Here is a 57,671-nt window from a genome sequence, read left to right on the forward strand (position 1 = left end):
ACGACATCTATAGGAAATATGGATAATTAACAACTCTCTTGTAGATACGAGCATTGCTTGCTATGTTATTCAGAAATCTTCAGTTGACTGTAGTGCAGGCGCCGAAGTGCAAAGATGTGCTCATTTTCGCTACGCTTCACTCGCAAAAGCCGTTCTTCGTGACGGCTCTTCCTGCGGGAACAGCGCGAGCTGAAGACCCCGCAGGAGCGTGTTCTTCGCGACGAGGAGTCTGAAGCCGTGCCCGCGGAAAGCGTGCGCCGGAACGGAAGTCAACGGGTTCAAAGTAGCGCTACTGTATAATAATGGTTAATCAACACGCCTAATATTTTACACTACTTTAAGGGGGCGTCGTTAAATGCAAACAGAGAAAAGCGGTGTCCTATGGGTTGTTGGGTCCTTTTTAATTTGGGGGATCATGCCGATTTATTGGAAGCACCTGGCGCACGTGCAAAGCGATGAAATATTGACGGGTCGCATTATGTGGGCATTTTTTTCAACACTGCTCGTTATTTTAATTGTGAAAAATGGTAAACAACTCCTTCTGGATATTCAAGAGCTCTGGAAAAAGCAGTCGCAATTTTGGAGTTTGTTCATCGCGTCTGTATTGGTAACATCCAATTGGTTTATCTACATTTGGGCCGTAAACAATGATTATATTGTACAAACAAGCCTAGGGTATTACATTAACCCCTTAGTATCGGTTTTGCTCGGCATCTTCTTTTTGAAAGAGAAGTTATCATCAGCGCAGAAGATTGCATTCCTTCTAGCAACTTTGGGTGTAATTGTCATGACGGTTTCATACGGCCGGTTCCCTTGGATTGCGTTAAGCCTTGCAATCACTTTTGCTGTGTACGGTTTCATTAAAAAAAGGATTCAATTGGATTCGCTCCGTGGGTTGGCAATTGAGACGCTTTTCATGACGCCTTTTGCAATTGGTTATTATGTTTGGCTTTTCGCCAGAGGACAAGCCGTCTTTCTGCATTCTGATTTAAAAACGGACGTACTACTCATCCTAACGGGAATTGCAACAGCATTACCGTTGGTCATGTATGCAAAAGGTGTACAGCAGATTCCATTGTATGTGTCAGGGTTCATACAGTATATCGCACCGACGATGATGTTATTTTTAGGTGTTGTCGTTTACAAAGAATCGTTCGGTTCAATTGAAATGCTTTCATTTTCAATGATTTGGGGAGCCCTTATCATTTTTACAGTCTCCAAAATTTATGAGTCGGTATTAACCAAAAGAAACGCCCAATGAGAAACAGATTGAAAGAAAATGAAACATTATGATGGTAAAGTACGTATACAATGGTGGAAAGAAAGAAAGGGGCAAAAAATAATGGCAATAAAACGATGGGTCGCAATCATCGTAGCGGCGGTGCTTGTCTTCATATCAGTAGGAATCAACTCTCTATCGTACATATTCACGAGAGACTTCAACAGCTTCTTTGAAGAAATGGCTGCAGGAACATCAGGCTACAGTGAGACAGTTGTCCAACAGGGCACAAGTAGGGACAGAATAGCGATTCTGACATTGGATGGCGTAATCCAGGACGTCGGCAGCTCCCTATTTGCATCAGGTGGATACAATCACCAATTATTCATGTCACAGCTTAATGACGTTCTTAACGATCAAACTATAAAAGGTGTTGTCCTTTCCGTCAATTCACCTGGTGGCGGTGTTCTTGAGTCATCCGATATTTATGATTCAATCCGGGCAATTCAAAGTGAGAGAGAAATTCCAATTTATGTGGCGATGGGTGGAATGGCTGCATCTGGCGGATATTATGTATCTGCTCCTGCGGAAAAGATTTTCGTTCATCCTGAAACAATTACCGGTTCCATCGGAGTTATTATGGAAAGCGTTAATTACGCGAAGCTTGCTGAAAAATATGGAATTGATTTTAATACGATTAAAACAGGTCCTTACAAAGACATCATGAGCGGTTCCCGCGAGATGACAGAGGAAGAACACGATATGCTTCAAGAAATGATCAACGATTCTTATGAGCGTTTTGTAGGGATTGTTGCTGAAGGCCGGCATATGTCGGTTGACGATGTGAAAAAAGTGGCGGATGGCCGCATTATGAACGGAAGACAGGCGATCGAGGCCGGACTGGCGGATGATTTTGGCAAGATGGGTGATGTCATCGCTGCGTTGAAGACGGATCATGACTTGGAAAACGCGACAGTTTTTGAATTTGCACCGATGGATAATTTCGGTTCGCTATTCGGAGTGAAGGTCGGTAATCTTTTCGGACGCAATGTGGAATCAGAGCTAATCGGCAAGTTGCTATCTGATTACGATGCTCCAAGAATGATGTATTTATATGGTGAAAAATAAGGAGGGGATTTGGCATGACAGATCATTTTGAACAAAATCGACATATGACGCCTGTTCCTGAGATGCAAGACCATATCCCTGAATATGAAATTATTAAGACGGAACAATTCAGGCCGAAATTTGCTGGGTTCTGGACTCGGTTTTGGGCTTACTTGATTGACCTGCTCATGGTATCTGCCGTAAGCGGTATTATCATCAAACCGATATTCAGAATTCTAGATATCAAAATCTCCAATCCTTCCTTCTTGCTCTTTAGTCCGTATAAGGTGACAATCCTGATTGTGTTTCTTGCTTATTTTGCCTTGATGACGAAGATTTTCAGTCAGACAGTCGGTAAAATGATTTTGGGTATTAAAGTCGTTCAAAAGAATGAAGGGAAATTGACGTGGGGAACCGTGCTTTTCAGAGAAGTGATTGGCCGTTTCATCTCAAAACTGCTTACAATCCCTTATTTACTAGTTATTTTCATGCCGAAAAAGGAAGCGGTTCATGATCTGTTTGCAGATACCTATGTCATACACGAGCAATCATTTGAAAAAGAAGTGATCGAGACAAGACGGGAACGCAAGGGTGAAGAGTTGCATGAGGGAACAATTGTTTAGTAGAATGAATTGAAATGATAAAGGAGGCGTCTTCATGGCTAATGTTACTTTCCAACAAAATCCGGTTACATTGCTCGGTAAAGAAGTTGCAATAGGCGACAAAGCTCCAGATTTCACAGTTCTTTCAAATGACTTGAAACCCGTCACTTTGAACGATTCAAAGGGTAAGATCCGATTGATCAGCGTCGTTCCATCACTCGACACTGGCGTATGTTCACTTCAAACGAAGAAATTCAATGAAGAAGCTAGTGCCCTTGGGGAAGATGTGGAAGTGCTCACAATCTCAGTTGACCTTCCGTTTGCTCAGGCGAGATGGGTTAAAGCGGAAGATGCTAATAACGTCAAGACATTATCAGACCATCGTGATCTTTCATTCGGCGAAGCCTACGGTGTCGCCATTAAGGAATTACGGTTACTATCACGTTCCATCTTTGTCGTTGATAAAGACGATAACGTTACTTACGTGGAGTATGTTAATGAAGTGACGGATCATCCGGATTATGAAAAAGCGATTGAAGCAGTAAAAAAATTAACTGAATGATAGTCGGCCCACTCGGAAACGGGTGGGCTTTTAAAGACTTTTTATTTTTGTGGATTGATTAGAGGGATGAAAATGATAACAAATACTGAACAAATATTTAGGTTTTTAGACGAATTTGCTGAATCCAATAAGGAAGAGCTCTATTTGGAATCCGTAATTCAGGCATGCAATGAATGGCTATCCGAAGAAAGCATGCCTCGCGTGACTGAAACGGTAACAAAGGAAGAAATCCGAAGAGGGATTCAACTTGCCGTTTTAAAAGGAATGAAAGAACAGGCTCAGCCGCATCATCAGATGACGCCGGACGCCATCGCTATGCTCATCGGGCATTTTGCAAACAGGCTAATGTCGAAAGAAGATCATATTACGTTGCTGGACCCGGCTACAGGAACAGGAAATCTCCTGTTTACGGTTATGAACGCATTAGGGGATAAAGCGGCAGCTGCATCCGTTGAAATTGATGAGCTATTAGTAAGACTCGCTGCTGTTACTGCGGATTTACTAGAACAGCCCGTCCGCTTTTTTGTCCAAGACGGATTACGTCCTTTGTTGGTGGACCCGGTAGATATGGTCGTCTGTGACCTGCCTGTCGGATATTATCCGGATGATGACAATGCGATCGATTTTGAAATGATGCCGGCTGAGGGGCATGCTTTCTCGCATCATCTATTTATTGAACAGTCGATGAATCATTTGAAGGAAAGGGGATATGGGTTATTCCTGGTCCCAGCTTCTATTTTTGAATCTGATCAGTCTCCTGAGCTTCACCGCTATGTGAAAAAGAATGCACTTATACGAGCGGTTATACAATTGCCGGAGTCATTGTTCAAGAGTTCAGTCCATGAGAAAAGCATCCTAGTGCTGCAGAAGCCTTACCCTGAAATGAAAGGCACGCCTGATGTTCTTTTATCGAAAGTTCCTAATATGTCGGATAAGATTGCGATGTCTTCGTTCCTGCGTAAGATTGATGATTGGATAGAAGAGTAAGGCAAAGTATTGGTAATCACAGATCTAATGTTTCTTTCAGGATTTAAATACAGAAGGGCTGTCCGGAAAGTCAGTAAAAACTGACTGCCTGTGACAGCCCTCTCTATTTTCTTTTAGGTATCTTAAAGCTGACTGTGGTTCCTTGATTGGGTGAACTATCAATGGATAATCCCAAGCCATTTATCCTCTTTAATCTTTCATTTGTATTTAGCAGACCGATTCCTTTACTGGTCCTTCTCTTTACATCCAGCACGGTTCTAACTGTTTCCAAGTCCATTCCGACTCCATCGTCTTGAATCACCACTTCCGTGAAATCTGGATGATCCGAAGTTCGAATACATACGGTTCCAGACTCACTTCTCTTTAGTACTCCATGCTGGACTGCGTTTTCTACTAATGTCTGGATAGACAACGGCGGGACTTCTACAGATAGCCGCTCATCGATTTCCCATTTTACTTGGAAGCGATCGCCGAATCTCTCGGATTGTATATACAGATAAGATTCGACAAGACTCAATTCGTTTTGAATAGGGATTTCTCTAAGTAAATTCTCCTCTTTGAAGCTACCGGATAAATACTCGCCAAATTTCTCAAGTAATTTAATCATCCTTTCGGAATCGATTGAACTTAAGCTGGCAATCGTATTTAGCGTATTGAATAAAAAATGTGGGCGGATCTGCGCTTGTAGCCAAGCAGACTCCATTTTATGCTTTTCCTTTATGGATTGCTTCAATTCGATTAACGCAATACTACGTGACTTTAATTCAATTGAATTGATTGGCTTTGTCACATAATCGTTTGCTCCTACAGTTAAACCAATATTAACGTCTATGTCGTCATTTCGAGAAGGTAATAGCAAAATAGGGAGATCAATGAGAGAGAACTGTTGCCGAATTAATTTCGTTAATTCATAACCAGAAATGACGGGCATCATTACATCAATGATCATCAAATCCCAGTCCGTACCAACTAGCAATTCCAGTGCTTCCGTTCCGCTCGTCACGGTAGTCACTTTGTAATCAGGAGGAAATATGCTACGAATCATTTTTAGATTGGTAGGGTCATCATCCACTACTAAAACCTGGTACCCCCCTATAGGATCGGAAGTTACTGCATCTGAGCTGACTGTAGCTGCAATGGTTTCTCCGTGGGGCGCCTTCTCTATTTGATCCGATTTGCCTGCCAGTGGAAGGGAAAAGGTGAAAATGCTGCCTTCGCCTATTACCGACTTCATCTCTAAATGGTCCCCATGCAGTTCTATTAGTTTTTCCGAGACACTTAGTCCGAGACCCAGCCCTTCGTCGTCTTTTATTCCTTGTATAAAGGCAGAAAGAATGTTTTTCTGCGTTGATTCATCCACTCCAATGCCCGTATCCTGAATTGAGATAACGGCTCTTCCGGCATCCTCTTTTGCTCGCACAGTAATTTTTCCAGAATTGGTATACTTCACTGCATTTCCTAAAAGATTGAATAGAATTTGAATGAGCTTTTTTTCATCAGCATAAATAGTGGGGAAATTTGTCGGGATTTTGGAGATCAGTTCCAAACGTTTCCCTTCCACCATGTACTTCAACATATCAAAAACACCTAAAGTGATTGTTTGTACATTTATGCTCTCAGGTTGAATTTGCATCGTTCCTTCATTAAGACGTGTAAAATCTCTTAAATCATTCAGTACAAATGAAGTGCTTTTTCCTATATCGATTAAATATCGCAAGTCATAATTTGGATTTTTAGAGTATAAAGATTGAGCAATTGTTATTATTTTATTCAAAGGACTCCAAAGTTTATCTGCACTATTCAATAAGAATTTGTCTTTTGATTGATTGGCTTGCTTTAAGTCTTCCACCAAAGACAACACATGATTGTTTTGTCGGTTGAAACGTTTAAACCAAAAAAGTGCAAATCCTAGAAAAGCGCATAGGTAATCGAATGGATAAAAAGGTAGATCAACCCCTATAGTAGTTTTGATCAAACCCCAAAGAATACCGGATGTCGTGCTCACTACTGTAATTGCGATAAAGATAGATTCCTTTTGATTTTGAAAGAATTCTTTCATCGCCAAAAAAATTACAGATAGAAATGAAACAATATAAAGGATGAAAAAGGTATCGTTAATCATAAGCAAATAAGGCAATGGCAATATAATGATGAGCAATGCGCTAATTCCGTAAAAAAAAGTGTACCAATGAAAAAATACGTATTGATGAAAATTCGTCAACAGTACTCTCATAATTTGAACGAGAAAGAAGGAGGCACCAAGATAAACGAGTTCTTTTAACTTGAATTGCCATAAATAGTCCAGTTTGAGCCACTCCATTGCCGATGCATCATAGGTAAGCAACTCATCGATACCCGGAAGAACGAAGCCAACTGAAAAAAGTAGAAGGATTTTATTCCGGTGAATGAAAAAATAGATAAGCAAACTGTATAGACTATGCAACAATAGGACAATTACCAAGCCGTTGAGTAAAAAAGATTCCAACCTATTTGCTTTGGCAAGTGCGTCAGCTGAGCTGAACTTTATCGGTTTTTTGATGGCAATACCTTTTTCAGTATCGAAATTGGACACTTGTAATACGATATTAATCTCTTTGCTTTCTGGTGAAAACGAAACTGTATAGGGGTTGCCATTGCCTTTATGATGTTCTTTATCAGTTGAGACTTTACCGGATTCGCCTAGTAATATGCCGTTAATGAACAAAGCGGATGCCGTATTAGTAGGCGGTATACGGATGGAAAGTGGTTCAGGTGGTACTTCATCCATTACAATTTTTAATTGATATGTACCGTAGTGATGTGAAGAGTCTACGTTTGCGGGGTCACTTATAATGAAGTGAGTGTTGGATTGAAGACTTTTCTGATCGGCAAGTATGTCAGGGTAAAACTTCCACTCGTCACTGAGTGAAATAGTCTGATCTGCGTTTATGTTCGAGTCACGGAAATCTAACAAGCCACTATTCGAAAAAAACTGTTGTGAAGGGACATAGTGAAAAAACCATGCTAAACGGAAAGTAGTTAAAATAGCCATGATGAGCAACAGTATTCCTATGTATGTTATTTTAGTATTCTTCACTGGTGACATTAGTAAACTCCTAGTATTTTAAAATTGAATTCTCGATTCTTTTTCAATTGATGTAGTAACTTTTTGTACAATTTCATTTAATTCTTCTGTCAGTGTCTGTAATAGCAAAGAGATGTCATTCAGTTCATGGGATGCTGCAGTTTGTTCCTCAGTGGTTGCTAGAACCGTTTCAATATCATGCGCAAATGTATGTGTAATGCTTGATACTTGCTCAAGTATGTCGCGAGTATCCGCTGAATGACTTAATAAGTCCGCCGATGCGTCAGAGATACTATGAATTTCTTTACTGACATGGTGGGTGGATTGAATGATTTCGCCAAACACACTCTTTGTCCGTGATAGTAACTCAGTGCCTTTTTCAATTTCTATTAAGTTGACATGAACTTTATCGGAAATATAGCCGATTCCTTCTTGTATCGTTTGAATGACTGTTTTAATATCAGCTGCAGATTCATTCGATTGCAAAGCAAGTTTTCGAACTTCATTTGCAACGACTGCAAACCCTTTCCCGTGTTCACCCGCTCTTGCTGCTTCTATCGAGGCATTAAGCGCCAAGAGATTAGTTTGATCGGCGATATTAGAGATTAATACCACGTTACGATCTATATCAAAAGAATAGCTGGATAATTCATTGACTAAGCGGACGACGATTTTTGATGAATGATCAATTTTATCCATTTGGTCGGCCATCCTATCAACTGTTTCAGTGCCTTTTTCCACTTCGCGTAAGGTGTCTTTTGCATTGGTATTTACGCGGTCGGCTTTCCCATTGATTTGTATGATTTGGGAAAGCATGGAGTCCACACTTTCCATACCAATATTCAGTTGACCAAGTTGTCCATTTGTAGCCGCCACTACAGATTGAATGGATGAGGTGATTTCCTGTCCAGCTGACAATAGTTCCTCTGAACTTGAAGACAGGTAAGTAGTGGAATCTAGTACGGAACCACTTGTTTTATTTAAACCGTTAAGAATTTCTTTTAACGCTTCTTGCTGCAAAGCTACTGTTTCTTCAAACTGCTTGGTATTTCTTTGTTTTGTATAGATGAATAAAATGGTTGCACTGCTCATTAGCAGTAAAAATACAGCATGAATTAGCAGTAGTGAAAACTGATAGTCGGATGTACCGCATACTAATTCAGGAATGTAAAAATAACCGACTACATGCTGCACTGCGAAGATGAGCGTGCTACTAACAACCAATCTGATCTGATCGAAAAAGGCGATTAACGCAATGACCATGAAGATGGAAAAGTGGTATTCAACTAACCCGTCTCCGTTTGCAATAATGGAAATACTGCTGAATGTTAACGTCAGCATTATGAGTGGTGGCAGTGCTTTATGATCCTTATTCATTCTAACGATTACGAATGAGAAGATGAGGAGAACGATTGGAAAAATAAACAGGATATGTTGTATGAGCAACAGTTTTCCGGTGAATGGAAAGATACCTCTTAAAGATAGGTAGTCACGTAGAAAATGAAATTGCCTATGTAATACGGTGATGATAATAGACAAGAGAATTGTTACAGATGAAAAAAGTATCATTAGACTATTTTTGTTCAAAGCATACATGTTAAATATCTCCCGTTCTGTTTCTGTTTTGATAATGGAAATTAGCATTATTTTCCAATCTTAAATAGTACATAACTCCTCTTACAAAACTCTTAAACAAATACGGGCACTTGCATATCGGTGAGTCCAAAGGTGCAAAGAAAAAGGCGATATATCGTCGTCAAACGATATACCGCCTTTTCTGTATGTGTAAATATCCAGCCTTACTCTTTATCTTCAGGTGTCCGTACAACAAGCACATCGCAATTCGCAGAACGGACGATGTTTTCGGAAACGCTGCCGATGAGGAAACGTTCGACTTTATTCAACCCTGTTGCTCCACAAATGATAAGATCAGCCGAAATCTTCTTAGATAGATCACGGGAAATCATTGTTTTTGGAGAACCGTATTCAACGATGATGTTCACATTCTGCAAACCAGCCTCTTCCGCTTCCTGCTTATATTCTGTCAGAAGCTCCTCTGCAAATTTCTGTGCACGTTCAGCGATGGAACGGTCATACGCTTCAACTGCTGCGTAGGAACGAGTGTCGATAATGTTCACTAAGTTTAGAGATGCATTATTTCGTTCTGCAATACCAACTGCTTTTTGAAATGCCCATCTAGATTCCTTAGATCCATCGACCGCTACGATAATTTGGCTATATTTCAAGACCATTTTCATCACTCCATCTTTTTATTTTTTTCTCTACACTTATTACTTTCGATAAAAATTGCGGATATCCTTTTCTTTTATTGAAAAGATCGGAAAAACGGCTTTGAAATTCGACAAAAATGTTACAAGGGCATCAATTAAAAACAAATAGTAAACTGAAAATTGGAGGATATTATTAAACAGCGCAAAATCTTTTTATTTCTGATAGAATCAATAGTATATTGGTCATTTGAATAAATCAAATTGACCAACAAATTTTCTTATACTTAGGAGGATTCAAAATGCGCATTGGAGTTCCAAAAGAAATTAAGAATAATGAAAACCGGGTGGCAATGACTCCTGCAGGGGCTTACAACTTGAATACTGCAGGTCACGAAGTACTTATCGAAACGGGAGCAGGACTTGGTTCTAGCTTTACGGATGAGGATTATGTTGCAGCAGGCGCAAAAATTGTCGCAACAGCAGAAGAGGCATGGGCAGCTGAAATGGTCATGAAAGTTAAAGAACCGCTAGCTTCTGAGTATGGCCATTTCCGTGAAGGGCTTATCCTATTCACATATCTTCACCTCGCTCCTGAATTGGAATTGACAAAAGCAATGCTTGATAAAAAAGTCGTCGGCATCGCTTATGAAACAGTTCAAGTAAATAATTCATTACCATTGCTAGCTCCGATGAGTGAAGTTGCGGGACGTATGGCTACACAAATTGGTGCTCAATATCTTGAAAAAATCAACGGTGGAAAAGGTATCCTTCTTTCTGGAGTTCCAGGTGTTTCCCGCGGACAAGTGACTGTAATCGGTGGTGGACAAGCTGGTACGAACGCTGCGAAAATTGCAGTTGGTATGGGCGCGAAAGTAACTGTGCTTGATTTGTCAGTAGATCGCCTTCGCCAATTGGATGAAATGTTCGGTGATAGCGTTCAGACGCTTGTTTCCAACCCATTCAATATCGCTGAATCGGTGAAAGATTCCGACCTAGTTATCGGATGCGTATTAATCCCAGGTGCGAAGGCTCCGAAATTGGTTTCTGAAGAAATGGTTCAATCGATGAAGCCGGGCTCAGTTCTTGTCGACATCGCTATCGACCAAGGCGGGATCTTTGCGACATCTGACCGTGTAACGACGCATGATAACCCAACATATGAAAAACATGGCGTTGTACACTATGCAGTTGCAAACATGCCGGGCGCAGTTCCACGCACGTCAACAATGGCGTTGACAAACGTTACAGTTCCTTACGCGTTGCAAATTGCTAACAAAGGATACAAGCAAGCATGCTTGGATAACCTTGCATTGCAAAAAGGTCTTAATACATTAGAAGGTCATGTTACATACAAGGCTGTTGCTGAAGCACAAGGCCTTGAATATGTAGCAGCTGATACATTATTAGGTTAATAAAAAAAGCGGAGGGTGGAGGTTAGAGGCTTATGACCCGAGCCTCTGCCACCTGGAGCTGGATTTAAAAAACGCTGTCTGAAGCAAAACTTCAGACAGCGTTTTTTATAATATTACCCTTTTATAATGAGCAATTCTTTCGGGAATTTCGTTAATACTTCAACCCCATCAGCGGTCACCACAACGTCATCCTCGATTCGCACACCTGTAATGTCCGGATGGTAGATACCTGGCTCAATCGTAAAGACCATGCCTTCCTGAAGCTCCATTTCATTTGTACCAGTGATGGACGGGAATTCGTGAACAGAAATGCCAAGTCCATGCCCTAATCGGTGCGTGAAGTACTCGCCATATCCAGCATCAGTAATTACGTCCCGTGCAGCCTTATCCAAATCCCGAGCTTTCACTCCTGGACGGACAAGGTCCACTGCAGTCTGTTCCGCATTCCGGACAGTTTCATAAATTACCCGTTGTTTTTCAGTTGGCTCTCCGAAAGCTACAGTTCTCGTAATATCGGAGCAATATCCGTCATAGACAACGCCTAAGTCAAACAAGATGAAATCACCTTTTTGGATTTTACGGTCTCCTGGTGTACCGTGGGGAGAAGCGGTTTTAGGGCCTGATAAAACCATCGTTTCAAACGACATCTTTTCAGCGCCTTTTCTCTTCATTTCAAACTCGATGGCCATTAAGATCTCAAGTTCTGTTTTACCTTCCGCAATTTCTTTGCAGCCAACTTCAATTGCGTAATCCGCAAGCTCTGCCGCTTTACGTAGCTTGACAAGTTCGTCCTCACTCTTAATATTTCTCATCGAATTTAATTTTTCATCAATTCGGGAGAACTCCGCACCTTCGAATAGCTGTTCCATGCGCTCCATGCGCTCAACTGTCAAATGCGATTTTTCAATAGCAATTTTTTGTAGTGGGACACCGCGTTTTTTTGCAGCCTCAGCGAGTACTTCCCAAGCGTCTTCCGTGTCCTCGTGTCCAATGGGCTCATATGTCCAACCGGATGCCTTTAAATCCGGCACTTCCATCAATGGGCAAATGACAAACGGCTCGGCGTCTTTAAATACCATTACGCCTAGCAGTCGTTCATGTGGGTTGCTGCTGAATCCGGATACATAGAACACATTGTCCGGTGTTGTAATGAGTGCAGCGTCCATGCTTTCTTCTTGCAAATAGCGTTGAATATCATCAATTTTCATCATAAGTATCCCTCCTATTCGGGTATTCTTATCATATCAAAAAAGAGGGTTTTATGGTTGTATAACGAAATAATATATATGAATGAAAATGGAGGGACATACAAATGAAGATTTCTTATCATGGACATTCCGTTGTAAAGATTGAAACAGGCGGGAAGACAATATTGATTGACCCATTCATCACGGGAAATGAATTGACGGACTTGGTGGCTTCCGAGCAATCTCCTGATATCATATTGCTGACGCACGGACATAATGATCACGTTGGAGATACGATGGAAATTGCCAAAAGATGCAATCCTTTAATCATCGCTCCTAATGAGCTGGCTGTCTATTTAAGTTGGCAAGGCTTTCAAACGCACGGCATGAATATCGGGGGATCCAATACATTTGATTTTGGTACTGTGAAATATACACAAGCATTTCATAGCTCGTCCTATACGACGAATCAAAATGAAATTATCTACACAGGGATGCCTGCCGGGATTCTATTCACAGCGGAGGGAAAGACGATTTACCATGCCGGGGATACATCTCTTTTCGGTGATATGGCGCTAATTGGTAAACGTCACTCAATCGACGTCGCCTTCTTGCCGATAGGCGATAACTTCACGATGGGGCCAGAAGACGCGGCTATGGCGGTTGAAATGCTGAACCCGAAATTGGTCGTGCCAGTTCACTATGATACATTCCCGCCAATCAAGCAAAATCCTCAAACCTTTAAGGAACTTGTTACCTCCCACGAAGTAAACATTATGAAAGCGGGAGACTCCATCGATATTTAAATTCCAGACCGATCCGGACATCATTTATTGTCCGGGATCGGTTTTTCAATTGGTTCATCAACCACGAACGCTATTCTTTTTCATTTATGATAAAATGAACTCAGGTAACTAGAGAAAAAGGTGAAGAGATGTCGACTAAACATGAATTGATCTTACGCTATATCGAAGGGTTAGCGGTCGGCGAAAAAATATCAGTCCGCCAAGTGGCCCGGGCTTTGTCGGTAAGTGAAGGCACAGCATACCGGGCTATCAAAGAAGCTGAAAATCAAAAACTCGTCAATACGATTGAACGTGTCGGAACGATCCGCATTGAAAAGAAAAAGAAAGAAAATATCGAAAGACTCACGTATGCCGAAGTCGTCAATATTGTAGACGGTGTCGTACTCGGAGGACGCGACGGACTTCATAAAACATTGACGAAATTCGTCATCGGGGCTATGCAGCTCGATGACATGAGACGTTACATAGATGCGGGCAGCTTATTGATCGTCGGGAATAGGCATAAGGCGCATGAACTTGCACTAAGCGCGGGTGCCGCCGTTCTCGTAACCGGTGGATTTGATGTCGAAGACGACGCGAAAAAACTTGCGAATGAACTTAACTTGCCGATCATATCATCAAGCTATGATACGTTCACCGTTGCTACGATGTTGAATCGCGCGATTTTTGACCAATTGATTGAAAAGGAAATTTTACTTGTAGAAGATATATTGACACCGCTTGCCGAAACGATCACTTTCTTCCCGAAAGATCATGTCGGTCACTTCAATGAAGTGAATCGGACAACTGCGCATTCGGGCTACCCGGTCATCGAAAAAAACGGCAAACTGATCGGTATTGTCACTTCAAGAGATGCGGTCGGAAAGCAGGAAAGTGAACTGATCGAGAAAGTGATGACGCACCATCCAATTACAGTTAATGGCAAAACAAGCGTCGCATCTGCGGGACATAGCATGATCTGGGAAGGCATCGACCTGATGCCTGTTGTGAACGATGGTGGGATTTTGGAAGGAATCATTAGCAGGCAAGATGTTCTGAAAGCACTGCAAATGACACAAAGACAACCGCAGCAAGGTGAAAAAATAGACGATATCGTTAAAAATCAAATGAAAGCCGTGTCGGAGCAACCGCAGAACATCGAATTCACGGTAGTGCCGCAAATGACGAATCAATTCGGCTCCTTATCCTATGGCGCTTTGACAACATTGCTAATGGATGTAGGAAATCGTGCAATCAAAATGCGGAAACGCGGCGAAAGTGTTCCTGAAAATATGACGATCTACTTCATCAAGCACGTACAGCTCGGCAGCGTAGTAAAGGTGGAGCCACGGATCCTTCATATGAGCAGGCGTTTTGTAAAAGTCGACTTCGACCTTTTTTCAGAAACAGAACTAATCGCAAAAGCAATGGTCATGTATCAGCTGTTTGAGAGATAAAAGCGGAGGACGCTTGCTCAGATGCCACAGAGCAGATTTGGCTTATGAGCTTATGACCCAAGCATCTAGCGTCCGTAGCTGGATAACAAAAAAACTGATGCGGCATGCGCATCAGTTTTCGTTCAATTGTGTCTCTTCATCTACAAATTGTTGATAATGCTTGGATGCTCTGAAGTTGAAAATCATAATATAAGCACCAAAAATTATAAATAAACCTGAAACTAAATAAGTAGCAATCCCATCAAAAAGGAGAAGTTGGTTGATCCCGAAGAAGAAAAGAAGTCCACCCAAGAAAGTTCCTGCCTTGCTTGCAAACATTTTCTTCCGGATCGGAAATACGTGTCTCGTCCTAAATTGCCGAGTTTTAAAATAAAAATAAAAGACGCCAGATGCTACAATGAAAAAGACAAGAAAGAAATTTATAGTTTTCATGAAAAATGGCCTCCATCACAGAACTTCTTCCATTGTAACGGCTTTTTAAAAGGATTGCGAACAGAAATCATTATAATTCGGAGGAAACAGAAATTGAAAAGACAAATCATCGACACAATTGAAAAATATGACAAAATTATTATTCATCGACACGTTAGACCAGATCCGGATGCTTACGGTTCGCAAGTCGGTCTAAAAGAATTGATCAAAACGAATTATCCAGAGAAAAAAGTATATGCCGCAGGGGCTCATGACGAGATGCTTTCATATCTGGCCGAGCAAGATGCAGTTGACAAGGCTGATTACGAAGGGGCCCTTGTCATCATTACGGATACGGGCAATACAGAGCGCATTGATGCGGAGTTTTATAAGGAAGGCGCTTATATTTTAAAAATTGACCACCATCCAAATGTGGACCCATACGGTGATGTGAGATGGGTGGATACGGAATCGAGCTCCACTTCCGAAATGATTTATCTCCTATTCGAAGAAGGCAGAGAAAATTATAGATGGAAGATGTCTGATGCGTGTGCACGGCTTTTATTCGCTGGAATTGTCGGAGATACTGGGCGTTTCCTCTTTCCAAGTGCGACGGTCAGAACTTTTGAAATCGCAAGCGGATTAATCAAACACGATTTCGATCGGACAAAATTATTTGCCGAAATGTACGAAGAGGATCGCAGGCTCCTTCACTTGAAAGGCTATATGTACCAAAACTTCACGATTGATGAACATGGTGCGGCCTTCATTAAAATTGACAAGTCAATTTTAAAGCAATTCGATGTAACTGCAAGCGAAACTTCACAACTAGTAGGGTCTCTTGGTGATGTAAAAGGAATATGTGCCTGGGTGATTTTTGTCGAAGAAGAAGATCAAATCCGTGTGCGTCTTCGCTCAAAGGGGCCAATCATCAATCAATTGGCTGCAGAGTATGATGGCGGGGGGCATCCGCTCGCTTCTGGCGCTTCCATCTATTCGTGGGAAAAAGCGGATGAGGTCATTGGAAAACTGAAAAAATTATGTGCAGTTTATTAACTGCCCGGAGGGATTGTCATTGGTACTTGTCTATCCACAAATTGTGACCGGTGCGGATTTGCTGCGAGGAATAATAAAGCTCGATCATCTAGCCCCGCTTCTGAAAAGGAGAGGGGCTAAATCCGTCGGAATCGTCAACTCAAAGATGTACGGCGTTCGTTCATTTTGCAAAATTATGGAGAAATACGGCATCCATCCAGTGATTGGATTATCGATCCGGCTTCAGCTTGCGGATGGCGCTCCCGATGTCCTTCTATACGCTTATGCGAAAGATGATAGAGGATACGGCAATCTGCTTAAAATCAGTAGTGCCATGGCGACGAAAGATAAGGAGATCATTCCGTTGAAATGGTTGCAAGCATACAGTGAAGGGTGTGTCTTCATTTGCCCATTGACCGACCGTTCTTGGGATGAAAGGCGAGTTGAAAACTATGTAGAAATGATCCGGAGTGCTAGCCAAAATGTTTATATAGGTATATCCAGACCTGGTGGTGTGCGCCATCATGAAGAAGAAGAAATTCTTCGGATAAGCGAAATGACCGGGACTGCTGTTACGGCTTTCCATGAGTCGAGATATATTACGAAGGAAGATGATTTCGCATTCGAAGTGGCCACTGCAATTCGTTCCGGATATAAGTTGAATGATCCGTCACGACCTAAAAAAGAAATTTATGACGCCTATTTACCCGAGGACGACGAATGGCAAGATTGGTTTTCAGATCATCCTGAGTGGCTTACCACGATGGCTGACATTATGCTTTCCTGCAATGCTGAATTGCCTCCAAGCCGCTCTCTTATGCCTGCATTTCCGGTTCCTGAAGGGGAGTCCTCCGCTTCACTATTAGGAAAGCATTGCAAGGCGGGGTTGATTAACAGAATCGGAACTGCAAGTGCTATCTATTTGGAACGGCTTCATGCCGAGCTGAAGATCATAGATTCGATGGGGTTTTCTGATTATTTTCTAATCGTCGAGGACTTCATGCGCTTTGCTAAGGAGCAAGGCATTCTGACAGGTCCCGGCCGGGGCTCTTCAGCAGGGTCTCTCGTTGCCTTTTCCTTGGGGATAACGGATGTAGATCCGATAAGGTACGGACTAATATTTGAACGTTTCCTTAATCCCGGAAGAATTACGATGCCTGACATCGACATCGATTTTGCGGATAACAGACGGTCAGAAGTAATTGAGTATGTTGCGAAGAAATATGGCAAGTCACATGTTGCACAAATCATTACTTTCGGTACACTATCTTCAAAATCCGTCGCCCGAAATGTCGCCCGTGTCTTTGACTTTTCGAATGAGGAAATGGCATTCCTATCGAAGCAGATTCAGGAAGGGCATAGTAAAAGACTCGAAGAATCCGTCAATCGATCAAAAGCATTGCAAGATTGGATCGCGATGGACTCAATACGAGATAAGTGGTATCAATCTGCTAAAGCATTAGAAGGATTGCCTCGAAATGCTTCCACTCACGCAGCAGGTGTCATCCTGTCTCCTGTCCCACTCGTCGAAACAGTCCCTTTGCAAAATGGCGGGGATGATATTTTCTTGACGCAATGGGCGATGGGAGACGTTGAAGAAATCGGGTTGTTGAAAATGGACTTTCTCGGTTTGCGTAATTTGACGTTGATGGATCGGATCAAATCATTGATCGAACATGATAAGGGAGTGACGCTGAATTACGGTAGCATTCCATTGGATGATGAAAAGACGTTTGAATTATTCAGGGAAGGCGATATGACGGGGGTTTTTCAATTTGAATCCGATGGAATGAGAAATGCCCTCAGGATGATCAAACCGGATGAATTCAGCGATATATACGCCATCAATGCATTGTACCGCCCGGGTCCGATGGAAAACATTCCTCTTTACAGCAGAAGGAAAAACAATAATGAAAGAATCGATTATATACATCCGCAGCTAGAGCCGATTTTAAAGGAAACAGCTGGGATTATTGTCTATCAAGAGCAAATCATGCAAATTGCTGTACAGATCGCCGGGTTCACAATGGCGGAAGCCGATCTTTTAAGAAGGGCAGTCAGTAAAAAAAAGCGGGAAGTCTTGAAACAGGAAAGAGATCATTTCGTCATGAGTGCTGTTAAAAACAATTTCCCGGAAAGATCAGCCACCGAAATATACGATTTAATCGTTAAATTCGCGGACTATGGTTTTCCGAAGAGCCATGCTGTTGCTTATTCATTGATTTCATACCAATTGGCCTTCATCAAAGCGAATGAACCGGAATACTTCTACGCAGCCTTACTGTCTTCAGCGACAGGCAACCAAGACAAAACGATGGAGTATATTCATGAAATAAGAGGGAGAGGCATTAACATCCTTCCTCCTTCAATCCAAAGAAGTAAATACTCGCATATCGTTGAAAATGGTTCAATTCGGATTGGGTTAGGCACCATCAAAGGTGTGACTCCATCTTTTTATAACATTGTAAAAGCGGCGCGCACGGCTAGTGGGTGGAAATCTCTATTTGAATTTGCGGCAGCCGTTGGAGGCACGCATTTCACCGAAAAAACGATCATCCCATTAATTAAAGCAGGCGCTCTTGACGAATTCGGAGAAAGCAGGCCAGTGCTGTTAGCGTCTATTGAAGCGGCACGTAATCATGCAATGTTCGTCAGTCCTGAAGAAGATGATCTGCTACAGGATATCATCTTCTCCATTGCAAAACCGAAATACTCGCCGGGCGGAACGATGCCTAGATTCGCCATGTTGGAGTATGAACGGGAAGTGTTAGGCTTTTACTTATCCGAACACCCGGCATTGGAAATGAAAAAAAAGCTGGAAGAAAAAATAGTGGACCTCGTCGACGTTCCGGCTGTTAAGGAGCGTAGTATGATAAAAGTCGCAGGGCTAATTCGCGAAGTTAAACGCATTCGCACGAAAAAGGGCGAAGCAATGGCCTTCCTCACTCTACAAGACGAAACAGGCGAACTATCCTGCACACTCTTCCCAAGGCAATACACAGCAAGCAATGCATATCTTCAGGAATTGGCGATGGTCCAGCTTGAAGGAACAATGGAAAAACGCAACGGACAAACACAAATAATCGTTCAACAGGTTAAGGGATTTTAAGGGCTATCCATCAAGTCCGTAAAATGACTCAGGTGGAGAAAAACAATCCGTTTTTCTCCACCTGATTATATTTCCGTTAAGTTTGATATCTCAAACTTAATTGCGAATGTATCATCTTTTTTATAATAGTCAGTTTGGTTGAGGATGGATAACGTAAAATAGTTTCGAGTCATCGAAACCTCTAATTCACATTCGGCACCAATCTTTATATTAGCTTTCACATTAAATAGATAAGAGTAGAAATCACAAAATAAGTTAAAAAACCTGCTACAAAGTAGAAAATGTTCTTCTTCATAAGACAGTTTCTCCTTCCCCAACTAAATGGCCTATTTTGTATATACATATTAAATCCGTAATCGTGCCTGAGAATCTAAGAGTGATTCACTTACTTATATATTCATCCTATTATAAATATGAAATCCCTATATTAATCATGCTATTAATAAATTAAAATTAATTTTTCTCTACTCCTTTAACTTCTGATTTATTGTTCTTGCTATTACAACAAGTATAACGTTTTAAATACAAACCACGAATGTGATTACAGTCACCTATTAATTATAGGATAGCATTAGTTGATTGTAGCGGAAGGCGGCGACTCCTGGGGGATTAGCGGGACAGGTGAGACCCCGCAGTGGAGCGGAGCGACCGAGGAGGCTCACCGCCCGCCCCCGGAACGCGTCCGCCTGAAGCGGAAATCAACAGTTTCACGTGTTGTATTTTGTGGCTGATTTATTTAACAGCTCCTTCAATCTTTACATACATTTCCGAGATTACACTTTACGCAAGCATCACTTTTCTGTATGCTTATTAACAGGAGTGGTCAGACCACTTTTTGAACATGATATTCCAAAAGGGGCACCCGAATGCAAAATTTAAAACCATCATCTAAAATGTTTCTTGACATCGTTGGAGAATTGAGGCTGATGATCAAAGCAGAAGGCATCAATATAGGTGATAAACTACCATCTGAACGCGTTTTGGCGGAACGTCTCCAAGTAGGAAGGTCGACGGTCCGTGAAGCATTGCGGAGTCTTGAACTGCTAGGGCTTATTGAAACAAGACGCGGGGAAGGCACGTTTCTGGGAGACTTTAAAAAGCATCAGCTCGTTGAAGTATTGTCCACATTCATTATGCAACAGCCAAAATCAGCAATGGATGTAAACGAAACGCGCATTATTCATGAAAAAGCGGCTATCGAATCGATCTGCAAAGACATCCATAAACAGAATTTACCTGTTTGGGAGGGCTTGATCATGAAACTGCAGGAGGACGGTACAGTTCTGAGAGAAGATATCGTGCGCGAAATGATCATCGCCTCAGATAACCGGCTATCATTAAAAATTTGGTTTTTATTGAAGCAATATAGTAAAGTTCCTTACGAGAAAATGACTGAAGAAAAGGAAGCCGGCATTGTGAAAGATTTGCTTGGGCATATTATCGAGGGACGTGTTTTTGAGGCGCTTGCAGCATATGACCGGTGGATTGAAGATATCGAGGGGGAAGAATAATAATGATTCGCGACTTATTCACAAAAAATAAAAAGAAGCAAGCTATTACAATACCTTCAGCAGATGCAAAAAACGATGTGCCTGAAGGGCTTATGACCAAATGTCCGGAATGCAAAGAAATCATTCTGACAAAAGATCTGATGAAAACCGCGAAAGTTTGTCCTAAATGCGACCATCATTTTAAAATGACAGCATGGGAGCGTGTTGAATGTTTATTTGATAAGGATACGTTTGAGTCCATGGATGACCATTTGAAGACTGAGAATCCGCTTAATTTCCCATCCTATACAGAAAAAGTGGAATCGGATGCCGAAAAGACCGGATTGAATGAGGCTGTTTTAACGGGCATCGGCAAAATTGGCGGCAACGAGGTGGCAGTTGCGATTATGGATTCCCATTTTCGCATGGGTTCAATGGGATCGGTTGTAGGAGAGAAAATCACTCGTGCTGTTGAAAAAGCAACGGAAAAAGGGATTCCTGTCCTCATATTCTCGGCGAGTGGCGGAGCGCGTATGCAGGAGGGGGTTTTATCCCTGATGCAAATGGCGAAAACGAGCGTAGCATTAAAGCGCCATGCGGACAATGGACTATTATTCATTTCTGTCATGACTTATCCGACAACTGGAGGCGTTTCCGCAAGTTTTGCATCAGTCGGTGATATTAATATCGCTGAACCGAAAGCGTTAATCGGATTTGCAGGACGAAGGGTAATCGAGCAAACTGTACGTGAGAAATTGCCCGAGGATTTCCAAACCGCTGAATTCCTCATGGAACATGGCCAAGTGGATGCAGTCATCCATCGTTGCGAAATGACAGAAGCTCTTGCAAAATTGATTGAGCTTCATGTTAAGGGAGGTAAATGAAATGAGCAAGTCGTTAGCTTTTGAGGAACCGATCGTTAAATTACGTGAAAAGATAAATGAACTTGAAGAGTTCACTTCAGCCAATGATGTCGATTTATCAGATGAAATAGGCAAGCTGAAAACGCGTCTTAGTAATTTGGAAACGGAAATTTACAGTAATATGGAACCTTGGGATCGGGTGCAAGTAGCAAGGCATCCTGCGCGTCCGACGACGAAGGATTATATTGCCGAGTTATTTGAAGACTTCATGGAGCTGCATGGCGACCGAACATTTGGAGATGATGCTGCAATCGTCGGTGGAATTGGCTTTTTTGAGACGAAGCCAGTCACAGTAATTGGACATCAGCGTGGAAAAGATACAAAGGAAAACGTGAAGAGGAATTTTGGGATGCCACATCCGGAGGGGTATAGGAAAGCATTGCGTTTGATGAAACAGGCGGAAAAGTTCGGACGACCGATCATCTGTTTCATCGATACGAAAGGCGCATACCCAGGAAAAGCGGCTGAAGAAAGAGGCCAAAGTGAGGCGATTGCACGCAATCTGGTTGAAATGGCCGGATTGAAAGTGCCAGTCGTTTCAATTGTTATTGGAGAAGGCGGAAGCGGAGGGGCACTTGCGTTAGGAGTTGCTAATCACATTCATATGCTTGAGCACTCCACATACTCTGTCATATCGCCGGAAGGGGCTGCTTCAATTCTTTGGAAGGACTCAAGTCTATCCAAGCAAGCTGCGGAAGCGATGAAAATCACTGCACCACATTTAAAGGAAATGAAAATTATCGATGAGATCATTCCAGAAGTTTTAGGTGGGGCCCATAGAGACCCGAAAGCGCAAGCGCTACAAATCCGAGAAGTGTTGCGCGCTTCACTTGACACGTTCCGTGAAATGGACGAAGGTGGAATTATCGACGACCGTTATAAGAAATTCCGTAAAATCGGTGTTTTTTCTGAATGATTGGAGGTGCGGGATGTTTCCCGCATTTTTCAATTCAAGCATATACATACATTATCCTAGGAGTGGTCCAGATGAAAAAAATCGGTGTTTTGACGAGTGGTGGAGATGCGCCGGGCATGAATGCCGCTGTTCGGGCAGTCGTGCGTAAGGCTATTCATGATGGGCTTGAAATCGCTGGTATATTCAATGGGTATCAAGGGTTGATCGAAGGGAAAATCGAACAGTTACAGCTTGGCTCGGTAGGCGATATCATTCAACGTGGCGGCACAATGCTTCGATCTGCCCGGTCCTCCGAGTTCATGACGGAAGAAGGAAGAAAAAAAGCGGTTGAACAAATGAAACGTCATCGTATTGATGGGCTTGTCGTTATCGGAGGAGATGGGTCATTCAGGGGGGCGTTCGAATTAGTTAAAATGGGTATTCCATGTGTATGCGTACCCGCTACGATTGACAATGATATAAACGGCACGCAGTTTACGATTGGTTTCGATTCAGCGTTGAATACTGTTATAGACGCTATTGATAAAATCAGGGATACGGCAACTTCACACGAGCGGACATTCATCATTGAGGTGATGGGCCGTGACGCAGGAGATCTTGCACTTTGGGCGGGACTAGCGGGAGGCGCGGAAACAATTCTTATTCCTGAAGAAGGTTATAATATGGATGAAATCATCAGCAGGTTGAAAAGTGGAACAGGGCGTGGAAAGAAGCATAGCATCATCATCGTTGCCGAAGGTGTCATGTCTGGCTCGGCTTTATCCGATTTGTTGAAGGAGAAGGCGGAAATCGAGACGAGAGTTTCCGTATTAGGACATATTCAACGCGGCGGATCACCATCCGCAAGGGATCGAGTCATCGCGAGCCAATATGGGGCAAGAGCAGTTGAAGTATTGAATGAAGGGCGCGGCGGAGTTGCCATTGGTATGCAAAACAATGTGGTGGTAGACTATGAGTTAGAAGTGGTATTTGAACCATCGGACCACTCATTAGATATGGAATTATATAAATTATCTAAAGAACTCTCAATTTAACGAGAGCAATTTGAAAGGGCGTTTTATGGTGAGAAAAACGAAAATAGTATGTACAATCGGACCGGCTAGTGAGTCGCCGGAAACGCTGGAACAGCTCATTGAAGCAGGTATGAACGTGGCACGGCTTAACTTTTCACACGGATCACATGAAGAGCATAAAGCCCGTATCTTATCAATTAGGGAAGCGTCGAAAAAGACTGGAAAAGTTGTAGGTATTCTTCTCGACACGAAAGGACCTGAAATCCGCACGCACTCGATGAAAAATGGACAGGTTGAGTTAATTACAGGTCAACATATCGATATTTCAATGACCGAAGTCGAGGGGACCGATCAGGCCTTTTCCGTGACGTATGACAAATTGATAGAAGATGTGGATAAAGGCTCCGTAATTCTATTAGATGATGGCTTGATTCAGTTGGAAGTCGTTGGACTGGATAAGACTAATGGATTAATCCATACGCTCGTCGTGAACTCCGGTACTCTTAAAAACAAAAAAGGTGTCAACGTCCCAGGTGTATCGGTGCAGTTGCCCGGTATTACTGAGAAGGATCAGGAAGATATTTTATTCGGCATAAAAGAAGGCGTGGACTTCATTGCTGCATCATTCGTCCGACGCTCTTCTGATGTAATGGAGATTCGGGGATTACTTGAAAAGAATGGTGGAGCACATATCCATATTATCCCTAAAATAGAAAATCAGGAAGGCGTCGATAATCTAGATGAAATCCTGAATGTTTCTGATGGATTGATGGTCGCCAGGGGAGATCTTGGAGTGGAAATCCCTGCGGAAGAGGTTCCTCTCGTTCAGAAGAAGATGATTGAAAAATGCAATCAAGTCGGAAAGCCAGTCATTACGGCGACGCAAATGTTGGATTCGATGCAACGCAACCCGCGGCCGACAAGGGCGGAAGCAAGCGACGTAGCAAATGCGATTTTAGACGGATCGGATGCCATCATGCTATCCGGTGAAACTGCAGCAGGGGTTTACCCGGTTGAATCTGTCCGGACAATGGACAAAATCGCCCGTACCGCTGAGGGGGCTGTCGATTATCGTGCAGTCGTGTCAACGCGTCGACGTGAAAAACACGGTAATATGACCGAAGCAATTGGTCAAGCTGCCGCTTACACAGCCATCAACTTAAAAGTGAAAGCTGTCCTTGCGCCAACTGAAAGCGGTCATACCGCTAAAATGATTGCGAAATACCGACCAGGTTGTCCGATTATCGCAATTACTGCTTCCGATGTTTGTTCTAGGAAATTGTCGCTCGTCTGGGGTATTTACCCAGTGATCGGGAAACGGGTAGATTCGATAGATGAAATTTTACAAGAATCGGTTGAAGAGAGTGTAAAGCACCAATATGTCACTCATGGAGATGTCGTTATTATTACAGCAGGTGTTCCAGTCGGTGAGGCCGGTACAACGAACTTGATGAAAATCCATGTGATCGGCGATATGCTTACGCGAGGCCAAGGAATCGGCAAGTCTGTTGCTTATGGTGAAGTGGTCGTTGCCAAAAATGCCGAGGAAGCATTAGCGCATGATATGAGCGGGAAGATTCTTGTTACGTATGCCTCTGATCGGGATATGATGCCTGCAATTGAAAAATGTGCCGGTTTGATCACTGAAGAAGGCGGACTGACAAGCCATGCAGCTGTAGTAGGCCTAAGTTTAGGAATACCCGTCATTGTAGGTGTTGAAAAAGCAATAGAAGTGATTGAAACTGGACAAGAAATTACAATGGATGCAGAGTCCGGAGTAATTTACAATGGACATGCAAGAGTTTTATAATATAGGCAAAAGGCTGTCTTTCGATTTGTTTCGAAAGCGGCCTTTTTAGGATTGGAGTTGACGTATTTATGAAATGGCTGTTGTTAGTTTTTATTCTTATACCTGCCGCGGAAATTGCCTTATTGCTTTATTCTGGAAACGCTCTTGGTATAACGCCGACACTTCTTCTGATCATCGTCACCGGAATCGGTGGAGCTTATCTTGCAAAACGTCAAGGGCTGAAAGCATGGATCGATTTACGGAATCGGATGCAATCGATGGAAGCCCCGGGTGAAGCCATGATTGATAGTGTTTGTATATTTTTAGGCGGAATCCTATTGATCATGCCTGGTTTTTTAACAGATATTGCAGGCCTTTTGCTGCTATTTAAAGGGCCAAGAAAGATCATCCGGCCTTTCATTATCAAATGGATTTACAACAAAATGAGTAAAGGACAAATTATCATTCGGTGAATGAAGGATGTTTCTTCAATTTGAGGGCAGCGAATAGCAGAAATGGCGTTAAAAGAATGCCAGGCAGACCGAACAGATAGAATGAGCAGACTGTGATGAAAAAAGCATGAATCGGCTTCACTTTAAAAGCGGAAGCCCACATATACGATTCAGCCAATTGCCTTGTAGTTAGGACAAAGATATAAAGCAAGATAAGTGAAACACCGATGACTAATTGGTTCGAATAAAGAAAGTAAATCGCCATCGGAATCATGAATAAACCAATCCCCAAAAAAGGAAGACTGTCTACAAGGGAAACGAGGAATGCATTACCGATTGGCGATTCAAAACCAAGCAATGAAAATCCAAGGCTGAGTACGATGAATGTCAGAAGGAATAATCTAGCCTCGACAAAAAAGAATGTACCGATCAATTCACCGGATTTTGTGAAAATCCGTTTGGCTGATTGACGCATCGATACTGGAAAATAAATGAGAAACCAAAATTTATTCTTGCCGGATTCACGCAATGCGAAAAAGTATGCAACGAGGAAAATGAACAGGCTGAAAATTCGTTGGAAGAGAGATGCTGTAAAGGCAATCGCATATTCAAGCAACGCATGTCCATATTCGATAACTTTTTCTTCGAGAAATGAAAATATTTTCCCGGATAAGTCGGTTTTACCTGTATATTGGGAGAGGTGTCGTTCAACAATCGGTATTGTGTCCATCAATCCATGCAAAGCGATGAATGAAAACGTGCTGACGATGAACAAAATGGAGAGCATGACAAACAGCGTTGCAATTGTCAGAGGTAATTTTGTCATCACCCGGATGGCAGTCAAAATTGGTGCCGTAAAGTAAGCGAGAATAATTGCGATTCCGACCGGGGGGACTATAAAGATTAAAATACCAGCAATTATCGCGGGAATCCACTGCAATGCCAAAGATTGGTAAGACTGCTGTTTAATGCGGTTTTTCAACAAAATTTCATCCTTCTTTACTATTTTTTAAGATGAAAACAAGCGTTTCCATTCACAAAACTGTAATATTTGCTTATAATGGTCATTGTAAGCGTTTCAGACAGTACTAAATAAAAAGTAGATTGCCGGAATCTGTAAGAGATTTTGCAGGTAATACGGCAAAATTGACTGAAGGAGCGATTTAAATGACAGCATCAAAAGGTTTGGAAGGAATCGTAGCGACACAGTCCGCCATCAGTTCCATTATTGATGACACCCTTACATACGTCGGTTACGGTATCGATGACCTTGCAGAGAATGCAAGCTTCGAAGAAGTTGTTTATCTTTTATGGCACCAACGTTTACCGAAAGAGGACGAGCTTGCTGAATTGAAACAGCAGCTTGCAGACAATATGTCCATTCCCCAAGCAGTACTTGATCATTTCAAAACGTATCCGATCGGGGACGTTCACCCGATGGCTGCATTGCGTACGGCAATCTCCCTTCTCGGATTATACGATGAGAAAGCGGAAGATATGTCTGAAGAAGCCAATTTTGAAAAAGCGATTAAACTACAAGCGAAAATTGCAACAATCGTTACTGCATTTTCACGTATTCGCAAAGGACAAGATCCTGTCGCCCCTAAAACAGAACTTGGTTACGCAGCCAATTTCCTTTATATGTTGAATGGCGAGGAGCCAGAAGCAATCGCTGTAGAAGCGTTCGACAAAGCATTGGTTCTTCATGCGGATCATGAATTGAACGCATCAACATTCACTGCTCGTGTATGTGTAGCGACACTATCCGATATGTATTCCGGCGTAACATCTGCTATCGGAGCGTTAAAAGGTCCACTTCATGGCGGTGCAAATGAACAAGTCATGAAGATGCTAATGGAAATTGGATCTGAAGAAAACGTAGAATCATATATTAGACAAAAACTTGATAATAAAGAAAAAATCATGGGCTTTGGGCACCGTGTATACCGCAATGGCGATCCACGCGCAAAACATCTTCGTGCAATGTCGAAAAAATTGACAGAACTTCGCGGCGAAGAAAAGTGGTATAACATGTCTGAAAAGATCGAATCAATCGTGACAGGCGAGAAGAACTTGCCACCAAACGTTGATTTCTATTCAGCTTCGGTATATCATTCACTTGGGATCGATCATGATTTATTCACACCGATTTTTGCGGTTTCCCGTATTTCCGGCTGGACAGCTCATATTTTGGAACAATACTCCAATAACCGACTGATCCGTCCACGTGCGGAATATATCGGACCTGATATGCAAAAATATGTGCCAATCAACGAGCGATAACTTGTGGAAACTGGCCATGAGAAACTATTGGTCAGCTGAACAAGTAATACAACGGGGCGGTATCTCAGTATGCCGGCCCCCTCATCTTGAAATGGAGGAATAAGAAAATGGCAAAAATCACAGTAACTGACGGAGTACTAAACGTTCCGGACAAAGCGACAATCCCTTTCATCATCGGTGACGGTACAGGCCCTGATATTTGGCATGCAGCTTCACGCGTATTGGAAGCAGCTGTTAAAAAAGCATATGACGGTCAAAAAGAAATCGAATGGAAAGAAGTTCTTGCTGGGGAAAAAGCATTCAATGAAACAGGCGAATGGTTGCCACAAGAAACACTTGACACGATTGATGAGTACTTGATCGCAATCAAAGGTCCTTTGACAACTCCAATCGGCGGTGGATTCCGTTCATTGAACGTTGCGCTACGCCAAGAATTGGATTTGTATACTTGCCTACGTCCTGTTCGCTACTTTGAAGGTGTTCCTTCTCCGGTTAAACGTCCTGAAGATTGCGATATGGTCATCTTCCGTGAAAATACAGAAGATATTTATGCAGGTATTGAGTACAAGGAAGGTTCTGATGAAGTTAAGAAATTGATTTCATTCCTTCAAGACGAAATGGGCGTTAATAAAATCCGCTTCCCTGAAACTTCAGGTATCGGTATTAAACCAGTTTCTGAAGAAGGTACAAAGCGTCTTGTGCGCGGTGCACTCAACTATGCACTTAAAGAAGGCCGTAAATCGTTAACACTTGTACACAAAGGAAACATCATGAAATTCACTGAAGGTGCTTTCAAAAACTGGGGTTATGAAGTTGCTGAGCAAGAATTCGGTGATAAAGTGTTCACTTGGAACCAATATGACCAAATTAAAGAAGCTGAAGGTACAGATGCTGCGAACAAAGCACAAGCTGACGCAGAAGCTGCTGGCAAAATCATCGTTAAAGATGCGATTGCCGATATCTTCCTTCAACAAATCTTGACTCGTCCGAAAGAGTTCGATGTTGTTGCAACAATGAACTTAAACGGTGACTACATCTCCGACGCGCTTGCTGCACAAGTCGGCGGTATCGGTATCGCTCCAGGAGCGAACATCAACTACGTTACTGGACATGCGATCTTCGAAGCGACTCATGGTACAGCTCCGAAATATGCTGGCCTTGACAAAGTAAACCCATCTTCTGTTCTTCTTTCTGGCGTTATGATGCTTGAACATATGGGATGGAACGAAGCTGCAAACATGATCACTGCTTCTATCGAAAAGACAATTGCTTCTAAAGTCGTAACATATGACTTCGCTCGTCTAATGGACGGAGCAACAGAAGTAAAAGCTTCCGAATTTGCAGATGAACTGATTAAAAACCTTTAATCCTAAACAGATTTTAACCGGGCGCCGCCAAGAGCTGCCCGGTTTTTTTATATTTGGTGAATAGAAACGGACAAGCATTAACCAAGACACTTGCCCTTTCCGAGTGAAAATTGATACACTTTCAATAACAACAATTTTAACTGTATGAAGGAGGAAATGAGTTGATACTAGGGAAGAAGAGGCGTATAGGTAGAGAGTTTGATAAAATTGTAGTTGGAGAAAAGCTGAAGCTTACCGAAAAGATTGAGGACAAAGATCTTCTGCTTTACCTGGGCTTGACGAATGATGCAAACCCACTATATATTCAACATGACTACGCTTCTCAAACAAAGTACGAAAAACCGGTAGTCCCGACGATCATGCTGACCGGCTTTGTCACTTCAGCCGTTTCAAAATACTTACCAGGCCCGGGGTCTCACGTTACAGAGCAGCATTTAATTTTCCCGAATCATGTCTATCATTATGAAACAATCGAATTCCTTTTCGAAGTGATCCGAGTAGAACAAGAAAACCAATCCATCATTATGATGATCGAAGCGACGAACGAGGATGGACAAACAGTTATTTCAGGGACAGTGACAGTCATTCCTCCCTCAATCCAAAAAAACCTGACTTCACAAGCAATGGATAACTTCTAATATATAAGAAAAGAAATAAGACAGCTAAGGGAGATGGGTGAAATCGTAAGCAAGATATTAATTGTAGATGATGAACAACCGATTCGTACACTGCTCGATTATAATCTGAAACAATCAAACTTCGAAACAGTTATGGCGAGTGACGGCGAACAAGCCATCTTACAAGTTGAAGATGAGAAACCTGATTTGATATTACTTGATCTTATGTTGCCCAAAATGGATGGAATAGAAGTGTGCAAAGCCTTAAGGAGCCGCAATATCAACACGCCCATCATCATGCTCACTGCGAAAGGAGAAGAGCCTGACAAGGTTTTAGGATTGGAAATCGGTGCAGATGATTATATGACGAAGCCATTCAGTCCCCGTGAAGTAATTGCACGTGTGAAGGCTGTCCTGCGACGCAGCAACGAGCGGATAGGTATTGAGGAGATAGAGGATCAGGTCCTAAAATCCGGTTCCCTCACCGTTCACCCAGAACAGTATGAAGTCTATCTTGGAGAGGAAGCATTGGAGTTTACACCGAAAGAATTCGAGCTCCTCGTCTATTTCATGCAAAATAAAAACCGCGTACTTACCCGTGATCAATTATTAAGTGCGGTTTGGAATTATGATTTTGCGGGAGACACCCGAATCGTTGATGTGCATGTCAGTCATCTCAGGGAAAAAATCGAAGAGAATACGAGAAAACCAGTTTTCATCAAGACTGTAAGAGGGATTGGATATAAGTTCGAGGAGCAAAAATCGAAATGAAACGTCTATATTCAAAAATTCTATTGGCATTCGCCGTCATTTTTTTTGTTCTGTTGACTGGTCTTGGCATTGTCCTTGGCCAGTTTTTTCATTTGATTGACCACCAAATTACAATTGAAGTCCAGCGCAAATATTGGTTTTTCCTACTTGTTATACTGTCTATCGCTTATCTCATTTCCCTCTTCATTGCGGCCCGTGTCATTAGACAATATGTAAACCCTGTGGATCAAGTGACGCGAACAGCGGAAATGATAGCAAATGGAGACTATTTAGCGAGAACTCCAATTGAAGAGCTTGGAAATAACAATGAGCTCGGTATCGTTGTGAATCAGATTGCCAGAAACTTACAAGAAACTTCGATTTTACGAACAATGGAAAAAGAACGCTTGAAGACTCTGATTGAAAGCATGGGAAGCGGGCTGTTAATGTTCGGCAGAGAAGGGTCTGTCAACTTACTGAATGGTGCGTTTGAGAAAACATTTGGATTGCCTCGTGATTCATTAATTGGAAAAACGGTTAAGGAAATCGGATTGCCTGAAGGAATTGAGGCGTTGATCGAGGATGTATTCCTAACTGAACAGGTTACTGAGCGTCAAATTAGAAACGGGCACTCATTTTTCAATGTTTATGGTGCGCCGGTTATTGGGCGCCATGGTAATTGGCTCGGCATCATCGTTGTGCTTCATGATATTACGAAGCTAATACAATTGGAAGAGGTGCGAAAAGATTTTGTTGCGAATGTTTCCCATGAATTGCGTACGCCTATTACTTCTATAAAAGGTTTTACAGAAACTTTGTTGGACGGGGCTATGAATGAGCCAGCGATCCTAGAGGATTTTCTTGGGATTATCCAAAAGGAAAGTGATCGGCTTCATTTACTTATTGACGATTTGCTGGAACTTTCGGGAATTGAAAGGGAAGGCTTTTATTTACAATACGACGCGGTGAATATTTCGAATGTAATTGACGATGCCATGAAAATCATTTCCGGCTCACTTGAAAAAAAGGGTATGCAAGTCGTTTTACAAGGTGAGTCCCAAATTGAGGTAGAAGCGGATAAAGATCGGCTCATCCAAGTAATGGTTAATTTATTGTCGAACGCAGTTAATTATTCAAAAGAGGGGACGACAATTACGATTGTTACTTCCTTTACAGTCGATGAGGCTATTATTGAAGTGAAAGATGAAGGTATCGGCATTAAGCCGGCTGAGTTGCCTCGTCTTTTTGAGCGTTTTTATAGGGTCGACCGGGCACGCAGCAGAGAATCCGGAGGTACAGGACTTGGGCTCGCCATCGTTAAGCATCTAATTGAAGCACATGGCGGAAAAGTTGCTGTTGAAAGTATCATAGAAGTTGGGACGACTTTTACAATCACGCTGCCTAAAGAATCCGCGTAACGCGGGTTCTTTTTTTGAAACTTATTTCAATGCTATCCGTATGATTAAGAGATACATAAGAGAAGGGGGAACTTCAAATATGAGTACACGCCGAGCATCGGTAGCAGCAGGCTTAATAATCGCAGGGATACTCTTGATAGTCATTGCATTTTCTACATGGTATACAGTTGATGAATCTGAGCAAGCTGTCGTCATTACATTCGGAAAGGCAGACACGCCGATTACTGAGTCAGGTTTACATTTCAAGCTGCCATGGCCAATCCAGCATGTTGAGAAGCTGTCAAAGGAGACATTCAGCCTTCAATTCGGTTACAAGCAGGACGCCAGTGGCGAACTTGTATCCTATGACAAAGAAACAAAAATGATTACAGGGGATGAATATATCGTCCTAGCAGATCTGGTCGTCCAATGGAAGATTACGGATCCCCAAAAGTACTTATTCAACTCCCAAGATCCACAGGAAATTTTGCATGATGCGACATCGGCGTCCATTAGATCTGTCATTGGTAACTCAACTATTGACGCAGCGCTGACAGACGGAAAAGCGGAAATTGAAGGGAAGACGCGTGAATTACTAACTAGCCTTGTTGCAACATATGATATTGGCATCGCCATCCAAGGCGTCAAGCTGCAAGACGTTGAACTGCCGAACGCAGATGTCCGCGCCTCATTCACAGCCGTAACGGATGCCAGGGAAACAAAGAATACGAAAATTAATGAAGCGAAAAAATATGAGAATAAGCGGAAAAATGAAGCGATTGGTGAAAAGGATGCCATTAAATCGCGTTCAATCGGTCAAAAAACTGCGCGTATCGAGCAGGCATTGGGAGATGTGGCGCTCTTTAATGATCTGTATGCCGAGTATGCAAAGAACAAAACAATCACTCGCCAGCGACTAATCATTGAGACGTTGGAACAAGTATTGCCAAAAGCGAAAATTTATATTATGAACGACGACGGTGAAACGGTGAAATACTTACCGCTTCAGCAATTGGAAAATCAGAACCAAACGCCACCGCCGGCTGAACAGAAAACGGAAGGAGGCGGGAACTGATGTCAAATGAAAATAATCCATTCAAAAGCATAGAAGAGAAATTTATGGAGCGTCAGCGGGCGAAGCAGCAAAAAGCGGCAGATCCGAATAAAGTCATCACACCGAAACGCCCGTTCAACACTCGGAAATTCGTAAAAAATGCAATTGGCCTTACAGTTATATTTGCCATTGCCGTCATCCTCTTGGCTAACGTATTCGTCGTAAAAGAAGACGAATTCCGTGTCGTCCGTCAGTTCGGTGAAATTTCCAGAGTTATACAGGACCCGGGCTTGAACATGAAGATTCCTTTCATTCAAACCGTATCGACTTTGCCGAAAAGCCAGATGACATATAACGTATCCGAAGCTGAAATCAGCACAAAGGATAAAAAGAGGATCATTATCGACAACTACGCCGTCTGGAAAATCACAAACCCGCAGGAAATGATTTCGAATGCAAGAAATATTGTCAATGCAGAAGCGAGAATGGAAGAATTCATCTATTCTGTCATCCGGAATGAGATGGGTAAACTCGATTACGTCGATGTCGTCAATGATAAAAACACTTCTCGCGGAGACTTGAATGATGTCGTCACAGCAAAAGTGAACGAATTCCTCGATGAAGGTAATTTCGGCATCAAAGTGATTGATGTGCGGATGAAACGGATTGACCTTCCGCAGGAAAACGAGCAATCGATCTACACACGTATGATCTCCGAGCGTGAGTCGAAAGCACAGGAATACCTATCGGAAGGAGATGCAGAAAGGCAAAGGATCGAAGCGGAAACAGACCGGGAAGTACAGGAATTGCTTGCGACTGCAAAAAAAGACGCAGCAATCATCCATGCTGAGGGGGAAGCTGAAGCTGCCAAAATCTATAATAATGCCTTCTCAAAAGACCCAGAGTTCTACAATTTATATCGTACATTGCAGTCATATTCAAGAACGATTGGTGAAGATACGATGATCATCATGCCAGCCGATTCTCCATATGCGAAAATATTGACAGGTTACCTAGAATAACAAACGACGTCATTTTCATTTATCCTTGCCAACTGGTAAGATAAATGGAGATGACGTTTTTTATTAAGGGAGTGAGCGGAGTTGTCAAAAAATAAAATTGTATTATTAGATGGAAATAGTTTGGCGTATCGTGCATTTTTCGCATTGCCATTATTGACGAATGATACAGGCATCCATACAAATGCCGTATATGGGTTTACGATGATGCTGCAGAACATTTTAGAAGAGGAAAAGCCGACGCATCTATTAGTCGCTTGGGACGCAGGTAAAACGACATTCAGACATTCAACATTCAGTGAATACAAAGGCGGCCGGCAAAAAACGCCACCTGAGCTATCTGAACAGTTTCCGTACTTGCGGAAATTACTAGATGCATACCGAATCCCGCAATATGAGCTGGACCAATATGAAGCGGACGACATTATAGGGACATTAAGCAAGACTGGCGACGCAGATGGAAGTGAAGTCATCATCATCTCAGGTGATAAAGACTTGACCCAACTTGCAAGCGACCATACAACAGTATGCATTACTCGAAAAGGCATTACAGATCTTGAAAAATATACGCCAGCACATATCATGGAAAAGTATGGCATTGCACCAGAGCAAATCATAGATATGAAAGGCTTAATGGGAGATGCATCCGACAATATTCCTGGAGTTCCTGGGGTGGGGGAGAAAACGGCCCTGAAACTATTAAAGGAATATGGCACAGTCGAGAAGGTTTACGAATCATTGGATGCGGTTTCGGGCAAGAAACTTAAAGAGAATTTAACTGAACATGAGGAACAGGCGTTCATGAGCAAGAAGCTCGCAACGATAGAAGTCAATGCCCCTTTGACGATCTCAATAAAAGATCTGAATTATCCAGGCCCCGATGAAGATCATGTAAAAGCGATCTATGAAGAATTGAAATTTAAGACGTTGCTTGAAAAAATGGCCCCTCAAACGGAAAGCGGCCCGATCGAAGAAATCGATGTGCAAATCATAACGGATCCGGAAGCGTTCGATCCTGCAGATGTAATGGCAATTCATGTTGAAATGATGGATGAAAATTACTTGGCATCGGACATTTCCGGTATTGGGATGACGGATGGTAATCAAATCGTTTTTGTCCCGTTTGAAGTGATGATGCAATCCGATAAATTAAAGGCATGGCTCCTAGATGAACAGAAGGAAAAATATACGTCTGATTCCAAAGCGACATTTGCTTCATTATTGCGACAAGGCATTGAAGTGAATGGTCTTGAATTTGACCTGTTACTTGCGACGTATATTGCGAATCCATCTTCCTCCTATACAGATGTCGCCTCGGTAGCAAAGGAATTCAACTATGTTGAAATTCAGCCCGACGAAGTTGTCTACGGAAAAGGTGCTAAAAAAGCAATGCCTGAAGAGAGGATACTTGCAGACCATGCTGGTCGAAAAGCACAAGCTGTCTGGAAACTGAAACCGATTCTTGAAGAAAAACTGCGGGAAAATGAACAATTCGAATTGTATCGTGAGCTCGAAATGCCCCTAGCCAAAATCCTGGGGAAAATGGAGTCGACAGGGGTAAAGACGGACTTAGGCATCCTCCAACAAATCGGCATTGAATTATCGGCAAAACTTTCAGAGTTGGAGTCAATCATTTATGAAATGGCTGGACAAAAATTCAACATTAATTCACCGAAGCAGCTAGGAGAAATTCTTTTCGAGAAAATTGGTTTAACGCCAATCAAAAAAACGAAAACCGGTTATTCAACTGCTGCCGATGTACTGGAAAAGCTAGAAAGCGAACATGAAATCATCGGATACATTTTGACTTATCGCCAGCTTGGAAAACTGAACTCGACTTATATTGAAGGACTTTCAAAAGAAATTCATGAGGACGGCAAAATTCATACGCGTTTTCAACAGGCATTAACGCAAACAGGTCGTCTAAGCTCCATCAATCCCAATCTGCAAAACATCCCGATCCGATTGGAAGAGGGGCGTAAAATCAGAGCAGCATTTGTTCCATCCGAACCGGGCTGGTATATGTTTGCTGCGGACTATTCACAGATCGAACTTCGTGTACTCGCCCATATGTCCGAGGACGAGAAAATGATTGCAGCATTCCGTGAAGGGGAAGATATCCATACAAAGACTGCAATGGACGTATTCGGTGTGGATAAAGACGGAGTATCCTCTGATATGCGGCGCACTGCTAAGGCGGTCAATTTCGGTATCGTTTACGGCATCAGTGATTATGGGTTGTCTCAGAGTTTGAATATTACCCGTAAAGAAGCAGGGAAGTTTATCGATACGTACCTTGCGACGTTCCCCGGAGTGAAGCGGTATATGGAAGATATCGTAACTCAAGCAAAAATGAATGGCTATGTCGTTACGATGATGAATAGAAGAAGATACTTGCCTGACATAACGAGCTCAAATTTCAATTTGCGAAGCTTTGCAGAAAGGACAGCTATGAATACGCCTATACAAGGAACTGCAGCGGATATCATTAAAAAAGCGATGATAGACATGGATGCGAGATTAAAGGCAGAAAACCTGCAAACGCGGATGCTGCTCCAAGTGCATGATGAATTGATTTTTGAAGCTCCGGAAAATGAGATTGAAAAATTGAAAGAAATCGTACCAGAAGTGATGGAGTCGGCATTGACGCTCGACGTTCCTTTGAAAGTCGAGTGGGCGTCCGGCTTATCTTGGTATGAAACGAAGTGAGGAATAAGCATGCCGGAATTACCAGAAGTGGAAGGCGTTGTCCGTGAATTGTCACCCGCTTCCAAAGGCCGCACGATTTCTGAAGTAGAAGTCTCAGACGTAATTCGAAATTCAAAGGAATTGGGTAAGGAAGCAATCGTAAAAGGAAAAACGCTTGAGGATTTTATCGAAGAGTTGTCGACAATGACGATAATGGACGTTACTAGAAGAAGTAAATACATTTATTTTCATATGGAGAAAGAGGGCCAACCCTACCTCTTAGTCAGCCATTTAGGGATGTCGGGTGCGTGGTTTGTAGTGGATTCTTTAGATGAAGTGACGGAACGGAAATTCAGAAATCATGTTCATGTCATTTTAAAGATGACTGATGGAGGGATGTTAGTCTACTCCGATATACGTCGGTTTGGGGAACTCCGGTTATTGAAACAGGAAGAGGATTACTCCCCATTAATGAAAATGGCACCTGAACCGTTTGATGCATCGGCGATCGAACATTTTCTTTCGATGGCTTCTATGCCGAAATATGCCCGAAAACCGATAAAAGAAGTTATTATGGATGGCCATGTTATTTCGGGTTGTGGGAATATCTATGCAACGGAAGCCCTTTTTCAAATGAACATGCATCCTGGAAGAGCGACTGAACGAATTAGCGACAAGAGAAAACGGGAATTATTCCAAGCAATTGTTACTGTGTTGAATGAAAGTATTGAGGCTGGTGGAAGCTCCATTTCGGATTACCGGAATATTAACGGAGAAGCGGGAACGATGCAAACCCGTCTAAAGATGTATGGGAAAAAAGTGTGTGGAACATGCGCCAGCATGACGAAGAGCATGAAGATAGCCGGAAGAACATCCGTCTATTGCCCGAAATGCCAAAGATGAGAAAGGATGAATCCGATGATCATCGGTTTGACAGGAAGTATTGCGACCGGTAAAAGTACTGTGTCGCGAATGTTAAAGGAAAAAGGGTATAAAATCGTGGATGCGGACGAGATTTCCAGGCAGGTTGTAGAACCGGGGAGCACGGTGTTAGAAGAAATAGCCAGCGTTCTCGGAAGTGACCTCATCCTACCGACTGGGGAACTTGACCGGGACAAGCTTGGTGCGCTTATATTCAACGATCCGCTTGAACGTGAAAAGCTTAATAAAATCATTCATCCTGCCATCAGACAAGAGATGGTTCGCCAAAAGGAATTTTGGTTAGAAAAAGGCAGTCATACCGTTATTATGGATATCCCGTTGCTATTTGAAAGCAAGCTCCAATCCTATGTCGAAAAGATTATTGTCGTGTCAGTCGCACCTTCCATCCAGCGTGAACGTCTGATGGCGAGAAACAATTTGTCATTGGAGGAAGCGGATGCGCGCATCACTTCCCAACTTCCCGTTTCGGAAAAAGAAAAGGGTGCGGATGCGGTCATTAATAATGATGGGACTTTGGAAGAAACAGAACGACAACTAGATGCAATCCTATCGAAGTGGAATGCGAAGTTATAACTTCATTCTCTGAAAAGTAGAACATTGATATTTCGTTCACAAACTCTTTGCACCTAGTTAAAATGTGCTATACTAATTAACGGATAAAAGATAAAAAGTATATAACATTATGCAGGAGGATATTTCATGACTACTTCGATAGCGATAAATGGTTTTGGACGGATTGGACGTATGGTTTTCCGTCAAATTATCACGGAGGATGACGTGGATGTAGTAGCGGTAAACGCATCGTATCCAGCTGAAACGTTAGCACATTTGATAAAGTATGACACAAATCATGGTGTGTTTGACGGTGACGTCGTTGTTGAGGAAGACGCTCTAATTGTCAACGGGAAACGGGTTAAATTACTAGCTGAACGTGACCCATCCCAATTGCCATGGAAGGAGCTTGGCGTTGATATCGTTATTGAAGCAACAGGCGTTTTCAATGCACGCGATAAAGCAGCTCTTCATCTTGAAGCAGGAGCGAAGAAAGTCATTTTGACGGCTCCTGGTAAAAACGAGGATGTTACAATCGTTCTTGGTGTAAATGATGAAAAGCTTGATATTGACAAACATGATGTCATTTCCAATGCAAGTTGCACGACGAACTGTCTGGCACCAGTTGCTAAAGTGCTGAACGATACATTCGGCATCGAAAATGGGTTAATGACAACTGTCCATGCATATACAAATGACCAGAAAAACTTGGATAACCCGCATAAGGATCTTCGACGTGCCCGCTCTTGTGCACAATCGATCATACCAACTTCAACAGGTGCAGCAAAAGCGCTTGCGCTTGTGTTGCCTGAACTTGAAGGGAAAATCCACGGAATGGCACTCAGAGTTCCAACTCCGAATGTATCTTTGGTCGACTTAGTCGTTGATGTGAAAAAGGACGTTACGGTTGAAGAAGTGAATGAAGCATTCAAGAGCGCTGCAAACGGTGCGCTTTCAGGAATCCTTCGTTTTACAACTGAACCTTTAGTTTCCATAGACTTCAATACGACTACTGAATCTGCAACAATAGATGGTTTGTCTACAATCGTTATGGGGGACCGAAAAGTAAAAGTTCTCGCATGGTACGATAACGAGTGGGGTTACTCCGCACGTGTAGTAGGATTGACGAAAAAAGTTGCAAACGCACTTCATTCAAAAGTGAACTAATAAAGAAAAGCCATCCGGACATGTACTGGATGGCTTTTTTTACTCTTTTTCTCTCATACATCTCCTGAAATGATCTTTCCTTCGCCTCTTCGTTATTTTTCGACAAACTTCTGTTATAATCAATATACTATACGGAAATTCGGAGGAATACGACATGATATGTCCAGCTTGTCATTACAATGGCACAAGGGTCATCGATTCCAGACCCGCCGAAGAAAATCGTTCCATCCGACGACGCCGCGAATGCGAAAGTTGCGCATTCCGTTTCACTACATTTGAAAAAGTAGAGGAAATGCCACTCATCGTCGTGAAAAAGGATGGGACACGTGAAGAATTCAGCAGCGAAAAGCTACTAAGAGGATTAATAAGAGCATGTGAAAAGCGTCCTGTAGAACTTGAGGCGTTAAAAAACATCGTTTATTTGATAGAAAAAGAATTGAGAAGCTCTGGAATTGTTGAAATTAATTCCGGAGACGTCGGTGAAATGGTCATGGCGAAATTGGCCGATGTCGATGAAGTCGCCTACGTCCGTTTCGCATCCGTCTATCGCCAATATAAAGACATCGACGTGTTTATCGAAGAACTGAAAAACCTGCAACAAAAGAAGGATAGTAATTGATTTTCGATATAATCAGTGACATGAAACTTAGAGTGAAGTTCCTGAATTGCAGTAAGTTCAGTTGATTGAAGCGGAAAGCGTCCGCCTGAAGCGGAAATCAACGGTTTTATTTATACTTTTTAGTTGAAGGAGGGGTTCCGACAAAATGCTATATCAAGAATTGCAACCAGTGGATACATTCAAAATCAAGATGGCAAGTCCGTTCTCGGATTATGACCGGCAACTCCTCACATTATTCTATCAACCATTAATCGGCCCTCAAGCAATGAGCCTCTTCATGTCTTTCTGGGCTGATGCAGAATGTGAAAAGGAAACCGAATACAATCACTATTACTTAATGAATTTATTAACAATGCCATTAGGTCAAGTATTTGAAGCAAGAATTTCACTTGAAGCGATCGGTTTGCTTCGTACATATTGCAAACAGGAGGAACACGATCGAGTCTTCATATACGAACTGCTTCCACCTATGGACGCGAAATCTTTTTTCGATGACCCGCTTTTATCCACCTTCCTCTTCAGTAAAATTGGAGAGCAGGCATATCGTGGATTAAGAAACCGTTTTTTAGAAGATCATTCACTAGATGAAAGCTATAAAGAAGTATCACGAACCTTTTTAGATGTCTACAAACCGATTCGTTTCGCCGCCACTGAACGGATGGATGAAACAACAGGTGAAATGCGAGGTCGGAATGAATCGTCCGGCATTCCATTCGCTTATTCCGATTTTGACTTTAATCTGCTTCGTGCCGGCCTTTCTGAACAGATGGTGCCAAAAGCATCCCTCGCTTCCGTGTCCAAGGAATTGATTGAGAAATTGGCCTTCCTTTATTCGCTCACTCCGATTGATATGCAAAAAGTAGTTATGATGGCGCTTGACGAAAACTTGAAACTCCCTGAAGAACGACTCAGGAAATCTGCTGTTGATTATTATAAGATGAATATCTCTCAAAACGTACCAATGATCGAAAAAGCTTTTAAAAAGGAAGAGCCGGTAAAGGCGCAGGAGCCTGCAACACGGGAAGATGAATTATTGTTTTACTTGGAAAGCACTTCACCGCGTGAAATGCTCCGCGATTTGAACGGCCGTGAACCGTTTCCTGTTGATATCCAATTGGCGGAAAGGCTCATCAACACACATGGATTATCTATCGGTGTCGTGAATGTCCTATTGCAATATATGATTTTACGTAATGATGGGAAAATCACAAATAACTTTGCGGAACGGATTGCTTCGCATTGGTCCAATAAAAAAGTTACCTCTGCCAAGGTTGCGATGGATTTGTCACGTACCGAGCATGACCAATACATGAAGTGGCTGAACGAAGGTAAGCAGAAGCCAGCTGGCCGAAAACCGACGAGAGAAGAGAAAGTGCCGGAATGGTTTTATAAAAAAGAAGGCACTGAAAAACAAGAGCAGGAGACAAACACAGACCCTGCCATTGATGAAAAACGAAGACAACTGATGGAAAAATTGGATGCAATGAGAACTGGGGTGAAATAAATTGGAGCGGATAGGTAATACATTGAAACGCGTAATGAATGCGTCAGATTTAACAGCTAGATATGAGAACTTGAGAAACGAAGTAATGGAATCACCAGGTGTACAACAATTCATAACCGATCATTCAAATGACATTGATAAAGCAGTCGTAGACAAAAGTTTAGGTAAATTATATGAATACGTCTCTGCTTCCCATCAGTGCGAGGGTTGTCCGAATTTAGAGGGCTGTATTAATGTCATGAAAGGATTCGAGCCGAAACTCGTGCTTACGCAGGGATTCATCGATCTTGATTATATTAAATGTCCAAATAAACTGGTCGATGATGAACGCCGTAATGTTTCGAATATGATTGATAGCATGTACATGCCTAAAGATGTAATGGAAGCGAGTTTGCCCGACGTCGATTTGGAGCATGATACAAGCCGAATCATCGTTGTCGAGGCGGCCGCGCAATTCCTTGGCGAGTTGAGTGAAACAGGGAAGGTGCCGGAACGCGGTCTTTATATTTACGGACCTTTCGGGACTGGGAAATCCTTCATTCTAGGTGCGCTCGCAAATGAACTCGCCAATCGTCAAATTCGAACTGTTGTCGTTTATATCCCTGAATTCCTTAGGGAAATCAAACAGTCGATTCAAGATCAGACGCTAAATGAAAAGATTGATTTTGTAAAACGAGCTAACGTCCTCATGCTCGATGATTTCGGGGCAGAATCCATGTCCGCATGGGCACGCGACGAAGTGCTTGGAACAATCTTGCAATACCGTATGGCAGAAAAACTTCCTACATTTTTCACGTCGAATTTCAATTTTGACGAATTGGAACATCATTTGACGTATACGCAACGCGGTGAAAAAGAAGCAGTTAAAGCTGCCAGGATTATGGAAAGGATCAAAACGATCTCAAAACCTGTTCAGTTGAAGGGTAAAAACCGGAGAAACATGGAAGGGTAAAAACACTTGCAATATCGCTAAATATTCCTTATACTAATGGATATTATATTCGAAAATGTGTGGAAGAGGACAAGAATCGATTGATCCACTAACAGAGAACAGGGTCGTTTGGCTGGAAGCCCTGTAGTGAAGATGATCGATTTACCACCTCGGAGCAGCATCGGTGAACCAATTTTAGTTAGTAACCGATGACGGACCCCGGCCCGTTAGCCGTTTCAAAGCTTCATCTTTCCGGTTCCTAGTATGACCGGATGGAAGGAAGAAGGGTGGAACCACGAGCAACAGCCTCGTCCCTTTACTGGGATGGGGCTTTTTTGTGTCAAAAAATAAATTGAGGAGTGGTTGTAATGACTGAAAATATTCAATTAAAATTTCCAGATGGTGCGATAAAGGAATTTCCGAAAGGCACAACAACTGAAGAAGTGGCAGGATCAATTAGTCCGGGGCTTCGTAAAAGTGCTTTGGCTGGTAAAGTCGGCGATAAGCTTGTCGACTTGAAATCACCGATTAATGAGGACGGGGATATTGCAATCATCACACCGCAATCACCAGAAGCACTCGAAATCCTTCGTCACAGTACAGCGCATTTACTTGCGCAAGCGGTCAAACGGAAATTCCCTGATGCAAAATTAGGAATCGGTCCAGTCATCGATAACGGATTCTACTATGATATCGACTCTCCGACTCCGATTACAGCGGAAGACTTGCCTGAACTTGAAAAAGAAATGAAACGGATCATCGGCGAAAACTTGCCGGTCGTTCGTCATGATGTGTCCCGTGAAGAGGCGGAAAGCCGATTCAAAGAAATTGAAGATCCATACAAAATCGAGCTTCTTGAAGCAATCCCTGAAGGCGAGCAAGTGTCTATCTATGAGCAAGGTGAATTCTTCGACCTTTGCCGTGGTGTCCATGTCCCATCAACTGGAAAACTGAAGGAATTCAAATTACTAAGCATCGCGGGTGCCTATTGGCGCGGCGATTCCAAAAATAAAATGCTTCAACGGATTTACGGAACAGCATTCTTCAAAAAGGAAGAGCTACAAGAACATCTTCGCATGTTGGAAGAAGCGAAGGAACGTGATCACCGTAAAATCGGGAAAGAGTTGAATTTATTCACAAACTCCCAAAAGGTCGGTCAAGGTCTTCCGTTATGGTTGCCAAAAGGCGCGACAATTCGTCGCATCATTGAACGGTATATTGTCGATAAAGAAGAGAAACTTGGTTATGACCATGTTTACACACCGGTTTTAGGAAGTGTGGAACTTTATAAAACATCAGGACACTGGGGTCACTACCAAGATGGCATGTTCCCGGTAATGAGCATGGACAATGAAGACCTCGTACTTCGTCCGATGAACTGTCCACACCATATGATGATTTACAAAAACGGCATTCATTCATATCGTAACTTGCCGCTGCGAATTGCAGAACTTGGTACAATGCACCGCTACGAAATGTCAGGCGCATTATCCGGTCTGCAACGGGTACGCGGTATGACATTGAATGACGCACATATCTTCGTTCGTCCTGATCAGATCAAGGAAGAGTTTAAACGAGTCGTCCAACTAGTGATCGATGTGTATAAGGACTTTGATATCGAGAACTATTCTTTCCGTCTTTCATATCGGGATCCGGAAGATACAGAAAAATATTTCGATGACGATGAAATGTGGGAACGCGCACAAAGCATGTTGAAAGAGACGATGGACGAAATGGACTTGCCATACGTTGAGGCGGATGGGGAAGCTGCATTCTACGGTCCGAAACTTGATGTCCAAGTGAAAACTGCAATCGGCATGGAAGAGACATTGTCGACAGTCCAACTCGACTTCCTTCTACCAGAACGATTCGACCTCACATACATCGGAGAAGACGGAAAGCAGCATCGTCCAGTCGTCATTCACCGTGGTGTTGTATCGACAATGGAGCGATTTGTCGCATTCCTAATCGAAGAATACAAAGGTGCATTCCCGACATGGCTCGCTCCTGTCCAAGTTGAAGCCATTCCGGTTTCTCCGGATGCCCATTTCGACTATGCAAATGAAGTACGCGAGAAACTCGTTGCATCTGGCTTCCGTGTTGAACTCGACAGCCGCGATGAAAAAATCGGCTATAAAATCCGGGAAGCACAAGTGCAAAAAATCCCTTACATGCTCGTTCTAGGAGACAAAGAAGTCGAATCCGGCGAAGTGAACGTAAGAAAATACGGCGAACAAAAATCCGAAAGCATGCCGTTTGATGATTTCTTAAAGCTAATAAAAGCTGACGTATCACACGAAAACTAATCGACAAACTAACAGGCATTCCACTAGGTGGGGTGCTTGTTTTTCAGTTGAAAAGTTTTATGTTGACAATATGCATCCAAGATGATAGACTAATTAAGGTTAATGAATACAGTTTGTGGTATAAGAAGGAGCTGCCCGCTTCTCACCTGATCGACGCACACAGTTGTTGACAGGTTAGCACAGTAAACGTGCCGTGCATTAATTTGCACGTACACATAAGCGGGTAGACAAATGCTTCATTTGTCTACTTTTTTTATTGTCCGGCTCTTACTAAACGAATGAACTATGGGACCGTCGGAATAGTGGGCGGTGTACCCAAACCGTGTATTCGCGAGACAACATTCGGAGGTGGATTACTATTAGCAAAGACATGTACGTAAATGAGGGCATCCGTGCCCGCGAGCTTCGCCTGATTGACCATAACGGCGACCAGCTTGGAATCAAATCCCGCAACGAGGCACTTGAAATTGCAGCTCGCGCGAATTTGGATCTTGTCCTAGTCGCTCCAACAGCAAAGCCGCCGGTAGCCCGTGTTATGGACTACGGAAAATTCAAGTTTGAGCAACAGAAGAAAGAACGCGAAGTAAGAAAGAACCAGAAAATCATTAACCTCAAAGAAGTCCGCTTAAGCCCGACGATCGATGAGCACGATTTTCAAACAAAGCTTCGCAACGGTATCAAATTTTTGCAAGCAGGAGACAAAGTAAAAGCGTCCATCCGTTTCCGTGGTCGTGCGATTACGCACAAGGAAATCGGCCAACGCGTTTTGGACCGCTTTGCAGAACAATGCAAGGAATTCTCAACGGTTGAAGTAAAACCGAAAATGGAAGGCCGGAGCATGTTCCTAATACTTGCCCCGACTGCCGAAAAAAAGTAACACGAACGATTTAGGAGGAACAGATCATGCCAAAAATGAAAACTCACCGCGGATCCGCAAAACGTTTCAAAAAAACTGCATCTGGTAAAGTGAAACGCGGCCGTGCTTATACAAGTCACCTTTTTGCCAACAAGTCTACAAAAGCGAAACGCCACTTGCGTAAAGCTTCACTTGTTTCTTCTGGCGACTACAAACGTATCCGTGAAATGATCACATACATGAAATAAGTTTTTGTACCATTATTACAACATTCTTTAGGAATAGCAGGAGGTAATGAACTATGCCACGCGTAAAAGGTGGAACAGTGACGCGCAAGCGCCGTAATCGAGTATTGAAATTAGCCAAAGGTTACTTTGGTTCAAAACATAGACTTTACAAAGTAGCAAACCAACAGGTCATGAAATCATTTAACTATGCATACCGTGACCGCCGTCAGAAAAAACGTGATTTCCGTAAACTATGGATCACACGTATTAACGCGGCTGCACGTATGAATGGTCTTTCATACAGCACAATGATGCACGGTCTTAAATTGGCTGGCATCGAAGTGAACCGTAAAATGCTTGCTGATCTTGCTGTAACAGATGCACAAGCATTTGCACAACTTGCTGAAACAGCAAAAAAATCAGTCGCGAAATAAGCGATTGTAAGATAGAAGCCCCGCGCCGATAGTCGGCAGCGGGGTTTTTGTATATCCGCCGCTCTACAACAGGTTAAATAGCCTTACCGCGCTCAAGGAACCTGCTTTCGCGCTCAAGGAAGTTGCTTCCGCGCTCAAGGAACCTGCTTCCGCGCTCAAGCCCTTCGTCCCCGCGCTCAAGAATCCCGCCCCCGCGCTCAAGCCACAAGCTCCCGCGCTCAAGAATCCCGCCCCCGCGCTCAAGCCACAAACTACCGCGCTCAAGAATACCACGCCGACACCGCCAGTCCCCGACTCGAAAATCAGCATAGCATAATAATAAAAGAAAACTATCAAACTATATAGTTCTTCTTTCTTTGTCAGTTCAATAAAGTGTAGAATAGGGGTAGGGAGTTGAATTTATGAAAGTAATGATCATCAGTTGGATTGCATTCATATCAATTTGGTCATTCGCATCTATGGGATATGATAAGGCGCAAGCAAAGCGTAAGGGGCGAAGGGTGCCTGAAAAAAATTTATGGTTGTTGGCAATTGTCGGTGGAGGAATCGGAGCGTATTTAGGCATGATGACGTTTAATCATAAAACTAGGCATACCGCGTTTCGTATCGGTTTCCTACTGCTTGCCGCAATCTATATTGGACTTATTATTTATTTATTAGGATTCGACCTTTTGGGAACAGAAAAAGCATAAGAAAAACCCGTCAAGTTTTTAACGGGTTTTCATCAGTTTTTCAATTGGATTTTTCCAGCTGATTTCAGCTTTTGGATAGTTTGAACTGATTTCAGAAGATAAAAAATGAAAATCATCTTTAGTAAAGCCTTGAAGTTTCGTTTCATCCTTCACCCAGACAAAAATAGAAACAACATCAAAGGAATCTTCAGTTGTGCCTAAATACTTTTCACCTTCAAATAGGGCACCTTTATAAGTAATAAAGAAATTCTTTCTAACATTTTTCACATCATCATAAAAGTAATATTGTTCTTGTTCATATGCCTCGTCCAACTTTCGTTTAGGATCAACCAAATAACGGATGCCCCGATAGAATAAATAGACGACGAATGCAATGATGACAAAACGGATCAACAATCCCATAACAGCATCCCCTCACAAAATTAGATATAGTCTTCTACCTATACGGATGAGATGCAGTTTGGTTTCAAGATATTTTTTTTGGAGGTTTTTTTAGTGGAAACTACAACATTATTCACTAAATGCAATGACGATATTATTATATGACCTATAATTCTACTTAAGTTGAATGACCATTTCAACGGATATAACTAGGAGGATTCTGCCATGTGTTTTAATTTAAAGGTTAAACTAATAAATGAGGATGCTCTTTTACCATTCCAAGCTAACCCAGGTGATGCAGGATTTGATTTATTTGCAATAGAAGAAAAGCTAATTAGACCTGGAGAGGCTGAACTGATCAGTACAGGAATTAAATTAGAATTACCTCAAGGAACTGAAGCTCAGGTAAGACCGAGAAGTGGCTTAGCTTTAAAACACTCTGTAACTATATTAAATAGTCCCGGCACTATAGACGAGGGTTATCGGGGTGAAATAAAAGTTATACTGATCAATCATGGAAAAGAAGACTTTAAGATAGAAAAGCAAATGAGAATCGCGCAAATGGTAATTGCCCCAATTGCAAAAGTTAATATTACCCAAGTAGAAGAGCTGTCAAATTCTGAAAGGGGTTTTGGTGGGTTTGGTTCTTCGGGTGTAAAATGATAAGATCGGATTTTGTTTTAGAAAACTAATTTAAAAATGGGGGTATCTATTTTATGGGGAAAATCAAAGTAATGATTAGCTCGACTGTTAGTGATTTGGAGGCTGAACGGGATGCTGTAAAAAAGGCCTTTGAAGAAATTTCTCTAGTTGAACTTTTGGGGGCCGATCCTTTAAATGAAACAGCTTTTGCGGGGAATTCTAGGTTTGTTACGGTTGATATGGCTAAGGATTGTGATCTATATATATTAATTCTTGGAAATAGATTTGGTTATGATGTTGGAAATGGAAGATCGGCTACAGAAATAGAATTTGATGCAGCGATAAGAGATGATCCAACAAAGATACTAGTTTTTAAAAAGGACAGTTCAGAAGAAATGGATGAAAAACAAAAGGCATTTATTAATAAAGTGAGTAGCTATTACAACGGTTATTGGCGTACTTCATTTAAGCATACTCATGATCTTCAAACCTACATAAAAAATACTTTTGGTAGATGGATAAAAGAAAGGGCATCTATTGGTACCGACCTAACTTACTTAGATCACTTTGTTAGACTAGCCAGACAAATAAAACCAGAACCTAATGCAGAGGTTTATTATAAAGTGACCAAAAATGATGTTGAACTAGAATATGTCTTTTTCAGAAAAAGCCATGAAATACATTTTTCCCGTAAGGAAATATACAAGAACTTTTGGGGTTGCTTTAATGAGCTTTATAATCAATTTGAATGGTGGCTAGAGAATGAAGAAGGAGGTAAGTATTAATGAACTTGAAAATTCTTGAAGATAAATACACACTTGCTTTGCAAACAAAAATTAGATCTGTGAATACTGATACGGAAAATTTAAGGGGAGCTCTTGTTAAACTTGGTCAAAAAATTGGAATGCATATTGTATCAGATAATATGTTAGAGGAAACGGAAGTCTCGACACCAATGGATCAGATATTTAAGGGTTATTCATTTTGCAATTCAGTAAACCTGATATACAGTACAAAAGATGACTACGAATTCTTTGCTAAGGGACTTTCATTGGTAATTCCAAATTCAAAGCAAGGCTATTTTGATTTTCAAGGAGTAAGGGGCCCTGATGCTTTAACTCAGCCAGTTAGAGCATCATCCCACCCTACTATCAAGCCTGGCACGATTATTGATACTGTTGTAATTGCTAAAGCAGTTCTAGCAACCGGATGTACAGCAATTTCTCTTACGAAAAATATTATGAGTAAATTTCAACCTAAAAACATAATAATTGCTTCGTCTTTTTATAGTCAAACGGGTATTAGTGAACTATTTGCTGAAATTCCAAACGTAAAGTTCATTTATACTGTTGGGAAAGCAGATACACTTAATGAGGATGGAATGCTCATTCCGGGGGTAGGAGACTTGGATACAAGATTATTGGGCTAAATTGTATTAAAGTTACAAAGTAGCATAGGTATATGTAAACTTATAAAGAAGGTGCAATTCATTATTGTTCCATCTCTTCGAAAAACCGGCTATTAATATATTTGATAGAAAAATAATTAAGATTGACATTAGTACCCAAAGGAAAATAATATAGAGATAAGTAAATAGGAGGAGGCATTAACCGTGAATGATTGGAGTAAAGAAGACTTTGGCATAAGGCTAAAGGCCTTAAGAGAACAAAGAGGGTTATCAATGATGGCCTTTGGAGCAGCCATCGGCACATCAGCGAGTAGAATTAAAGATTGGGAGAAAGGAAAAAATGCCCCCTCTGCAGCTTGGATCGCAAAAATATCCGATAGATTCAATGTTTCTACAGATGAACTGATTTTAGGGGATCCTAAAACCTCCCGCGCATTTACAGCTAGCAGCTCCTCGAATGTGGATATGCTGTATGAACGACTGCGAGAAAATTTGATGATTGGTAAAGAAACGGATGAGCAGGACGAAAAATTAAATGAGTTATATATCTCTCTCGATGCGGAGAACAAAGAGCGGTATCGAAGTGGGAAAGGAAGACGGCTTGCTGAGCGTGAACTACTTTCCATTTTAACGGAATTGCCGAAAAAAGATGTATTAGAATTATTGGAGCTCGCAAAAATTAAGAAACGTTGGCTATAAGTTAAATGATTGCAAGCAGACGTCGAGTGTTGCTAGTAGTTGCCGTACTCGTATTGCTATTTGGCTTATATCTCTACAAAGAAAACACATCAATCGGAATTACTTTCGTCGATATAAAGTCTGCCGGAATTCCGGAAGGCTTTAATAATTATAGAATTGTTCAGTTGTCCGATATTCATGATTCAGAGTTTGGTGAAAATAACTTGGATTTAGTGAATAAAGTGAAGGACTTATCCCCTGATGCCATCTTTATAACCGGTGATTTAATCGACCGAAATCGTTATAATCTGAAACAGAGTTTGGAAATCGTCCGACAGTTGCAGTTTGTGGCACCCTTTTATTATGTTACTGGCAATCATGAAATTTCCACAAATGACGTGGAGAATATAAAAACTGAACTTATCAATTTGGGTGTTAACGTCCTGTCGGATGAATCTTTAATAATTGAAAGTCTGACTGGTGACAAGATGGCTATCGGGGGAATTGAAGATCCGTTATCAAGTAATTTGAATGAACATGAATATGTTGAATTGACCGTGGACAAAGCATTCGAGGAAGTGCCGGAAGACATGTTCAAAATACTGTTATCTCATCGTCCTGAACAATTTGATGTTTACGTTGATCGAGGAATCGATCTCATTCTCAGCGGTCATGCCCATGGCGGCCAGATTAGAATACCTGGGATAGGCGGTGTCATTGCTCCCGGACAAGGATGGTTTCCAAAATATACTTCCGGAGTGCATGAAGAAAATGAAAGCAGAATGATTGTAAGTCGGGGTCTCGGTAACAGTTTAGTGCCAATCCGTGTATTTAACCAACCTGAAATAATAGCCGTCACACTGAAATCTGATTCCCAATAGTAATTCATCAACGCAAAGAATAGTAAATTCTTCTTTGCGTTTTTTGTAATCCAGCTCCATGCGCCAGAGTCTTGCGCTTTTTTTATTGATTATTATTAATATGAAAATATTCGGGAAATGTTGTATGATAGGGGAGTATATAACTCATAGAATAGAAGATAGGGGGCAGCTATTCTATTTGTCATCATAAAGTCGTTTTTTAGAAGATTCATAGTTCTGAGTTTGTTCTATACTAAAGGTAAAAGAAAGGTGGGGGCCATTTTGACGGAGAAAGCAAAACCATTGTCAGATTTAGCGATCGCAACATCAGCAATCATGCAACCCATATTCGACATCGCAAAGAATGCAGGAATTCCGGAAGAAGCTGTTGAGCCGTATGGCAAATACAAAGCGAAGATTGACGTATCAAAGTTACCGGTCACTCAATCATTCGGGAAAGTCGTACTCGTCACTGCTACTAGTCCTACGCCGGCAGGGGAAGGAAAGTCCACTGTAACAGTCGGGCTTGCCGATGCCTTGGCTAGATTGGGAGAGAAATCGATGATCGCCTTACGTGAGCCATCCCTCGGACCGGTAATGGGAGTAAAGGGCGGGGCGGCTGGAGGCGGATATGCGCAAGTGTTGCCGATGGAAGAAATTAATCTTCACTTCAATGGCGATATCCATGCGATCACGACGGCAAATAATGCCCTAAGTGCAATGATTGATAATCACTTACACCAAGGGAATGCATTGCAAATCGATCCTAGAAGAATTACTTGGAAGCGTGCGCTTGATATGAATGATCGTGCTCTGCGCCATATTACGATAGGTCTTGGCGGTCCAGGGCAAGGAATTCCTCGTGAGGACGGCTTCGACATTACCGTTGCATCTGAAATTATGGCTGTCTTCTGCTTAGCGACAAGTTTAACAGACTTAAAAGAACGGTTATCACAAATGGTGATCGGCTACACATACGATAAAGAAGCTGTCACAGTAAGGGATCTTGGTGTTGAGGGAGCTCTTACGTTATTGTTGAAGGAAGCTTTCAAGCCGAATCTTGTCCAGACAATTGAAGGGACGCCGGCTTTGATTCACGGTGGACCGTTTGCGAATATCGCGCACGGTTGCAACTCGCTAATGGCAACAAACACAGCCAGAAAGCTAGCTGATATTGTTGTCACTGAAGCAGGTTTCGGCTCCGACCTGGGAGCAGAGAAGTTCATGGATATTAAAGCAAGAAAAGGTGGATTTGCGCCTGATGCTGTTGTCCTTGTAACGACAATCCGGGCATTGAAAATGCATGGCGGGGTGCTCAAGTCGAATCTTGGAAGCGAGAATGTCCAAGCTGTCAAAGATGGAATCGTCAACCTTGAAAAGCATGTGGAAACGGTTCGAACATTTGGTGTCCAACCGGTTGTCGCATTGAATCGATTCATAACAGATTCTAGTGATGAACTTGATTTCGTACTGGAATGGTGCGCTGAAAAAGGGGTTCGCGTAGCTTTAACGGATGTTTGGGGTCTTGGTGGCGAAGGCGGACTTGACTTGGCGAAGCAAGTACTTGAACTATTAGATGAAAATAATGACTTTGCACCGCTCTATGATGTAGAACAGCCCGTTATTGAAAAGATCAATACAATCGTTCAAAAAGTGTACGGCGGAAAAGGCGTAGTCCTTACAGATAAAGCAAAAAAAGATCTTTTGCAAATCGAACAAAACGGATGGGATATCCTTCCTGTATGTATGGCGAAGACGCAATATTCATTTTCGGACGATCCTAAAAAACTTGGAAGACCGGAAGACTTCACAATTACAATCCGGGAAATTATTCCGAAACTCGGTGCTGGGTTCCTCGTTTGTCTAACAGGTGATATTATGACAATGCCAGGATTGCCGAAAAAACCTGCTGCACTCCAAATGGGGATAGACGAACAAGGGAATGCATTTGGATTGATGTAAGAACGATTTCTATGCACAAATAAAACGAGAGAACTGCCACTAATAAAATATGGCGGTTCTTTTCTTGTATTGTGTAATCGGAAATACATAGCAATTTGGTATAGTATGGGATATAATGAGTCAAAAGAATTATAACCATTATGCAAAAAAGGGGAACGGTTAGGTGTTGAAAAATTTCAGATTTAAATTAACGATTATCCTGATCGTTTTTTCGCTTATATTATCCTTAATGATTGCAGTATTTGATTATGCAAAGCTAAAGAAAACTGTACTGCATGCGCAAGAAACCCAAATTTCCATGGCAGAGGATAAAATCATCAATAATTTATCTACAATTGACAAAGTCTACGATCTATTTGATGTGCAAACTTCTGAAACGATGAAAGCCCACACTATGGAAATGCTTAAAATGTACGATGAAGATCCTGACTTCAAGAAATGGGATTTCGAAGCATTAAAGGATAAATATAATATGGATATATTCATCCTCGATCATACAAATACGATTATACATAGCAGTTTTATAGAAGACTTAGGTATGAGCTTTAAAGAATGTTGCCCTAAGTTTTCAGGGTTATTGGATGAGAGGCGGCTAGGTGGAACGTTTACTACAGATGGCATGGACATACAGTCAAGAACTGGAGAGGTTAAAAAGTTCAGTTATATGCCAACGCCAGACCATAAATACTTAATTGAATTAGGCTTTTTGCTGGAGGACCAAGATCTTTTCAAGCAGTTCAATTTTCTAGAAACGATCGATGATCTTGTAAAAGAATATGACATCATCAACTCCATTAAAGTATATAACTCGGGTGGAAATCCATTAGGTGTGAAAACTGAAAACTATGAACAGAAGTCAATTCAACCGCCTTACCGGGAAGTGTTTGAAAAAGTACGAGGGAGTTCAAAGCCTGATGAGCTTGTTATATCAGAAGGTGGAGAACGGGTGACATATAGATACATCCCTTACTCTGCTGATGAGAAAAAGGGCTATTCGACAGAACGGGTTGTCGAAATCGCATATAACAATCAAGAGATGGCAGGATTGCTTGCAGAATATAAGAATCAATTCCTAGTGCAATTGCTCGTTATCCTATTCGGCTCGGTTGCTTTGTCATTCCTGATTGCCCGACTTGTTTCTAAACCGATTCATATGGCCTTACATGATAGCTTGACAGGCTTGAAAAATCGTCTCGCTTTCGAAGATGAAATTTCTAAAAGACTCGAACAAAAGAATAGAAATTTCGGTTTAATGATGATAGACTTGGATAATTTCAAAGGTGTAAATGATCATTTGGGACATGGGGAAGGCGATCGTATATTGAAAATCGCAGCCGCCACGATAGAGGAAGTGACAGGCCCCGATCATTTTGCTGCGAGAGTTGGTGGCGATGAGTTTGTAGTTTTGATAGATTTAGGACATAGCCCTAACGTAGAATCACTTGCGGCTGATTTGCTGCAAAGCATGAATGAGCGTATGGATATTCAATTGGCCGCTGAAAATGTTCAAACTTCTATTAGTATCGGTGTAGTAGTTGCATCAGAGACTGATACTTTCGAATCCTTGTACGAAAAAGCGGACAAGGCACTCTACAAGTCAAAACAAAAAGGGAAAAACCAGTTTAATATTTATAAAACCGTGTTTTATTAAAAACAAAAACGACGAGCGAAGAATAATGAAAGAAACTCCAAGAACCCACTATGCGGTTTTTGGAGTTTTTTTAGAAGTCAACCTTGCACAGGGATGGCCTTCATTTCAAAGATTTTTTGGAGCGTAAGGGCATGACTTGCCTTCTCGTCATCATCCTCTGTGTGGAGGTACGACTCCACAAGCCTGTATCCGAATACGAGAAGGATCATCTCATAAACGCAATGATCAGCGATGTTGGATACATCCACATACTCCGAAAATCCTTTATAATACGCAGGGACGCAGCGTTGATAGTATTCAAGCATGTGATTAATATCCGATTCATCCGCAATCAGACTTGCAAGATCCTCTCCCAGGTAGCCCCACCCGGATGTGTCCCAATCAATGAGCGCAATTTTCCCATCGGCATAGATCAGGTTGGTTATCCAAAAGTCCCGATGGCATAGCACGAGGGGGAGTCTTTCAACGCGGGTGAGTATCTCGTCTGCGTGCATATCGATGTCAATGAGCATTTGTTGCAAGTGTTGGGGTAATTCACAATCCTCCGAGCGTATATAATTGTAAACAATCGGCCAAGACCGGTAATGCAGATACGTATTCTTCATGAAATCTGCACGACTCAGGTTGTTCAGGCTCTGCAATACAGCAGGTTGCTCCGCATACAGTTTGCCTTGATAGCGTCCTAACTCCAACGCAGCCTGTTCATACATGTCACAGGTCAAGTCTAAACCGGTTACGCCATCGATATATTCCAGCCATAGCTGGAATTCATTTTCTTCAGCATTGATCTCGGCGTGATAACAAGCCGGCCAGCGGAAGGCATCCGAGAACGTCGCTCCCAAGTCGGACGTATATAGATCATATTCCCGGCGCCATGAATCTGGATCTCCGTAACGCTCCCATTTCTTTTGGATTTTCAGTACAATACGGTATGGCAATTTTTCACCATCTGCGGTTTCGGCTATTCCCGTTACTAGGTACACATTTCCTACAGTTCCGCCCTGTAAAGGCATGGTTTGACAGTCGGCGATGGTGATATTCATCTTGAACCGTCGGCTTAAGGCATAGATTAGCGTTTCTAATTTAATAATCATTTTTTCCATCCTCCCCATTCCCCTCGTTTGCTTGCTCTGCATGGCGATCGTTTTGGTTTGAGCCCTATTGTCGATGCGGTAGCCCATTTAATGTTGTTTTTTTGGACGCAAAAATGCCACGGACAAGCAGCCTCCAAAGAAGCTGCTGTCACGCGGCATCGGACGAAATAAGATACGATTTTCACCGTATCTCGCAAACAGCAATATTCACGAAAGGTTACTTTGATTGGCATAGCAAATAAAACGGGCGTTTTCCCGCTCTTTTCACGTATGCCTACTATTCAGTTTTAAATCCAAACCACCATATAAGTAGTTGCCATTTAAACACATCTCCCTTCGTGTAAGAAACTTGCTTATCGCTAAGCTGACTATAGTATAAAATGTTTTGAAAAAATAATCAACTATGCATTAAATCTTCGATGAACATGGAGCAGAGGTAATTCTACAATGGGGCGTATCTCCGTATAGAGCCAGACGCTTAGTTGATTGGAGTGGAAGCCGGCGACTCCTAGGGGATCAGCGTGACAGGTGAGACCCCACAGGGGAGCGAAGCGGACCAAGGAGGCTCACCGCACGCCCCTAGGAAAGCGTCCGGCTGGAACGGAAATCAACGGGTTCTTCGCGTATCTGCCTTATGCCTGTCGTACCTGAGCAAGTGCCCTCCGCTTTTGTGTTTATAGTGCTTTATCGTCAACCTGATTGAGCCAGTCTTCAATAGAACCGACTACCGATTCAACACAGCCGTCCTCAAAAGGTGAAATAAGGTTCGCCTCCGCAACGAGTTCAGTAAACTTCTTAGATCCGCCAAGTTTGCATAAGTGCAAATAATCATTCCATGCTTCTTCACGGTTCTCAAATGAACGCTTCCAAAATTGGAAAGCACATATTTGAGCCAATGTATAATCGATATAATAGAATGGCGATTCATAAATATGTGATTGGCGCTGCCATACCGCTCCGGCTTCCAAGTATGGATTGCCGTCATAATCGCGCATTGGCAAGTAAGTTTTCTCGATCTCTTTCCAAGCGGCCTTACGCTCCGCTGAGGTCATTTCCGGATTTTCATAAACAACATGCTGGAACTCGTCAACTGCCACTCCGTACGGTAAAAATAACAACCCGCTGCTCAAGTGGGCAAACTTATATTTCTCTGTTTCATCTTCAAAGAACAATTCCATCCAAGGCCATGTGAAGAACTCCATGCTCATTGAATGGATTTCTGCTCCTTCATGTGTCGGCCAAACATACTCCGGAATTCCGATATTGCGGCTCGAATAGACTTGGAAGGCATGTCCTGCTTCGTGCGTCAATACATCGATATCGCCGGAAGTTCCATTGAAATTCGAGAAGATGAATGGGGAATCATAGTCATCGATGAATGTGCAGTAGCCGCCTGTCTCTTTTCCTTTTTTAGCTTCAAGGTCCAACAGATGCTTATCCGTCATATATGTGAAAAAGGCATCTGTTTCAGGAGAAAGCTCTGCATACATCTTTTTACCGTTTTCAATGATCCATTCAGGTGATCCTTTCGGTGTAGCGTTGCCGCTTAGGAAGTTGAGGGATTGATCGTAAAACTTCAACTTATCCACACCAATTCGCTCAGCTTGGCGCTCATATAATTTATTGGCAAGCGGGACGATATAGTCTCGGACCTGATCGCGGAAATTCTTCACCATACCAGCGTCGTAGCCGATGCGGTTCATCCGCGCATATCCTAATTCTACGAAATTATCAAAGCCGAGTTTTGTTGCAATTTCATGTCTTACTTTCACAAGGTCGTCATAGATCCTGTCAAACGCCTCTCCATTATCCGAGTAGAAGGAATAGGCGGCTGTCATA

General features: G+C 42.2%; 51 protein-coding genes and 1 other annotated feature (1 of these 52 running past the window's edge). Of the genes, 42 read left to right on the plus strand and 9 right to left on the minus strand.

All coding sequences use genetic code 11. The features are described from left to right. Positions 1 to 355 precede the first annotated feature (355 nt). The 5 genes from rarD to SLU01_RS02590 all read left to right on the plus strand — a co-directional run bounded on the left by rarD (position 356) and on the right by SLU01_RS02590 (position 4,477). Entirely contained in the window at positions 356 to 1,261 is a 906-nt protein-coding gene (rarD, locus tag SLU01_RS02570) for an EamA family transporter RarD (protein ID WP_147055041.1), read from the plus strand. Between the two features lie 81 nt (positions 1,262 to 1,342). Further along, on the plus strand, positions 1,343 to 2,347 hold the full coding sequence (sppA, locus tag SLU01_RS02575) for a signal peptide peptidase SppA (protein ID WP_147055207.1): 1,005 nt from the start codon (positions 1,343 to 1,345) through the stop codon (positions 2,345 to 2,347). A gap of 14 nt (positions 2,348 to 2,361) precedes the next feature. Then, positions 2,362 to 2,949 (plus strand): RDD family protein, encoded by a 588-nt coding sequence (locus SLU01_RS02580; RefSeq protein ID WP_246110846.1) that lies wholly within the window; start codon positions 2,362 to 2,364, stop codon positions 2,947 to 2,949. A 34-nt stretch (positions 2,950 to 2,983) separates the two neighbouring features. Then, entirely contained in the window at positions 2,984 to 3,490 is a 507-nt protein-coding gene (tpx, locus tag SLU01_RS02585) for a thiol peroxidase (protein ID WP_147055043.1), read from the plus strand. A gap of 72 nt (positions 3,491 to 3,562) precedes the next feature. Further along, positions 3,563 to 4,477, plus strand: coding sequence for a class I SAM-dependent methyltransferase (locus tag SLU01_RS02590; protein WP_174842605.1), 915 nt, complete (start codon positions 3,563 to 3,565; stop codon positions 4,475 to 4,477). Between the two features lie 103 nt (positions 4,478 to 4,580). Here the strand turns inward: SLU01_RS02590 and SLU01_RS02595 are convergent, their stop codons facing one another. The 3 genes from SLU01_RS02595 to SLU01_RS02605 all read right to left on the minus strand — a co-directional run bounded on the left by SLU01_RS02595 (position 4,581) and on the right by SLU01_RS02605 (position 9,793). Continuing rightward, positions 4,581 to 7,562, minus strand: coding sequence for a hybrid sensor histidine kinase/response regulator (locus SLU01_RS02595; RefSeq protein ID WP_147055045.1), 2,982 nt, complete (start codon positions 7,560 to 7,562; stop codon positions 4,581 to 4,583). A gap of 18 nt (positions 7,563 to 7,580) precedes the next feature. Continuing rightward, positions 7,581 to 9,137, minus strand: coding sequence for a methyl-accepting chemotaxis protein (locus SLU01_RS02600; protein WP_170232556.1), 1,557 nt, complete (start codon positions 9,135 to 9,137; stop codon positions 7,581 to 7,583). Between the two features lie 203 nt (positions 9,138 to 9,340). After that, entirely contained in the window at positions 9,341 to 9,793 is a 453-nt protein-coding gene (locus SLU01_RS02605; RefSeq protein ID WP_147055213.1) for a universal stress protein, read from the minus strand. 278 nt (positions 9,794 to 10,071) lie between these two features. Between SLU01_RS02605 and ald the strand changes: the two genes are divergently transcribed. Next, positions 10,072 to 11,184: an alanine dehydrogenase gene (gene ald / locus SLU01_RS02610; RefSeq protein WP_147055050.1), complete on the plus strand. Its 1,113-nt coding sequence runs from the start codon at positions 10,072 to 10,074 to the stop codon at positions 11,182 to 11,184. Between the two features lie 113 nt (positions 11,185 to 11,297). Here ald and SLU01_RS02615 read toward each other — a convergent pair whose 3' ends face one another. Continuing rightward, positions 11,298 to 12,395 carry a M24 family metallopeptidase gene (locus SLU01_RS02615; RefSeq protein WP_147055052.1) on the minus strand — a complete coding sequence of 366 codons (1,098 nt, stop codon included), beginning with the start codon at positions 12,393 to 12,395 and terminating at the stop codon, positions 11,298 to 11,300. A 101-nt stretch (positions 12,396 to 12,496) separates the two neighbouring features. On the opposite strand from SLU01_RS02615, the gene SLU01_RS02620 reads away from it, so the two are divergent. Then, positions 12,497 to 13,177 carry a metal-dependent hydrolase gene (locus SLU01_RS02620; RefSeq protein WP_147055054.1) on the plus strand — a complete coding sequence of 227 codons (681 nt, stop codon included), beginning with the start codon at positions 12,497 to 12,499 and terminating at the stop codon, positions 13,175 to 13,177. Between the two features lie 128 nt (positions 13,178 to 13,305). Continuing rightward, on the plus strand, positions 13,306 to 14,613 hold the full coding sequence (locus tag SLU01_RS02625; protein WP_147055056.1) for a DRTGG domain-containing protein: 1,308 nt from the start codon (positions 13,306 to 13,308) through the stop codon (positions 14,611 to 14,613). Positions 14,614 to 14,724: 111 nt separating this feature from the next. Here the strand turns inward: SLU01_RS02625 and SLU01_RS02630 are convergent, their stop codons facing one another. After that, a complete protein-coding gene (locus tag SLU01_RS02630) occupies positions 14,725 to 15,045 on the minus strand; it encodes a YtpI family protein (RefSeq protein WP_147055058.1) in 321 nt (106 codons plus the stop codon). A gap of 93 nt (positions 15,046 to 15,138) precedes the next feature. Between SLU01_RS02630 and SLU01_RS02635 the strand changes: the two genes are divergently transcribed. From SLU01_RS02635 to SLU01_RS02670, 8 genes are all read left to right on the plus strand, one after another. Then, positions 15,139 to 16,080: a DHH family phosphoesterase gene (locus tag SLU01_RS02635; RefSeq protein WP_147055060.1), complete on the plus strand. Its 942-nt coding sequence runs from the start codon at positions 15,139 to 15,141 to the stop codon at positions 16,078 to 16,080. 19 nt (positions 16,081 to 16,099) lie between these two features. Then, positions 16,100 to 19,168, plus strand: a complete 3,069-nt coding sequence (locus tag SLU01_RS02640) for a DNA polymerase III subunit alpha (protein ID WP_147055215.1) — start codon at positions 16,100 to 16,102, stop codon at positions 19,166 to 19,168. Positions 19,169 to 20,034: 866 nt separating this feature from the next. After that, the gene (locus tag SLU01_RS02645) at positions 20,035 to 20,679 is read left to right on the plus strand and encodes a FadR/GntR family transcriptional regulator (protein WP_147055061.1); all 645 of its coding nucleotides are present in this window, start codon (positions 20,035 to 20,037) and stop codon (positions 20,677 to 20,679) included. After that, positions 20,679 to 21,542 carry an acetyl-CoA carboxylase, carboxyltransferase subunit beta gene (gene accD / locus SLU01_RS02650; RefSeq protein WP_174842607.1) on the plus strand — a complete coding sequence of 288 codons (864 nt, stop codon included), beginning with the start codon at positions 20,679 to 20,681 and terminating at the stop codon, positions 21,540 to 21,542. The genes SLU01_RS02645 and accD overlap by 1 nt, the downstream gene beginning before the upstream one ends. A 1-nt stretch (position 21,543) precedes the next feature. Then, positions 21,544 to 22,497: an acetyl-CoA carboxylase carboxyltransferase subunit alpha gene (locus SLU01_RS02655; RefSeq protein WP_147055064.1), complete on the plus strand. Its 954-nt coding sequence runs from the start codon at positions 21,544 to 21,546 to the stop codon at positions 22,495 to 22,497. Between the two features lie 71 nt (positions 22,498 to 22,568). Beyond that, the gene (pfkA, locus tag SLU01_RS02660) at positions 22,569 to 23,531 is read left to right on the plus strand and encodes a 6-phosphofructokinase (protein ID WP_147055066.1); all 963 of its coding nucleotides are present in this window, start codon (positions 22,569 to 22,571) and stop codon (positions 23,529 to 23,531) included. A 28-nt stretch (positions 23,532 to 23,559) separates the two neighbouring features. Continuing rightward, on the plus strand, positions 23,560 to 25,320 hold the full coding sequence (gene pyk / locus SLU01_RS02665; protein ID WP_147055068.1) for a pyruvate kinase: 1,761 nt from the start codon (positions 23,560 to 23,562) through the stop codon (positions 25,318 to 25,320). 68 nt (positions 25,321 to 25,388) lie between these two features. Then, a complete protein-coding gene (locus SLU01_RS02670; RefSeq protein ID WP_147055070.1) occupies positions 25,389 to 25,772 on the plus strand; it encodes an FxsA family protein in 384 nt (127 codons plus the stop codon). Here the strand turns inward: SLU01_RS02670 and SLU01_RS02675 are convergent. Then, positions 25,762 to 26,733 (minus strand): AI-2E family transporter, encoded by a 972-nt coding sequence (locus tag SLU01_RS02675; protein ID WP_170232557.1) that lies wholly within the window; start codon positions 26,731 to 26,733, stop codon positions 25,762 to 25,764. The two genes, SLU01_RS02670 and SLU01_RS02675, sit on opposite strands and share 11 nt — an antisense overlap. Before the next feature lie 185 nt (positions 26,734 to 26,918). Here SLU01_RS02675 and citZ point away from each other — a divergent pair, with 185 nt between their 5' ends. The 19 genes from citZ (at position 26,919) to SLU01_RS02770 (ending at position 47,156) form a co-directional block, all read left to right on the plus strand. Beyond that, entirely contained in the window at positions 26,919 to 28,034 is a 1,116-nt protein-coding gene (gene citZ, locus SLU01_RS02680) for a citrate synthase (RefSeq protein WP_147055074.1), read from the plus strand. A 107-nt stretch (positions 28,035 to 28,141) separates the two neighbouring features. Then, on the plus strand, positions 28,142 to 29,401 hold the full coding sequence (gene icd / locus SLU01_RS02685) for an NADP-dependent isocitrate dehydrogenase (RefSeq protein WP_147055076.1): 1,260 nt from the start codon (positions 28,142 to 28,144) through the stop codon (positions 29,399 to 29,401). 164 nt (positions 29,402 to 29,565) lie between these two features. Then, entirely contained in the window at positions 29,566 to 30,039 is a 474-nt protein-coding gene (locus SLU01_RS02690) for a MaoC/PaaZ C-terminal domain-containing protein (RefSeq protein ID WP_170232560.1), read from the plus strand. A 42-nt stretch (positions 30,040 to 30,081) separates the two neighbouring features. Then, on the plus strand, positions 30,082 to 30,789 hold the full coding sequence (locus tag SLU01_RS02695) for a response regulator transcription factor (protein ID WP_147055217.1): 708 nt from the start codon (positions 30,082 to 30,084) through the stop codon (positions 30,787 to 30,789). Beyond that, a complete protein-coding gene (gene pnpS, locus SLU01_RS02700) occupies positions 30,786 to 32,186 on the plus strand; it encodes a two-component system histidine kinase PnpS (protein WP_147055080.1) in 1,401 nt (466 codons plus the stop codon). Before SLU01_RS02695 ends, pnpS begins: the two co-directional genes overlap by 4 nt. A gap of 79 nt (positions 32,187 to 32,265) precedes the next feature. Continuing rightward, on the plus strand, positions 32,266 to 33,240 hold the full coding sequence (hflK, locus tag SLU01_RS02705; protein ID WP_147055082.1) for an FtsH protease activity modulator HflK: 975 nt from the start codon (positions 32,266 to 32,268) through the stop codon (positions 33,238 to 33,240). Continuing rightward, positions 33,240 to 34,241, plus strand: coding sequence for a protease modulator HflC (hflC, locus tag SLU01_RS02710; protein WP_147055084.1), 1,002 nt, complete (start codon positions 33,240 to 33,242; stop codon positions 34,239 to 34,241). Before hflK ends, hflC begins: the two co-directional genes overlap by 1 nt. A gap of 81 nt (positions 34,242 to 34,322) precedes the next feature. Beyond that, positions 34,323 to 36,947: a DNA polymerase I gene (gene polA, locus SLU01_RS02715; protein ID WP_147055086.1), complete on the plus strand. Its 2,625-nt coding sequence runs from the start codon at positions 34,323 to 34,325 to the stop codon at positions 36,945 to 36,947. A 9-nt stretch (positions 36,948 to 36,956) separates the two neighbouring features. Next, the gene (gene mutM / locus SLU01_RS02720; protein WP_147055088.1) at positions 36,957 to 37,829 is read left to right on the plus strand and encodes a bifunctional DNA-formamidopyrimidine glycosylase/DNA-(apurinic or apyrimidinic site) lyase; all 873 of its coding nucleotides are present in this window, start codon (positions 36,957 to 36,959) and stop codon (positions 37,827 to 37,829) included. A gap of 15 nt (positions 37,830 to 37,844) precedes the next feature. Beyond that, positions 37,845 to 38,441 carry a dephospho-CoA kinase gene (gene coaE / locus SLU01_RS02725; RefSeq protein ID WP_147055219.1) on the plus strand — a complete coding sequence of 199 codons (597 nt, stop codon included), beginning with the start codon at positions 37,845 to 37,847 and terminating at the stop codon, positions 38,439 to 38,441. Between the two features lie 126 nt (positions 38,442 to 38,567). Next, on the plus strand, positions 38,568 to 39,587 hold the full coding sequence (locus SLU01_RS02730; RefSeq protein ID WP_147055090.1) for a glyceraldehyde-3-phosphate dehydrogenase: 1,020 nt from the start codon (positions 38,568 to 38,570) through the stop codon (positions 39,585 to 39,587). Positions 39,588 to 39,741: 154 nt separating this feature from the next. Beyond that, positions 39,742 to 40,206 (plus strand): transcriptional regulator NrdR, encoded by a 465-nt coding sequence (nrdR, locus tag SLU01_RS02735; protein ID WP_147055092.1) that lies wholly within the window; start codon positions 39,742 to 39,744, stop codon positions 40,204 to 40,206. A gap of 145 nt (positions 40,207 to 40,351) precedes the next feature. After that, complete coding sequence (locus tag SLU01_RS02740) at positions 40,352 to 41,710, plus strand: replication initiation and membrane attachment family protein (RefSeq protein WP_147055094.1); 1,359 nt, start codon at positions 40,352 to 40,354, stop codon at positions 41,708 to 41,710. 1 nt (position 41,711) lies between these two features. Then, positions 41,712 to 42,662, plus strand: coding sequence for a primosomal protein DnaI (gene dnaI / locus SLU01_RS02745; RefSeq protein WP_147055096.1), 951 nt, complete (start codon positions 41,712 to 41,714; stop codon positions 42,660 to 42,662). A gap of 51 nt (positions 42,663 to 42,713) precedes the next feature. Then, positions 42,714 to 42,960: a binding site (T-box leader), on the plus strand. A 49-nt stretch (positions 42,961 to 43,009) separates the two neighbouring features. Next, a complete protein-coding gene (gene thrS / locus SLU01_RS02750; RefSeq protein ID WP_147055098.1) occupies positions 43,010 to 44,947 on the plus strand; it encodes a threonine--tRNA ligase in 1,938 nt (645 codons plus the stop codon). Positions 44,948 to 45,317: 370 nt separating this feature from the next. Continuing rightward, on the plus strand, positions 45,318 to 45,824 hold the full coding sequence (infC, locus tag SLU01_RS02755) for a translation initiation factor IF-3 (RefSeq protein WP_147055100.1): 507 nt from the start codon (positions 45,318 to 45,320) through the stop codon (positions 45,822 to 45,824). 26 nt (positions 45,825 to 45,850) lie between these two features. Continuing rightward, positions 45,851 to 46,051, plus strand: coding sequence for a 50S ribosomal protein L35 (gene rpmI / locus SLU01_RS02760; protein WP_147055102.1), 201 nt, complete (start codon positions 45,851 to 45,853; stop codon positions 46,049 to 46,051). 53 nt (positions 46,052 to 46,104) lie between these two features. After that, positions 46,105 to 46,464, plus strand: coding sequence for a 50S ribosomal protein L20 (gene rplT, locus SLU01_RS02765; protein ID WP_147055104.1), 360 nt, complete (start codon positions 46,105 to 46,107; stop codon positions 46,462 to 46,464). A gap of 401 nt (positions 46,465 to 46,865) precedes the next feature. Further along, a complete protein-coding gene (locus SLU01_RS02770; RefSeq protein WP_147055106.1) occupies positions 46,866 to 47,156 on the plus strand; it encodes a DUF1294 domain-containing protein in 291 nt (96 codons plus the stop codon). Between the two features lie 18 nt (positions 47,157 to 47,174). Here SLU01_RS02770 and SLU01_RS02775 read toward each other — a convergent pair whose 3' ends face one another. Further along, positions 47,175 to 47,558, minus strand: a complete 384-nt coding sequence (locus SLU01_RS02775; protein ID WP_147055108.1) for a sigma-w pathway protein ysdB — start codon at positions 47,556 to 47,558, stop codon at positions 47,175 to 47,177. Positions 47,559 to 47,762: 204 nt separating this feature from the next. Between SLU01_RS02775 and dut the strand changes: the two genes are divergently transcribed. The 7 genes from dut to SLU01_RS02810 all read left to right on the plus strand — a co-directional run bounded on the left by dut (position 47,763) and on the right by SLU01_RS02810 (position 54,738). Further along, positions 47,763 to 48,200 carry a dUTP diphosphatase gene (dut, locus tag SLU01_RS02780; protein WP_147055111.1) on the plus strand — a complete coding sequence of 146 codons (438 nt, stop codon included), beginning with the start codon at positions 47,763 to 47,765 and terminating at the stop codon, positions 48,198 to 48,200. Between the two features lie 53 nt (positions 48,201 to 48,253). Then, positions 48,254 to 48,964, plus strand: a complete 711-nt coding sequence (locus tag SLU01_RS02785; protein WP_147055112.1) for a DUF4062 domain-containing protein — start codon at positions 48,254 to 48,256, stop codon at positions 48,962 to 48,964. Beyond that, a complete protein-coding gene (locus SLU01_RS02790; RefSeq protein WP_147055115.1) occupies positions 48,964 to 49,608 on the plus strand; it encodes a uracil phosphoribosyltransferase in 645 nt (214 codons plus the stop codon). Before SLU01_RS02785 ends, SLU01_RS02790 begins: the two co-directional genes overlap by 1 nt. A gap of 183 nt (positions 49,609 to 49,791) precedes the next feature. Then, positions 49,792 to 50,286, plus strand: coding sequence for a helix-turn-helix domain-containing protein (locus tag SLU01_RS02795; RefSeq protein WP_147055117.1), 495 nt, complete (start codon positions 49,792 to 49,794; stop codon positions 50,284 to 50,286). Positions 50,287 to 50,312: 26 nt separating this feature from the next. Next, positions 50,313 to 51,146 carry a metallophosphoesterase gene (locus SLU01_RS02800; protein ID WP_246110847.1) on the plus strand — a complete coding sequence of 278 codons (834 nt, stop codon included), beginning with the start codon at positions 50,313 to 50,315 and terminating at the stop codon, positions 51,144 to 51,146. A 261-nt stretch (positions 51,147 to 51,407) separates the two neighbouring features. Next, a complete protein-coding gene (locus tag SLU01_RS02805) occupies positions 51,408 to 53,087 on the plus strand; it encodes a formate--tetrahydrofolate ligase (protein ID WP_147055121.1) in 1,680 nt (559 codons plus the stop codon). A gap of 163 nt (positions 53,088 to 53,250) precedes the next feature. Beyond that, positions 53,251 to 54,738 (plus strand): GGDEF domain-containing protein, encoded by a 1,488-nt coding sequence (locus tag SLU01_RS02810; RefSeq protein ID WP_147055123.1) that lies wholly within the window; start codon positions 53,251 to 53,253, stop codon positions 54,736 to 54,738. Positions 54,739 to 54,815: 77 nt separating this feature from the next. Here SLU01_RS02810 and SLU01_RS02815 read toward each other — a convergent pair whose 3' ends face one another. Both SLU01_RS02815 and SLU01_RS02820 read right to left on the minus strand, forming a co-directional pair. Then, positions 54,816 to 55,832, minus strand: coding sequence for an aminoglycoside phosphotransferase family protein (locus tag SLU01_RS02815; protein ID WP_147055221.1), 1,017 nt, complete (start codon positions 55,830 to 55,832; stop codon positions 54,816 to 54,818). Between the two features lie 674 nt (positions 55,833 to 56,506). Continuing rightward, positions 56,507 to 57,671, minus strand: the 3' portion of a protein-coding gene (locus SLU01_RS02820) for a M3 family oligoendopeptidase (protein ID WP_147055125.1). 533 nt of this gene lie beyond the right edge of the window; 1,165 of the gene's 1,698 nt are visible here — the last part of the coding sequence; its start codon lies beyond the right edge, outside the window; it ends in the stop codon at positions 56,507 to 56,509.

It is taken from the genome of Sporosarcina luteola, assembly GCF_007991495.1.
Taxonomy (GTDB): domain Bacteria; phylum Bacillota; class Bacilli; order Bacillales_A; family Planococcaceae; genus Sporosarcina; species Sporosarcina luteola.

Bases quoted from the DNA above. Each gene is read 5' to 3' on its own strand.
- rarD (WP_147055041.1), top strand. From the start codon at position 356: ATGCAAACAGAGAAAAGCGGTGTCCTATGGGTTGTTGGGTCCTTTTTA.
- sppA (WP_147055207.1), top strand. From the start codon at position 1,343: ATGGCAATAAAACGATGGGTCGCAATCATCGTAGCGGCGGTGCTTGTC.
- SLU01_RS02580 (WP_246110846.1), top strand. From the start codon at position 2,362: ATGACAGATCATTTTGAACAAAATCGACATATGACGCCTGTTCCTGAG.
- tpx (WP_147055043.1), top strand. From the start codon at position 2,984: ATGGCTAATGTTACTTTCCAACAAAATCCGGTTACATTGCTCGGTAAA.
- SLU01_RS02590 (WP_174842605.1), top strand. From the start codon at position 3,563: ATGATAACAAATACTGAACAAATATTTAGGTTTTTAGACGAATTTGCT.
- SLU01_RS02595 (WP_147055045.1), bottom strand. From the start codon at position 7,562: ATGTCACCAGTGAAGAATACTAAAATAACATACATAGGAATACTGTTG.
- SLU01_RS02600 (WP_170232556.1), bottom strand. From the start codon at position 9,137: ATGTATGCTTTGAACAAAAATAGTCTAATGATACTTTTTTCATCTGTA.
- SLU01_RS02605 (WP_147055213.1), bottom strand. From the start codon at position 9,793: ATGGTCTTGAAATATAGCCAAATTATCGTAGCGGTCGATGGATCTAAG.
- ald (WP_147055050.1), top strand. From the start codon at position 10,072: ATGCGCATTGGAGTTCCAAAAGAAATTAAGAATAATGAAAACCGGGTG.
- SLU01_RS02615 (WP_147055052.1), bottom strand. From the start codon at position 12,395: ATGATGAAAATTGATGATATTCAACGCTATTTGCAAGAAGAAAGCATG.
- SLU01_RS02620 (WP_147055054.1), top strand. From the start codon at position 12,497: ATGAAGATTTCTTATCATGGACATTCCGTTGTAAAGATTGAAACAGGC.
- SLU01_RS02625 (WP_147055056.1), top strand. From the start codon at position 13,306: ATGTCGACTAAACATGAATTGATCTTACGCTATATCGAAGGGTTAGCG.
- SLU01_RS02630 (WP_147055058.1), bottom strand. From the start codon at position 15,045: ATGAAAACTATAAATTTCTTTCTTGTCTTTTTCATTGTAGCATCTGGC.
- SLU01_RS02645 (WP_147055061.1), top strand. From the start codon at position 20,035: ATGCAAAATTTAAAACCATCATCTAAAATGTTTCTTGACATCGTTGGA.
- SLU01_RS02655 (WP_147055064.1), top strand. From the start codon at position 21,544: ATGAGCAAGTCGTTAGCTTTTGAGGAACCGATCGTTAAATTACGTGAA.
- pfkA (WP_147055066.1), top strand. From the start codon at position 22,569: ATGAAAAAAATCGGTGTTTTGACGAGTGGTGGAGATGCGCCGGGCATG.
- SLU01_RS02670 (WP_147055070.1), top strand. From the start codon at position 25,389: ATGAAATGGCTGTTGTTAGTTTTTATTCTTATACCTGCCGCGGAAATT.
- citZ (WP_147055074.1), top strand. From the start codon at position 26,919: ATGACAGCATCAAAAGGTTTGGAAGGAATCGTAGCGACACAGTCCGCC.
- icd (WP_147055076.1), top strand. From the start codon at position 28,142: ATGGCAAAAATCACAGTAACTGACGGAGTACTAAACGTTCCGGACAAA.
- pnpS (WP_147055080.1), top strand. From the start codon at position 30,786: ATGAAACGTCTATATTCAAAAATTCTATTGGCATTCGCCGTCATTTTT.
- hflK (WP_147055082.1), top strand. From the start codon at position 32,266: ATGAGTACACGCCGAGCATCGGTAGCAGCAGGCTTAATAATCGCAGGG.
- hflC (WP_147055084.1), top strand. From the start codon at position 33,240: ATGTCAAATGAAAATAATCCATTCAAAAGCATAGAAGAGAAATTTATG.
- mutM (WP_147055088.1), top strand. From the start codon at position 36,957: ATGCCGGAATTACCAGAAGTGGAAGGCGTTGTCCGTGAATTGTCACCC.
- coaE (WP_147055219.1), top strand. From the start codon at position 37,845: ATGATCATCGGTTTGACAGGAAGTATTGCGACCGGTAAAAGTACTGTG.
- SLU01_RS02730 (WP_147055090.1), top strand. From the start codon at position 38,568: ATGACTACTTCGATAGCGATAAATGGTTTTGGACGGATTGGACGTATG.
- nrdR (WP_147055092.1), top strand. From the start codon at position 39,742: ATGATATGTCCAGCTTGTCATTACAATGGCACAAGGGTCATCGATTCC.
- SLU01_RS02740 (WP_147055094.1), top strand. From the start codon at position 40,352: ATGCTATATCAAGAATTGCAACCAGTGGATACATTCAAAATCAAGATG.
- thrS (WP_147055098.1), top strand. From the start codon at position 43,010: ATGACTGAAAATATTCAATTAAAATTTCCAGATGGTGCGATAAAGGAA.
- infC (WP_147055100.1), top strand. From the start codon at position 45,318: ATGTACGTAAATGAGGGCATCCGTGCCCGCGAGCTTCGCCTGATTGAC.
- rpmI (WP_147055102.1), top strand. From the start codon at position 45,851: ATGCCAAAAATGAAAACTCACCGCGGATCCGCAAAACGTTTCAAAAAA.
- rplT (WP_147055104.1), top strand. From the start codon at position 46,105: ATGCCACGCGTAAAAGGTGGAACAGTGACGCGCAAGCGCCGTAATCGA.
- SLU01_RS02770 (WP_147055106.1), top strand. From the start codon at position 46,866: ATGAAAGTAATGATCATCAGTTGGATTGCATTCATATCAATTTGGTCA.
- SLU01_RS02775 (WP_147055108.1), bottom strand. From the start codon at position 47,558: ATGGGATTGTTGATCCGTTTTGTCATCATTGCATTCGTCGTCTATTTA.
- dut (WP_147055111.1), top strand. From the start codon at position 47,763: ATGTGTTTTAATTTAAAGGTTAAACTAATAAATGAGGATGCTCTTTTA.
- SLU01_RS02785 (WP_147055112.1), top strand. From the start codon at position 48,254: ATGGGGAAAATCAAAGTAATGATTAGCTCGACTGTTAGTGATTTGGAG.
- SLU01_RS02790 (WP_147055115.1), top strand. From the start codon at position 48,964: ATGAACTTGAAAATTCTTGAAGATAAATACACACTTGCTTTGCAAACA.
- SLU01_RS02815 (WP_147055221.1), bottom strand. From the start codon at position 55,832: ATGATTATTAAATTAGAAACGCTAATCTATGCCTTAAGCCGACGGTTC.